Annotated in this window: 53 protein-coding genes (2 of these 53 running past the window's edge); 29 read left to right on the top strand and 24 right to left on the bottom strand. The window is 64.9% G+C overall.

Annotation, left to right across the window (positions count from 1 at the left end; translation table 11 throughout):
• From ACNHGR_RS12140 to ccoS, 13 genes are all read left to right on the top strand, one after another.
• Window positions 1–738, top strand: partial view of a universal stress protein gene (locus ACNHGR_RS12140; RefSeq protein WP_475286398.1) — the 3' portion only. The gene continues 75 nt to the left of window position 1, outside the view; 738 of the gene's 813 nt are visible here — the last part of the coding sequence; its start codon lies beyond the left edge, outside the window; its stop codon occupies window positions 736–738.
• A 20-nt stretch (window positions 739–758) separates the two neighbouring features.
• Complete coding sequence (locus tag ACNHGR_RS12135) at window positions 759–1913, top strand: sensor histidine kinase (RefSeq protein WP_475286396.1); 1155 nt, start codon at window positions 759–761, stop codon at window positions 1911–1913.
• Window positions 1914–1926: 13 nt separating this feature from the next.
• Window positions 1927–2556, top strand: a complete 630-nt coding sequence (gene fixJ / locus ACNHGR_RS12130) for a response regulator FixJ (RefSeq protein WP_475286394.1) — start codon at window positions 1927–1929, stop codon at window positions 2554–2556.
• An 87-nt stretch (window positions 2557–2643) separates the two neighbouring features.
• Complete coding sequence (locus ACNHGR_RS12125; protein ID WP_475286392.1) at window positions 2644–2919, top strand: hypothetical protein; 276 nt, start codon at window positions 2644–2646, stop codon at window positions 2917–2919.
• Between the two features lie 284 nt (window positions 2920–3203).
• Complete coding sequence (locus tag ACNHGR_RS12120; protein ID WP_475286391.1) at window positions 3204–3947, top strand: Crp/Fnr family transcriptional regulator; 744 nt, start codon at window positions 3204–3206, stop codon at window positions 3945–3947.
• Window positions 3948–4122: 175 nt separating this feature from the next.
• Window positions 4123–5781 (top strand): cytochrome-c oxidase, cbb3-type subunit I, encoded by a 1659-nt coding sequence (gene ccoN / locus ACNHGR_RS12115; RefSeq protein WP_475286389.1) that lies wholly within the window; start codon window positions 4123–4125, stop codon window positions 5779–5781.
• A gap of 23 nt (window positions 5782–5804) precedes the next feature.
• Window positions 5805–6551 (top strand): cytochrome-c oxidase, cbb3-type subunit II, encoded by a 747-nt coding sequence (gene ccoO / locus ACNHGR_RS12110; protein WP_475286388.1) that lies wholly within the window; start codon window positions 5805–5807, stop codon window positions 6549–6551.
• A complete protein-coding gene (locus ACNHGR_RS12105; protein WP_184267589.1) occupies window positions 6548–6718 on the top strand; it encodes a cbb3-type cytochrome c oxidase subunit 3 in 171 nt (56 codons plus the stop codon). The genes ccoO and ACNHGR_RS12105 overlap by 4 nt, the downstream gene beginning before the upstream one ends.
• On the top strand, window positions 6711–7622 hold the full coding sequence (gene ccoP, locus ACNHGR_RS12100) for a cytochrome-c oxidase, cbb3-type subunit III (protein ID WP_475286386.1): 912 nt from the start codon (window positions 6711–6713) through the stop codon (window positions 7620–7622). The genes ACNHGR_RS12105 and ccoP overlap by 8 nt, the downstream gene beginning before the upstream one ends.
• Window positions 7623–7766: 144 nt before the next feature.
• On the top strand, window positions 7767–9200 hold the full coding sequence (gene ccoG / locus ACNHGR_RS12095) for a cytochrome c oxidase accessory protein CcoG (RefSeq protein WP_475286384.1): 1434 nt from the start codon (window positions 7767–7769) through the stop codon (window positions 9198–9200).
• A gap of 3 nt (window positions 9201–9203) precedes the next feature.
• Window positions 9204–9656, top strand: coding sequence for a FixH family protein (locus ACNHGR_RS12090; RefSeq protein WP_475286382.1), 453 nt, complete (start codon window positions 9204–9206; stop codon window positions 9654–9656).
• Window positions 9656–11782 (top strand): heavy metal translocating P-type ATPase, encoded by a 2127-nt coding sequence (locus ACNHGR_RS12085; protein WP_475286380.1) that lies wholly within the window; start codon window positions 9656–9658, stop codon window positions 11780–11782. The genes ACNHGR_RS12090 and ACNHGR_RS12085 overlap by 1 nt, the downstream gene beginning before the upstream one ends.
• Window positions 11779–11925 carry a cbb3-type cytochrome oxidase assembly protein CcoS gene (gene ccoS, locus ACNHGR_RS12080; protein WP_184267579.1) on the top strand — a complete coding sequence of 49 codons (147 nt, stop codon included), beginning with the start codon at window positions 11779–11781 and terminating at the stop codon, window positions 11923–11925. Before ACNHGR_RS12085 ends, ccoS begins: the two co-directional genes overlap by 4 nt.
• Window positions 11926–12038: 113 nt before the next feature.
• Here ccoS and ACNHGR_RS12075 read toward each other — a convergent pair whose 3' ends face one another.
• The 3 genes from ACNHGR_RS12075 to ACNHGR_RS12065 are packed head-to-tail and all read right to left on the bottom strand — an operon-like array spanning window position 12039 to window position 15591.
• Window positions 12039–12425, bottom strand: a complete 387-nt coding sequence (locus ACNHGR_RS12075) for a response regulator (protein WP_475286378.1) — start codon at window positions 12423–12425, stop codon at window positions 12039–12041.
• Entirely contained in the window at window positions 12422–14938 is a 2517-nt protein-coding gene (locus ACNHGR_RS12070; RefSeq protein ID WP_475286376.1) for an ATP-binding protein, read from the bottom strand. Before ACNHGR_RS12070 ends, ACNHGR_RS12075 begins: the two co-directional genes overlap by 4 nt.
• Complete coding sequence (locus ACNHGR_RS12065) at window positions 14935–15591, bottom strand: response regulator transcription factor (protein WP_475286375.1); 657 nt, start codon at window positions 15589–15591, stop codon at window positions 14935–14937. Before ACNHGR_RS12065 ends, ACNHGR_RS12070 begins: the two co-directional genes overlap by 4 nt.
• A gap of 183 nt (window positions 15592–15774) precedes the next feature.
• Here ACNHGR_RS12065 and ACNHGR_RS12060 point away from each other — a divergent pair, with 183 nt between their 5' ends.
• Window positions 15775–16074, top strand: a complete 300-nt coding sequence (locus ACNHGR_RS12060; protein WP_475286373.1) for a hypothetical protein — start codon at window positions 15775–15777, stop codon at window positions 16072–16074.
• A 5-nt stretch (window positions 16075–16079) separates the two neighbouring features.
• Here ACNHGR_RS12060 and ACNHGR_RS12055 read toward each other — a convergent pair whose 3' ends face one another.
• From ACNHGR_RS12055 to ACNHGR_RS12030, 6 genes are all read right to left on the bottom strand, one after another.
• Window positions 16080–16739 (bottom strand): PilZ domain-containing protein, encoded by a 660-nt coding sequence (locus tag ACNHGR_RS12055; RefSeq protein WP_475286371.1) that lies wholly within the window; start codon window positions 16737–16739, stop codon window positions 16080–16082.
• Window positions 16740–16753: 14 nt separating this feature from the next.
• Window positions 16754–17278, bottom strand: a complete 525-nt coding sequence (locus tag ACNHGR_RS12050; RefSeq protein ID WP_475286370.1) for a hypothetical protein — start codon at window positions 17276–17278, stop codon at window positions 16754–16756.
• Window positions 17278–22257: a hypothetical protein gene (locus ACNHGR_RS12045; RefSeq protein ID WP_475286368.1), complete on the bottom strand. Its 4980-nt coding sequence runs from the start codon at window positions 22255–22257 to the stop codon at window positions 17278–17280. Before ACNHGR_RS12045 ends, ACNHGR_RS12050 begins: the two co-directional genes overlap by 1 nt.
• Before the next feature lie 66 nt (window positions 22258–22323).
• Entirely contained in the window at window positions 22324–23448 is a 1125-nt protein-coding gene (locus ACNHGR_RS12040) for a hypothetical protein (RefSeq protein ID WP_475286366.1), read from the bottom strand.
• Window positions 23449–23501: 53 nt separating this feature from the next.
• Window positions 23502–23975, bottom strand: coding sequence for a DUF11 domain-containing protein (locus ACNHGR_RS12035; RefSeq protein WP_184267567.1), 474 nt, complete (start codon window positions 23973–23975; stop codon window positions 23502–23504).
• A gap of 180 nt (window positions 23976–24155) precedes the next feature.
• Window positions 24156–25259 (bottom strand): NAD(P)-dependent alcohol dehydrogenase, encoded by a 1104-nt coding sequence (locus tag ACNHGR_RS12030; protein WP_475286364.1) that lies wholly within the window; start codon window positions 25257–25259, stop codon window positions 24156–24158.
• Between the two features lie 281 nt (window positions 25260–25540).
• Between ACNHGR_RS12030 and ACNHGR_RS12025 the strand changes: the two genes are divergently transcribed.
• The 3 genes from ACNHGR_RS12025 to ACNHGR_RS12015 all read left to right on the top strand — a co-directional run bounded on the left by ACNHGR_RS12025 (window position 25541) and on the right by ACNHGR_RS12015 (window position 30061).
• Window positions 25541–28387: a TonB-dependent receptor gene (locus ACNHGR_RS12025; protein ID WP_475286362.1), complete on the top strand. Its 2847-nt coding sequence runs from the start codon at window positions 25541–25543 to the stop codon at window positions 28385–28387.
• A 29-nt stretch (window positions 28388–28416) separates the two neighbouring features.
• The gene (locus tag ACNHGR_RS12020; protein ID WP_475286361.1) at window positions 28417–29361 is read left to right on the top strand and encodes an isocitrate lyase/PEP mutase family protein; all 945 of its coding nucleotides are present in this window, start codon (window positions 28417–28419) and stop codon (window positions 29359–29361) included.
• Between the two features lie 235 nt (window positions 29362–29596).
• Entirely contained in the window at window positions 29597–30061 is a 465-nt protein-coding gene (locus tag ACNHGR_RS12015) for an SMI1/KNR4 family protein (RefSeq protein WP_475286359.1), read from the top strand.
• 175 nt (window positions 30062–30236) lie between these two features.
• On the opposite strand, the gene ACNHGR_RS12010 is transcribed toward ACNHGR_RS12015, so the two are convergent.
• From ACNHGR_RS12010 to ACNHGR_RS11985, 6 genes are read right to left on the bottom strand one after another with little or no spacing between them, the layout of a single operon-like run.
• On the bottom strand, window positions 30237–31583 hold the full coding sequence (locus ACNHGR_RS12010) for a spinster family MFS transporter (protein WP_475286357.1): 1347 nt from the start codon (window positions 31581–31583) through the stop codon (window positions 30237–30239).
• A gap of 40 nt (window positions 31584–31623) precedes the next feature.
• Window positions 31624–32118, bottom strand: coding sequence for a gluconokinase (locus ACNHGR_RS12005; RefSeq protein WP_184267557.1), 495 nt, complete (start codon window positions 32116–32118; stop codon window positions 31624–31626).
• Entirely contained in the window at window positions 32115–32996 is an 882-nt protein-coding gene (locus ACNHGR_RS12000; RefSeq protein ID WP_475286354.1) for an NAD(P)-dependent oxidoreductase, read from the bottom strand. The genes ACNHGR_RS12005 and ACNHGR_RS12000 overlap by 4 nt, the downstream gene beginning before the upstream one ends.
• A 1-nt stretch (window position 32997) precedes the next feature.
• The gene (locus ACNHGR_RS11995; protein WP_475286352.1) at window positions 32998–34083 is read right to left on the bottom strand and encodes a LacI family DNA-binding transcriptional regulator; all 1086 of its coding nucleotides are present in this window, start codon (window positions 34081–34083) and stop codon (window positions 32998–33000) included.
• A 45-nt stretch (window positions 34084–34128) separates the two neighbouring features.
• Window positions 34129–34464 carry a hypothetical protein gene (locus tag ACNHGR_RS11990; RefSeq protein WP_184267553.1) on the bottom strand — a complete coding sequence of 112 codons (336 nt, stop codon included), beginning with the start codon at window positions 34462–34464 and terminating at the stop codon, window positions 34129–34131.
• The gene (locus tag ACNHGR_RS11985; RefSeq protein WP_475286350.1) at window positions 34461–35516 is read right to left on the bottom strand and encodes an L-idonate 5-dehydrogenase; all 1056 of its coding nucleotides are present in this window, start codon (window positions 35514–35516) and stop codon (window positions 34461–34463) included. The genes ACNHGR_RS11990 and ACNHGR_RS11985 overlap by 4 nt, the downstream gene beginning before the upstream one ends.
• 140 nt (window positions 35517–35656) lie before the next feature.
• Here ACNHGR_RS11985 and ACNHGR_RS11980 point away from each other — a divergent pair, with 140 nt between their 5' ends.
• The 4 genes from ACNHGR_RS11980 (at window position 35657) to ACNHGR_RS11965 (ending at window position 40115) form a co-directional block, all read left to right on the top strand.
• The gene (locus ACNHGR_RS11980) at window positions 35657–36418 is read left to right on the top strand and encodes an SDR family oxidoreductase (protein WP_184267549.1); all 762 of its coding nucleotides are present in this window, start codon (window positions 35657–35659) and stop codon (window positions 36416–36418) included.
• 17 nt (window positions 36419–36435) lie between these two features.
• A complete protein-coding gene (locus ACNHGR_RS11975) occupies window positions 36436–37377 on the top strand; it encodes a 2-hydroxyacid dehydrogenase (RefSeq protein ID WP_475286348.1) in 942 nt (313 codons plus the stop codon).
• Window positions 37374–38120: an SDR family oxidoreductase gene (locus ACNHGR_RS11970; RefSeq protein ID WP_475286346.1), complete on the top strand. Its 747-nt coding sequence runs from the start codon at window positions 37374–37376 to the stop codon at window positions 38118–38120. The genes ACNHGR_RS11975 and ACNHGR_RS11970 overlap by 4 nt, the downstream gene beginning before the upstream one ends.
• A gap of 99 nt (window positions 38121–38219) precedes the next feature.
• A complete protein-coding gene (locus ACNHGR_RS11965) occupies window positions 38220–40115 on the top strand; it encodes a methyl-accepting chemotaxis protein (protein ID WP_475286344.1) in 1896 nt (631 codons plus the stop codon).
• A gap of 3 nt (window positions 40116–40118) precedes the next feature.
• Here ACNHGR_RS11965 and ACNHGR_RS11960 read toward each other — a convergent pair whose 3' ends face one another.
• Window positions 40119–41060, bottom strand: a complete 942-nt coding sequence (locus tag ACNHGR_RS11960; protein WP_475288402.1) for a cytochrome-c peroxidase — start codon at window positions 41058–41060, stop codon at window positions 40119–40121.
• Between the two features lie 29 nt (window positions 41061–41089).
• A complete protein-coding gene (locus ACNHGR_RS11955; protein WP_475286342.1) occupies window positions 41090–41638 on the bottom strand; it encodes a hypothetical protein in 549 nt (182 codons plus the stop codon).
• Between the two features lie 79 nt (window positions 41639–41717).
• Between ACNHGR_RS11955 and ACNHGR_RS11950 the strand changes: the two genes are divergently transcribed.
• The 8 genes from ACNHGR_RS11950 to ACNHGR_RS11915 all read left to right on the top strand — a co-directional run bounded on the left by ACNHGR_RS11950 (window position 41718) and on the right by ACNHGR_RS11915 (window position 50285).
• On the top strand, window positions 41718–43853 hold the full coding sequence (locus ACNHGR_RS11950; RefSeq protein WP_475286340.1) for a TonB-dependent receptor plug domain-containing protein: 2136 nt from the start codon (window positions 41718–41720) through the stop codon (window positions 43851–43853).
• 116 nt (window positions 43854–43969) lie between these two features.
• On the top strand, window positions 43970–46009 hold the full coding sequence (locus ACNHGR_RS11945; RefSeq protein ID WP_475286338.1) for an amidohydrolase family protein: 2040 nt from the start codon (window positions 43970–43972) through the stop codon (window positions 46007–46009).
• A 115-nt stretch (window positions 46010–46124) separates the two neighbouring features.
• Window positions 46125–46304 carry a hypothetical protein gene (locus ACNHGR_RS11940; protein WP_475286336.1) on the top strand — a complete coding sequence of 60 codons (180 nt, stop codon included), beginning with the start codon at window positions 46125–46127 and terminating at the stop codon, window positions 46302–46304.
• A 72-nt stretch (window positions 46305–46376) separates the two neighbouring features.
• The gene (locus ACNHGR_RS11935) at window positions 46377–46970 is read left to right on the top strand and encodes a nitroreductase family protein (RefSeq protein WP_475286335.1); all 594 of its coding nucleotides are present in this window, start codon (window positions 46377–46379) and stop codon (window positions 46968–46970) included.
• A 110-nt stretch (window positions 46971–47080) separates the two neighbouring features.
• Window positions 47081–47671: a PAS domain-containing protein gene (locus tag ACNHGR_RS11930; RefSeq protein WP_475286333.1), complete on the top strand. Its 591-nt coding sequence runs from the start codon at window positions 47081–47083 to the stop codon at window positions 47669–47671.
• A gap of 18 nt (window positions 47672–47689) precedes the next feature.
• Window positions 47690–48367: a DUF969 domain-containing protein gene (locus ACNHGR_RS11925; protein WP_475288401.1), complete on the top strand. Its 678-nt coding sequence runs from the start codon at window positions 47690–47692 to the stop codon at window positions 48365–48367.
• A complete protein-coding gene (locus ACNHGR_RS11920) occupies window positions 48364–49299 on the top strand; it encodes a DUF979 domain-containing protein (protein ID WP_475286331.1) in 936 nt (311 codons plus the stop codon). The genes ACNHGR_RS11925 and ACNHGR_RS11920 overlap by 4 nt, the downstream gene beginning before the upstream one ends.
• Window positions 49296–50285: a DUF2891 domain-containing protein gene (locus tag ACNHGR_RS11915; protein WP_475286330.1), complete on the top strand. Its 990-nt coding sequence runs from the start codon at window positions 49296–49298 to the stop codon at window positions 50283–50285. The genes ACNHGR_RS11920 and ACNHGR_RS11915 overlap by 4 nt, the downstream gene beginning before the upstream one ends.
• A 4-nt stretch (window positions 50286–50289) precedes the next feature.
• Here the strand turns inward: ACNHGR_RS11915 and ACNHGR_RS11910 are convergent, their stop codons facing one another.
• The 7 genes from ACNHGR_RS11910 to ACNHGR_RS11880 all read right to left on the bottom strand — a co-directional run.
• Window positions 50290–51012: a response regulator transcription factor gene (locus ACNHGR_RS11910; protein ID WP_475286328.1), complete on the bottom strand. Its 723-nt coding sequence runs from the start codon at window positions 51010–51012 to the stop codon at window positions 50290–50292.
• A complete protein-coding gene (locus ACNHGR_RS11905; RefSeq protein WP_475286326.1) occupies window positions 50978–51979 on the bottom strand; it encodes a sulfotransferase family protein in 1002 nt (333 codons plus the stop codon). Before ACNHGR_RS11905 ends, ACNHGR_RS11910 begins: the two co-directional genes overlap by 35 nt.
• A complete protein-coding gene (locus ACNHGR_RS11900) occupies window positions 51979–53127 on the bottom strand; it encodes a glycosyltransferase family 4 protein (RefSeq protein ID WP_475286324.1) in 1149 nt (382 codons plus the stop codon). Before ACNHGR_RS11900 ends, ACNHGR_RS11905 begins: the two co-directional genes overlap by 1 nt.
• Window positions 53120–54352: a glycosyl transferase gene (locus ACNHGR_RS11895; RefSeq protein ID WP_475286322.1), complete on the bottom strand. Its 1233-nt coding sequence runs from the start codon at window positions 54350–54352 to the stop codon at window positions 53120–53122. The genes ACNHGR_RS11900 and ACNHGR_RS11895 overlap by 8 nt, the downstream gene beginning before the upstream one ends.
• Before the next feature lie 152 nt (window positions 54353–54504).
• Window positions 54505–55344, bottom strand: coding sequence for a 2,3,4,5-tetrahydropyridine-2,6-dicarboxylate N-succinyltransferase (gene dapD / locus ACNHGR_RS11890; RefSeq protein ID WP_475286320.1), 840 nt, complete (start codon window positions 55342–55344; stop codon window positions 54505–54507).
• The gene (locus tag ACNHGR_RS11885; RefSeq protein ID WP_475286318.1) at window positions 55341–56012 is read right to left on the bottom strand and encodes a pyrimidine 5'-nucleotidase; all 672 of its coding nucleotides are present in this window, start codon (window positions 56010–56012) and stop codon (window positions 55341–55343) included. The genes dapD and ACNHGR_RS11885 overlap by 4 nt, the downstream gene beginning before the upstream one ends.
• A 107-nt stretch (window positions 56013–56119) precedes the next feature.
• Window positions 56120–56453 carry the 3' end of an LOG family protein gene (locus ACNHGR_RS11880; protein ID WP_184267516.1) on the bottom strand. It continues 542 nt past the right edge of the window, so only the last 334 of its 876 coding nucleotides appear in the window; its start codon lies beyond the right edge, outside the window; its stop codon occupies window positions 56120–56122.

Here is a 56453-nt window from a genome sequence, read left to right as displayed (position 1 = left end):
CGCGCTGCGCGCGCCCATGTCCAATGCGTCCAGGTGACGCCGATGCCGGAGATGATCGCGGCCGGCGCACAGGACGGCATGGGCTACGCCCCCATGGTCGCAGCCGAACTCTACGCCATTGACGAGGCGTTCCGGACCCGCACCGAAACCCATTTCGCGCAGGAGGATGTCGCCTGGGACTGGCGGCAGATGGAGGGGGACAGCCTGCCCGGCCTGCTTTCCGCCGCAAAGCTGGCGGACCTCATCGTTGCCAGCCTGCCCGAAGGCGGGCGGAGCAGCCTGCGCGATCCGCTGCCGATCGTGCCGGATCTGCTACTGGGCGGGCGGACGCCGGTGTTGGCGGTGCCGGTCGCGGCAAAACGGATCGCCGTTACCGGTCGCGCCCTCGTCGCCTGGGATGGCAGCGCGGCCGCCGCCGCCGCCCTGCGCGCCGCCGTGCCCTTGCTCAAACTGGCTGAGGCGGTGGACGTGGTGACGGTTGAGGATGCCGACAGCGCCTTCCCCGCGACGGACGCGCCCGAATATCTCGCCCGCCACGGCATCAAGGCGCAATTGCACAGCTGGCCCCGCGCCGACCGACCGACCGAGATCGCATTGCGCGACGCGATCGCCAGCCTGCGCGCCGACTGGGTCGTCATGGGCGCCTTCGGGCATAGCCGCTGGCGTGAACTGATCTTCGGCGGCGTCACCCGCTCGCTGCTGCGCACCGCGCCCGTGCCGCTCTTGCTGGCGCACTGAAAGGACGGCATGATCCCCCGATGGCAGTAGCGGACGACGACACCGACGGATTGGGCTTGCGCGATCATAGTCTGGAACAGGCGCTGCTGGGGTCGATCCTGACCACCGTGCCCGATGCGCTGATCGTCATCGACATGCGCGGGGGCATCGTGTCCTTCAGCCCGGCGGCGCAGCGCATGTTCCAATATGCCGAAGGCGATGTGTTGGGGGAAAATATCTCCATGCTGATGCCCTCGCCCGATCGGGAGCGGCATGATGGCTATATCGACCATTATCTGACCACCGGCGAACGGCGGATCATCGGTATCGGCCGTCTGACCAGCGCGCGGCGGCGGGACGGGTCGACCTTTCCCATCGAATTGTCGGTGGGGGAGGTGGAAACGGCGGGCCGCCGCCTGTTCACCGGCTTCATCCGCGACCTTACCGAACGGCAGCAGGCCGAACGGCGCGTCGCCGATTTGCAGGCCGAACTGGCCCATGCCGGGCGCGTCACCGCCATGGGCACGCTGGCCGCCGCGCTGGCGCATGAACTGAACCAGCCGTTGACCGCCATCGCCAATTATATGGAGGCGGGGCGCGATCTGCTCGATGTGGAAGGGCCGGTCGACCGCGACATGCTGCGCGAGGCGATGGACGAAAGCGCGGGGCAGGCGTTGCGGGCCGGGGAAATTATCCGCTCGCTGCGCGAATTCATCAAGCGCGGCGAAGCCATGCGCCAGCCTGAAGCGCTGCGTGGCCTGCTGGCGGAAGGCGCGGCACTGGCCTTCATCGGCATCGACAGCCGGGGCATCGACATGGACGTCAGCATCGATCCCGCGATCGGCCGGGTGATGGTCAACCGCGTGCAGTTGCAGCAGGTCGTCATCAATCTGGTCAAGAATGCGGTGGAGGCAATGCAGGACCGGCCGGTCCGTATCCTGCGCGTCACCGCCGCACCCGCCGCCGACATGCCCGGCAAGGTGGAGGTGGTCGTCGCCGACAGCGGGCCGGGGCTGGACCCGGACATGTCACGCACGCTCTTCACCCCCTTTTCCACCACCAAGGCGCGGGGCATGGGCGTGGGCCTGTCGATCAGTCAGACCATTGTGGAGGGGCATGGCGGCCGCATCTGGGCCGCGCCTTCACCATGGGGCGGCACCGCCTTCCACTTCACCCTGGACATAGCAGAAGACTGAGCCGGAGACGCGCATGAGCGAGCCTTATCCCATTTATGTCGTCGATGATGACGACGCGATCCGCCGGTCGCTGTCCTTCATGCTGCGGACCAGTGGCTATGCGGTCCGCCTGTTCGATGGCGGCCACGCATTTCTGAAGGATGCGGCCGGGCTGGAGCCGGGCTGCGTGCTGCTCGACGTGCGCATGCCCGACATTGACGGCATGGCCGTGCAGCAGGAACTGCGCGCGCGTGGCATAATGCTGCCGGTCGTCATCATGACCGGCCATGGCGACATCGACATGGCGGTCGCCGCGATGAAGGCCGGCGCCAGCGACTTTATCGAAAAGCCGTTCGAGAAGGCGGCATTGATCGCCTGTATCGAGGCCGCCCACCGCCAGTCGATCGCCGCCCGCGGCACCAGCGCCCGCGCGCAGGAGGCGCAGGCGCGACTGAATATACTCACCGACCGCGAACGCGACGTGCTGAACGGGCTGGTCGAGGGGCTACCCAACAAGAGCATCGCCTATGATCTGGGCATCAGCCCAAGAACGGTCGAAATCCACCGCGCCAACCTGATGCAGAAACTGGAGGTAAAAAGCCTCGCCGAAGCCCTGCGCATTGCGTTTCATGCGGGTGAGGGTGTGGAGGCGACGGGCGGGTAGCGACCATTTGCGGACGTAACTCCGATTGATTTTTGATCCCATTAGCAGACATAATCTGCCAAAATATTTTACGCCCGGTGGAACAATATGAAATTTATTTTCACAGGATTAGCCACCCTGCTCTTGATCGCAATTACTGGCCTAGGCACCTTAATATGGCTTTCTTCTAAAGAGGGTGAAGATCGTTGCGAGAAAACCCTGATTGCGTCTCTCAATCATCCTAAAAGCTATGAGCGTGTCAGCATCAATGAAGATAATCGTGAAAGCGATGGTATCGAGGGATATCGGATTGATTTTGTAGAGGCAGTAAACAGTCGATCGAAAAAAAAGACGGAAAGTTATATGCAACTACATTCCAGATGATCGAGAGGCACATATCGTGAATATGTGAGCTAGAGCGGAACGTCCGCTTCCCACCCAAAGCTGCCATAGCCAACTCTGTCCTATCGTAGCGCTCCCTGCTATAAGCGCACCGGGTTAGTCCTTGCCGCTCTCGTAATAAAATTTCCAACATTTGTTCTGAAATGTCGCATTCAGCGGGAAATGTGCGAAGTTAAGCGCGCGATATCCTATTCTGCTCATCCCATCCCCACCGTTACGGACATTTACGGATAGGTCGCGGCCTGCGCGCCCGTCATGCAGCGGGCATGGATATGCGATTTGACATGGCGCAAAACGCCGCCCCTCCGCCCATGGCCCGCCCTTGTAGCGGCCAGTCCTGCGACGCCTGTGTGGTGCGCGACCACGCCATTTGCGCGGACCTCATTGACGGCGATCGGGATGCGCTGAGCCGCATCGGCCGGCGGGTCACGCTTCAGGCCGGGCAGACGGTGATGTGGGAAGGCGACGACAGCACCGTCGTTGCCAATGTGATCGAAGGGACGCTCAAGCTCGCCACCTCGACCGGCGACGGGCGTGAACAGATTGTCGGCGTGGTCTACGCCGCCGATTTCATCGGCCGCCCCTTTGGCGTGCGCACGCCGCACAGCGTGACTGCGCTTACCGACGCCCGGCTCTGCCTGTTTCCGCGCGGCGCCTTTGACGGCTTTGCGATGCGCCATGGTGAATTGCAGCATCGCCTGCTGCAACGGACGCTGGACGATCTCGACCGCACCCGCGACTGGATGCTGCTGCTCGGCCGCAAGACCGCGCGGGAGAAGGTCGCGACCTTCCTGCTCGACATGGGACGGCGGCTGCGCGCCGATGCGGACGGCATAATTGACCTGCCCCTGTCGCGCCAGCAGATCGCCGACATATTGGGCACCACCATCGAAACCGTCTCGCGCCAGATGACCGAGATGAAGCGCACGGGCGTGATCGACCTGGTCGGCCGGCGCGGCGTGCGGCTGGTGGACAGGCAAGCGCTGGAGGCTTTGGCCGAGGCGGGTTGAAACAAGATCCGTTCGGGCTTCGACTTCGCTCAGGGCGCACGGATGGGGACAGCCGGCCCAAAGGTCTACGCACTATCCCGTAAAGACCCGCAGCCCCACTTTTGACACTGGTCAAGGCATAAGCGCGGCGCCTGTCCGATGGAGCGCCGCAAAGACCTGATGCGGGGACAAGTCGATGGACAAATTGGTGATGCGGACGGGCGGCTGGTTCGCGCTGGCGCTGATCGCCTTTGCGGCGATGCTGGCGGCGCGGGACAGCGGCTTTGCCGTCCATATGGGGATAGTGAGCGCGACTGCGCTGGGGCTGGCCATCTATGCCATGCGCAGCGCCGATTATGCCGGCTTTGCGCGGGGGCTGGTGAAGATGCCCGCCGATCAGGGCAAATATTATGACGATGTGATCCGCTGGGGCGTGATCGCGACCGTCTTCTGGGGCCTCGCGGGGTTCCTCGCGGGCCTCTACATCGCCTTGCAGCTCGCCTTTCCCGCCCTCAATCTCGGCATTGAATATACCAGCTTCGGTCGCCTGCGCCCGCTGCACACATCGGCGGTGATCTTCGCCTTTGGCGGCAATGCGCTGCTCTCCACCAGCTTCTACGTCGTTCAGCGCACTTGCCGCGCCCGACTGTTCGCGCCGAAACTCGCCGATTTCGTCTTCTGGGGCTATCAGCTCTTCATCGTGCTGGCCGCGACCGGCTATCTGATGGGCATTACCGAGGGCAAGGAATATGCCGAGCCGGAATGGTATGTCGACCTGTGGCTGACGATCGTCTGGGTCTGCTACCTGATCGTGTTCGGCGGCACCGTCATCAAGCGGTCCGAGCCGCATATCTATGTGGCGAACTGGTTCTACCTCGCCTTCATCCTGACGATCGCGATGCTGCACATCGTCAACAACCTGTCGATGCCGGTCAGCCTGCTCGGTTCCAAAAGCTATAGCGCCTTTGCCGGCGTGCAGGATGCGCTGACGCAGTGGTGGTATGGCCATAATGCGGTGGGCTTTTTCCTGACCGCCGGCTTCCTGGCCATGATGTATTATTTCGTGCCCAAACAGGCGGAACGACCGGTCTACAGCTATCGCCTGTCGATCATCCACTTCTGGTCGCTGATCTTCCTGTATATCTGGGCGGGTCCGCACCACCTGCACTACACCGCCCTGCCCGACTGGGCGCAGACTCTGGGCATGGTCTTCTCGATCATGCTGTGGATGCCCAGCTGGGGCGGGATGATCAACGGCCTGATGACGCTCAATGGCGCATGGGACAAGATCCGTACCGATCCGATCATCCGCATGATGGTGATGGCGCTGGCCTTTTACGGCATGTCCACCTTCGAAGGACCGGTCATGTCGGTGAAGGCGGTCAACAGCCTGTCCCACTATACCGACTGGACGATCGGCCATGTGCATAGCGGCGCGCTTGGCTGGAACGGGCTCATCACCTTCGCCTGCCTCTATTATCTGACGCCGCGCCTGTGGAAGCGGGAACGGCTCTACAGCCTGCGCCTCGTCAACTGGCACTTCTGGCTCGCGACGCTGGGGATCGTCCTCTACGCCGCCGCCATGTGGGTCGCGGGCATCATGCAGGGGCTGATGTGGCGCGAATACGGAGCCGACGGCTACCTCGTCTACAGCTTCTCCGAAGTCGTGAGCGCGATGCTGCCCATGTATCTGATCCGCGCGGCAGGCGGGCTGATGTATCTGGCGGGTGCGATCATCATGGCCTGGAACATCGGCATGACCATCGCGGGCAAGCCGCTGCGCGACGAAAAGCCGATGCGCGATGCCGTTTATGACGCGGGCGCGGACAAGCCGCTGACGCCCGCCACGATCTGACCCTCAGTTCGAGGACAAAGACAATGACAAGCAAACCAAAGGGTAGGTTTTTCGACCATGGCCGGCTGGAGCGAAACATCTCGCTGCTCGGCATTTGCGCACTGGTCACCGTCGCCATCGGCGGCATCGTGGAAATCGCGCCGCTCTTCTGGATCGATAACACGATCGAGAAGGTGGAAGGGATGCGCCCCTATACCCCGCTCGAACTGGCTGGCCGGAACATCTATATTCGCGAAGGCTGCTACAACTGCCACAGCCAGATGATCCGCCCCTTCCGCGACGAAACGGAACGCTATGGCCATTACAGCCTGGCGGCGGAAAGCATGTATGACCATCCATTCCAATGGGGGTCGAAGCGGACCGGGCCGGACCTCGCCCGCGTGGGCGGCCGCTATTCGGACGAATGGCATGTCCAGCATCTCAAAGACCCGCGCGCCGTGGTGCCGGAATCGATCATGCCGACCTATCCCTTCCTCGCCGAGCGGGAGTTGAAGGCCGGGGACATGCGCGACGACCTGACCGCGCTGACGCGGGTCGGCGTGCCTTACAGCAAGGAAGATGTGGCCAAGGCCAATGACGACCTGAAGGCGCAGGCCGATCCCAATGCCGACGCCGCCGACCTGCTCAAACGCTATCCCAAGGCGCAGCAGCGCGACTTCGACGGCAATCCGGCCAAGCTGACCGAGATGGATGCGCTGGTCGCCTATCTCCAGATGATCGGCACGCTGGTCGATGTGGATGCCGCGAAACCCCAGGAGGAACCGCGATGACTTACGACGCGCTTCGCCATTTCGCCGACAGCTGGGGGCTGGTCTTCATGGGTGTGAGCTATCTTGTCCTTGTCGGCTGGCACTTCCTGCCGCGCGGACGTCGGCACAGCCGCGACGCCGCCACGATGATCTTCAGCGATACAGAGACGGAGGCCGACAATGGCTGACGGACAGGACAAGAAAATCGACGCTGCCACCGGCACCGAACTCAAGGGCCATGAGTGGGACGGCATCGCAGAACTGGATACGCCGCTGCCGCGCTGGTGGCTGTGGACCTTCTACGCGACGATCCTTTTCGCGATCGGCTATGTGATCGCCTATCCGGCGATTCCGATGCTGCATGATTATACGCGGGGCGTGCTGGGCTGGTCGAGCCGCGGCGCGCTGGAGAAGGAACTGGCGTCACGCGAGGCGCAGGTCGCCCCGTTGCGCCGGGCGATCGCCGACACCGCCATCACCGACCTGCCCGGCAAGCCGCAGCTGATGCAGGCAGCGGTCGAAGGCGGGCGAGCTGCGTTCAAGGTTCATTGCGTCCAGTGTCATGGCTCTGGCGCGGCTGGCGCGAAGGGCTATCCCAACCTCAACGATGACGACTGGCTGTGGGGCGGCGATCTGGCGACGATCGAGAAGACGATCACCGACGGCGTGCGCAACCCCAACCATGATGCGACCCGTATGTCGATGATGCCTGCCTTCGGCCGCGACCAGTTGCTGACCGCGGCGCAGATCAACGATGTGGTCGCCCATGTCCGCGTCATCAGCCGGCAGGATAAAGCCAGCGCCGCGTCGCAGCGCGGGGCGAAGGTCTTCGCCGATAATTGCGCGGTCTGCCACGGTCCGAACGGCAAGGGGACACGGGCGCTGGGCGCACCCAATCTGACCGACGGCATCTGGCTCTATGGCGGCGATGCGGCGACGATCCGTGAAACCGTATGGAACAGCCGTCAGGGCGTGATGCCGCGCTGGGACGACAAGTTGGACAAGGCGACCATCCGGATGCTGGCGACTTATGTCCACAGCCTTGGCGGGGGCGAAGCTATGCCAGTGGAAGCGGGTAATGCGGCGCAGTGAGGCATTCCTCCCCGGCACGGGTAGGGGGACCGCCGTGAAGCGGTGGTGGAGGGGGGATGCCCCCAGACGCCACGGTTGCGTCAGGGTGCCCGCCCCCTCCGTCAGCGCTGCGCGCTGCCACCTCCCCGTGCCGGGGAGGAGAGGATGCTGATGCCGACCGGGTCCAGCGACCTCTATGAAAAGCGCAAGGGCGTCTATCCCAAGGCGGTCGATGGCTTCTATCGTCGCCTGAAATGGGCGATCATGGCGGTGACGCTGGCAATCTACTGGGGCACGCCTTGGCTGCGCTGGGATCGTGGGCCCTATGCCCCCGATCAGGCGGTGCTTGTCGATCTGGCGCATCGACGTTTCTATATGTTCGCGATCGAAATCTGGCCGCATGAATTCTATTATGTCGCTGGCCTGCTCATCATGGCGGGGATCGGGCTGTTTCTGGTGACGTCGGTGGTGGGCCGGGCCTGGTGCGGCTACGCCTGCCCGCAGACGGTGTGGACCGACCTCTACCAGCATGTCGAACGCTTCATCGACGGCGACCGCAATGCGCAGATCAGGCTGGCCAAGGCCCCTTGGGGCGTCGCGAAACTGACCCGTCGGCTGGCCAAATGGACTGTCTGGCTGGTCATCGCCTTCGCCACGGGCGGGGCATGGATTTTCTACTTCGCCGATGCGCCCAAACTCAGCCATGATTTCTGGGCGGGCAGTGCCTCACCGGTCGCCTATGGCACCGTGGCCTTGCTGACCGCGACGACCTTCGTGCTGGGCGGATTCATGCGGGAGCAGGTGTGCATCTATATGTGCCCCTGGCCGCGCATCCAGACGGCGATGCTGGACGAAAAGTCGCTGGTCGTCACCTACAAGGACTGGCGCGGAGAACAGCGCGGCAGCGTGAAGAAGGCGCAGGCCAATCCCGATCTGTTCGGCGACTGTATCGATTGCAACCAGTGCGTCGCGGTCTGTCCCACCGGCATCGATATTCGTGACGGGGCGCAGATCGGCTGCATAACCTGCGCGCTGTGCATCGACGCCTGCGACAAGGTGATGGCGCAGGTCGGGCGGCCACGCGGCCTGATAGACTATTGCACGCAGGAGGATGCGGAGGCGGAACAGAAGGGGGCGCCGGCCAAGCCTGTTCTCAAGACGCTGCTGCGCCCCCGCACCCTGGCCTATGCGGCGGTGTGGCTGTCGATCGGCGCGGCGATGCTGTTCGCGCTGGGTGCCCGTACCCGGATCGACATCGCCGCGCAGCAGGATCGCAACCCCATCTTCGTGCGCCTGTCCGATGGAGCGATCCGCAACGCCTACATGGTCAAGGTCCGCAACATGGAGGCACGGCCGCGCCCGGTGACGGTTGCTGTCGAGGGGCTGCCCGGCGCGAAGCTGTGGACCGACGTCATGCCGCGCGAGCAGGCCGCAACGATCGTCACCGCCACCATTCCCGCCGACAGCGTGGCCAAGCTGCGCATATTCGTCGCCGCTCCGGCCGTGGGCGCCACACGGCAGGACTTTGCCTTCACCGTCAGCGCCACCGATCGCGAAGGCGGCGGCGACAGCGAACCCGCCCGTTTCGAAAGGCCCTGAGACATGATCCGACGCTTCACCGGCTGGCACATGACCGGCATCCTTGTCTTCTTCTTCGCGGTGGTGATTTCCGTCAATGTGCTGATGGCAACCGTCGCCATCCGCTCCTTCGGCGGCACGGTAGTCGACAACAGCTATGTCGAGAGTCAGAAGTTCAACCGCTATCTGGCGGAGGCACGGGCGCAGGATCGCCTCGGCTGGAAGGATAATGTGGCGCTGGACGGCGCACGTCATGTAACGCTCTCGCTGGCCGACGGCGCGGGCGCACCGATCCGTCAGGCGCGCATTGCGGCCATCGCAGAACATCCGCTGGGCCGCGCGCCCGACATCGCCATCACCTTCCACGAAATCGCGCCAGGCCATTATGTCGGCAGCCGCGCCCTGCCCGTCGGACGCTGGCAGGTGCGGGCCGATATCAACAATGGTGCACAGCATCTGTTGCGGGAGGTCTTCTGATGGCGACTCAGCCTGTTTTTGCCGAAGCCCCGGCCTCCGACAGCATCGAAAGCCTGTTCGCTGTCCCCGCGCTGCATTGCGCTGGTTGTATTGCGAAGATCGAAAACGGCCTTGCCAGGGTGCCGGGGGTCGTGTCCGCACGAGTCAACATGACGGCCAAGCGTGTTGCTATCCGCCATGATCCGATGCTGGCCCCGCCCACGATCAAGGCTGCGATCGCTGCGATCGGTTTCGATGCCGAGCCATTGGCCGATCCCGGCTTCGATGTCGCGGCGGCGGAAAACCGGGCGCTGATCCGGGCACTGGCGGTCGCGGGCTTCGCCGCTATGAACATCATGCTGCTGTCAGTGTCGATCTGGTCCGGCGCGGACGGGGCGACGCGGCAAATGTTCCATTGGCTTTCCGCTCTCATCGCGCTGCCGACCGTGGCCTATGCCGGCCAGCCCTTTTTCCGGTCCGCCTGGGCGGCAGTACGGCAGGGCCGCACCAATATGGACGTGCCGATCAGCATCGGGGTGCTGCTGACGACTGGCATGAGCCTCTATGAAACGCTGACCGGCGGTCATCATGCCTGGTTCGATGGGGCGGTGATGCTGCTCTTCTTCCTGCTGGCCGGACGCTGCCTGGACAGCATGATGCGGGTCCGGGCACGCGCCGGGGTGGCGGCGCTGCTCAAGCAGAGCGCGCCGGGCGCACTGGTGCTGGAAGCAGGCGGGCGCAGCCGCTGGGTAAAGTCCGACGTGCTGCGGCCGGGAATGGAGATGCTGGTTGCGGCAGGGGAACGGCTGGCAGCGGACGGGCGCGTGGTTGCAGGGACGAGCGGTCTGGACATCGCCTTCCTTACTGGGGAAAGCGCGCCGGTCCGGGTCGTTCCGGGCGACATGGCACAGGCCGGCGCGCTCAATATGGACGGGCCGCTCACCGTTGCGGTGACGGCGGCGGGTGCGGAAACCGTTATTGCCGACATCGCCCGGCTGATGGAGGAGGCCGGGCAGGGCAAGTCGCGCTATGTGCGGCTCGCCGACCGGGCGGCGCGCCTCTATGCGCCCTGTGTGCATCTGCTGGCGGCCCTGTCCTTCGCCGGATGGATGATCGCGGGGGCGGGCGTGCATCAGGCGCTGCTGATCGCAGTGGCGGTATTGCTCATCACCTGCCCTTGTGCGCTGGGGCTGGCGGTGCCGGCCGCGCAGGTTGTGGCCTGTGGCGCGCTGATGCGGCGCGGCGTGCTGGTAAAGGACGGTTCTGCGCTGGAGCGGCTGGCTGAAGTGGATGAGGTCGTGTTCGACAAGACCGGCACGCTGACGCTGGGTCGTCCGGTGCCCCGCGATCTTGACCGGCTGGACGCGGCGGACCAAGCGATCCTGCTCGCGCTCGCCCGCGCCAGCCGCCATCCGCTCAGCAACGCCCTGCGGCAGGCGCTGGACGGGGTCGAGGCCGCCGCGATCGATGATGTGCGCGAGGTGGCGGGAGAGGGTGTATTCGCCCACTATCGCGGAGAAGCTGTGGCGCTGGCCCGGCCGCGCAGCCTCATCAACCTGTTCGGTCTCGCCAGCGAATATCGGCGCGGCGATCATGCGATGCTGCTGCGTTTTGCCGATGCGCTGCGGCCCGATGCGATTGCGGTGATCGATAGCCTGCGGCGCGACGGGTTGACGGCACTGATTGCCAGTGGCGACCGGCCCGAAGCGCTGGAGGAAGTCGCACGTGCCACCGGCACCACGGCGATCGGCCATTTGCGCCCCGCGGACAAGCTGGCGCTGATCGAGCGGCTGAAACGGCGCGGGCAAAAGATATTGATGGTCGGCGACGGACTCAATGATGGGCCGGCGCTGGCGGCGGGCCATGCCAGCATGGCGCCTGCATCGGCGAGCGATGCGAGCCAATTGACCGCCGACATCGTGTTCCTGGGCGACCGGCTGGCCCCCGTTGCCGTCACCCTGCGCGCGGCGCGGCGGACGGTGCGGGTAGTGAAGCAGAATTTCGGCCTCGCCATCGGCTATAATGTGCTGGCGGTGCCGCTGGCGATCGCAGGACAGGTGACGCCGCTGGTGGCGGCCGTCGCCATGTCGCTATCCTCGCTGATTGTCGTCGCCAACGCCCTGCGACTGAATGGAAGCGCGCAATGACCGGCCTTGTCCTCCTCATCCCCATAGCCCTGCTGTGCGGGTTGGTGGCGCTGACCGCCTTCTTCCTGGCGCTTCGCAGCGGGCAATTCGATGATCTGGACGGGGCGGCCATGCGCATGCTGTCCGACGGCGAAGAGGATTGATTGGACGGAACCCATGCCATCGGCCTGGGTCTTGGCTTTTGCGAGACGGGGCAGTGCCGTGCCGATCGGGTCAATGGCAACGCAACGCAGCAAGGTGCCGGTTAGCGCGTAAATCAGCCCATCAATGCCCGGACACTGGCTGCCAGCGTCAGCGGGTTGAAGGGTTTCAATATCACCCCCTTGGCGCCCGCATCATAATAGCTTTGCACGTCCGCTTCGCGCGCGCGGGCCGTGACGAAGACGAAGGGCTTGTCGGCAAAGCCGGGCAGGTCGCGCAATTCGACCATCAACGCGGGGCCATCCATGCGCGGCATCATCACGTCCAGCATGATCAGGTCCGGCCGCCAGTCGTCCGTCCTGGCCGCATGCAGCGCGTCGGCGCCGTCCGCGCAAAGACGCAGTTCGATTCCGGGATCAAGGGCGAGCGACAATTTGACGATATGGCGAATATCCTTGTCGTCATCGACATAGAGGACGCGCAATTTGCCGTCGTCGCTCATGCCCCGTCTTCTCCCCCATTTTTGGCATGCCGGGTCGCAACCACGCGGCGTACCGTCGCCTTGAGATCGGGTAGCGACGTACGCGACTTCACCAATATCGCGTCGATCTGGCCGGAGATTTCCGTGTCGATATCATGCGCCGAATAGATGATGGTCGGAATGGCTACACCTTTTTCGTCCACCAGGTCGGGCAGCAGGTCGAGGCCCAGTCCCTTTTCCAGATGTACATCCAATATCGCCAGATGCGGCGTTTCCACCCGCAACAGCGCGCGCGCCTCGTCCAGCGTCGTGGCCTTGAGGATATAGGCGATGCCCTTGAGCGCCGAGGCCGTGATTTCCAGCGTGTCCTGATCGTCGTCCAAATGCAGGACGGTCGGCCGGTCGATGCCCGAATGGCGGAAGGACGCGGCAATTGCGGTCTTGAGCCGGCTGGGGTCGATCGGCTTGTCGATCCAGTCGACCAGATCGAGCGAAAGCGGCGCGGTGCTATCCCCGGTCAGGGCAGACACCATCAGGATCGACAATTCCTGCGGTCCCTCCACGCGCCGGACTTCGCGCGCGAAATGGAAGGAATCGGCGTCGTCGAGCGCCATGTCGAGCAGCAGCAGATGATATCCGCTGGCTGCGATAGCCTCCCGAGCCGCGCGGGCGCTGGTGACGACGCGGCAGGCATAGCCTTCTTCCGACAATTGCGACTGAAGCTGTCGGGCAATGGCGGGATTGCTTTCGCAGATCAGGATGCTGGCGATGTCGGCCCGATCGTCCAGCCGATCGCGGGGGATCGACACGGGCAGCATGACTGGCAGCGAGAAGGCGAAGCGGGTACCGCCGCTGGCCCGATCCTCGAACCAGAGTTCGCCGCCATGCTGGCTGACGATTTCGCGTGCTATGGCAAGGCCAAGGCCGGTACCGGGCGACGCCTCGTCATTGGTGGCCCGCTCGAAGCGGCCAAAGATGCGCGATCGAAATTCTTTGGGGATGCCCGGCCCGTGATCGTCCACATATACGGTCGCGCGGCGGCCATCGGCGCTACGGCGCAGGCCGACGGTCACGCGACTGCCTTCCGGCGCTGCCTTGACCGCATTGGACATGAGGTTGGTGAGAACCTGCAACAGCCGTTCCTCGTCACCCTGGATCATCAGATGCTCATCCGGCAGGGTGCAGTCCAGGATGGCACCCGCGGCGCGAAGCAGGCTGCTATTATCCTCGCAGGCGCGCTGGATCACATGATAGAGATCGGTCGGCGCCAGCGTCATCCGCAGCTTCCCCGAATCGATCCGGTCGATGTCGAGCATGTCGTTGATAAGGCGGATCAGCCGCTGGGCATTATTTTCGGCAATGGTGACCAGGCTTGCCGGCTCGCCCTCCAGCCTGTTGCCGACATCCAGCCGCAGCAGCGCGAGCGCACCGACGATCGAGGTGAGCGGGGTACGCAATTCATGGCTGACGGTCGATATCAGGTCGTCCTTCAGCCGCTCGATCCGCTTGCGCTGGACGATGTCGCGCAGGGACATGACGATATGGTCGCCGTCCGGCAACGGCATCACGCCGAGCGCGATGTCGACCGGCAGCAGGCGGCCGCTTTCGTGCCGCACCTGCCGGTCGGTCCAGTAGGGCATCCTTAATTCGCCATCGACCAGACCGATGCGGTCAAGGAAGCTGCCGACGCCGGGCGCGATGTCGGAAATGACATCGAAATCGCGTCGCATCAGCTCTGCCGGGACATAGCCCAGCATTTTTGACGCGGCCTTGTTGATCGTTTCGATCGTGCCGCTGGGATTGATGATGATGATCGGGTCGATCGTGCTGTCCAGGATCGTCTCGTTGCGCTGTGCGGCGGCATAGCCCCGCAGTTCGATCTGATATTGGGACAGGCGCTGCCGCCAGAGGCCGAGTAGCGCAATGGCGAGCGACAGGCTGCTGATCGCGACCAGAATCCACATTACACGCTGAAGTGTTTCGGTCCGGCTGCGATAGGCGACGACACGGGCACTGCCTATCTGCTGTTCGTCCCGGATCACCATGTCCAGTTGATGTTGCAGGCGCGCCATCAGCCTTTTGCCCTCACCGTCGGCAACGCGCTGGCGTGCGGCTTCCGGTCCCCGTGTGCCGTAAAGGCGCAGCACCTCGTCCATCTCGGCGATCTTGGCCTGGGCCAATCGATGCAGGCTGTTGAAGCCGGTCCTTTGCGCCGGCACGTCGCGATAGAGCGCGTCAGCGCTGGCGAAGGCGCGGGCAATGCTGGCATGCCATTCGCCGTAGCGGGTGGCGAATTCCGGATCATGGGTGATGACATAGCCGCGTTGGCTGGATTCGGCGGCGCGCAGTTGCGACAACATGTCGATCAGCAGCACCCGCCGCTCAAAGCTCTTGTCGGCATCTTCGCGCAGTCCGTTCCAGCGGCCATATTCGCCACCCAGCCAGAAGAGCAGGGCGGCGAGGCCCATCGGCACGAACAGAGCAAGCAGGAGGAAGGGGAGGGCGCGAGGCGGGCGGGGCGGTGCGCCGGTCATGCCGGGCGCGCCGCCGCTACATCACCCAGAAGAGGCTGCACCGCCAACAGGGCCTGCGCTCTATTGCTGACGTCCAGCTTGCGGAAAATGGCGGTCAGATGGGCCTTCACCGTCGCTTCGGACACGTCGAGATCGGCGGCGATCTGCTTATTCAGCCGCCCGTCCGACAGCGCGATCAGGACGCGCAACTGCGCGCCGGACAGGGTCGCGATGCGATCGCGCAGCGTGCCTGGGTCGCCGGCTGTTCCTGCGGGTGGAAAGCTGGTCTGCCCCTCTGCCAGTCTTTTGATGTCACGGGCGAGATCGTCGAATGGCCGGGTCTTGTAGAGGAAGCCGGCTGCGCCCAATGCGCGCGCGCTTTCGCCCAATGTAGGATTTTCATGGGCGGAGATCATGGCGATCGGCACGCGGCCCGCCTCATGCTGCAGCTGTAGGAAACCGGAAAAGCCGCGTGCGTCGGGCAGGACGAAATCCAGCAGGATCAGACGATATTTACTATGGCGCGAAAGGGCATCCAGCGCTTCGCCGATCGTACCGGCGGTATCGATGGTAATGCCGGGCATGACCGCGCGCGCGGCCAGCGCCAGACCTTCGCGAATCAAAGGATGATCGTCCGCGATCAACACGCGGCCGCCAGCTATGGTTTCCGCCATCCTCCTGCCCTGTGATTATCCATCCTGATCGGAATGGGTTAGTGATGCTGCATCGGATTGTGAGGGTAATGCACCTATGTATCAATCGCAAAATACATTGGCTGTCATCTTTATTCCCGCCGTCGGAATATTCCGGCATGTTCGGGGCGGGCTGTAGATTGTTGGACTGGACTTGCGATCATCATGCAGGGCGATGAGGATCTGGCGCTGACAGCGGGCTTGGCCCGCATTGCGACGCTGCTGGGGCGCGATGGATTGCGGCCCGTGGTGGAGGGATTGCAGGCCGAATTACGGCAGGCGCTGGACCGCCCGGAGGAAGCTGACGCGCACCGGATTGCCGGACTGGCCGGGACATTGGGCTTTGCCGATGTCAGCTGTCGCTGGCAGGCGGTGGATCAGGGCGGCGCTGATGTTGCGGCGGCGCTGCATGTCAGCCGGATCGCGCTGGTGGCGATCGACGGCTGGCTGTGTGCGGAGGGGTAGAGGGGTCAGATCAGGTCGGGTGCATCCAGCATCGTGGCCAGGGTGACGCTGCTGACCGGTTGCAGGAAGCGGAAGCCGCAACTGTCGTCGCGGGTCCAGCAGATTTCGCCCGCCACGCTCTGCCGATCACCCAATATCAGGTCGAGTACGCCGGGCTTGCCCCGTTCCAGCGGCGTGAAGAGGGTTAGTCGGACGCCGCCGACCGAAATATTCTCGATGCGCACCGCGACAGGCGCGTCATCGACCAGCAGCATGGTTTCCCGGCGAAAGGCAAAGCGGGGCTGGCGCGCGATCCGACCCGATTTGTTGCTGCGCGCCGCGAAAATATCCGCCGGGCTGCACCGCAGGTCGAACATCAGCCCGGCTTCATGGCCCGACGTCCAGCAGATCCGGGCGAGGCGAGGGTCCAGCCCGCGCATCTCGATCAACACGCGCATGCCCGGTGGCGGGGGGAAGGGCAACTGGATGCGCATGCCGCCTTCTGACAGGTCGCGGACCATGCAGGGCAGGCTGCGGCCGGCAAAGCTGATCTTGCCGATCGTAAAGACGGTGGCCGCCCGCCAGTCCCGTCGTCGCTCCACAGGATTTGGCGACCAGCCGTCGGACAGTTCCGGCAAGACGGTTATGATCGGTGTCGGCGATGCCTGTTCCAGTCCATGCGGCATGGGGTTCTCCTGTTTCAACGCAGCTTGACGCGGAAGCGGACCGTGAAGGAGCCGCCCGTCTTGAAAGTGGTCACGGGTTTGATGCGAATGGCGCGGACGTTGGCGTCATAGCCGTCGGCGTCGGGAACGGGTGTGTAGGTCCAACTGGTGCCGTTGGAAAATTCGATCCCGTCGGTGGCGCTGGACAGGCTCGTGAAGCTGTAGGTCAGGCCGCTGTCGCCCACGCCCAGCACGATCGCGCCGTTGGTGAAGATAACCGGGCCGCTGCCGCTGGCGCCCAGATCACTGACGCGCAGGATGACATTGGCGGGCAACTGATCCTCGAAGGCGATGCCGCGCACCGTCTTGCCGGCATTGGCGAGCGGATTGGCGAGCGTGGCCGTATAATCCAGCACCGCGCCGGGAATGGCGCGCGGGATCAGGTTGCCCATCGGGTCGGACACCATGGCGACCGATTTGGTAGCGGTGATCGGATCGGCCAGCGCCGCCGTCGGCAGCATCGCCAGTAGAGCGGGTAGGAGAAGGGCGGGTGCGCGCATCAGCGGCGCTTTCCGAGCAGGCCGGCAATGGCGCCGCGATCGAACTTCACGCGCATCGTCACATAAGGGCCGCGACGGGTATAGCGATCATCTTCGAAATCGCGATCGCGATAGCCGGCGATGTTATAGCCGGTGCTGATCCAGACGTTCGGCGCGGGCGAGACGCCGGCGGACGGTCCACCGCTGAAGGCGAAGACGCCCCGGCTCCAGGCATGCTGCACCGATCCCTGCACGCCGATGTCGAACCGCTTGCCCATATCCATGCGCAGGTCAAAGCCGGTGACGTCGATATAGCCGGCATAATCGTCCACGCCATAGCTGCCGCGCACCCATTTCGCGCCATAATAAACGGTCGCCTCGACTGCGTGGCGCGCGCCTTCCGGCCCGGTGCGATAGTTTACGGCGAGATTGTTGATAAGCCGCAACGTGCGCTGACCCACGCCGCTGCCCGCCGGGACGCCCAGCACATTGCCACCGCCGATACCTGAATCCGCGCTTTCCTTGCGCAGTTCAAACCGTTCCAGCAGCGACCAGTTGCTATCGAGCGGGCGCCATGCGAGCGCGACCGATGTGGTCAGGCTCTTCGCCTGCGCGCCTGTCACCTGGCCCAATGTGGAGTAGCGCACCGTGCCGGCTAGCGTTTTGCCTTCACCCAGGGCGCGGACGACGTTGCTGGTGATGTTGAAGCGGCTGTTCTGGTCGGACTTGCGATATTCGACCTGGCCGTTCCACGACCAGAGATCAGCGCGGTAATTGGCGCCCAGCGTGACGGCCTTGTAGTCACCGTCATTGCCATAGAGGCCGCCCAGTGTGCCGCCGACGCTGCCGGAGCCGCTGGTCTGGAAGGGCTGGACCAAGCCGCCGGCGGGGATCTGGCCACGAACTGTGGTGCTGGCGTCGAAGGTCGCGTCGATGGTCCAGCGCTCGCTGATCGGGAGCGATTGGATCAGGCCGTAATTGGCGAACAGGCGGGCACCATTTTCACCCGACGTCTGGTTGTTGATCGCGGTGGTGACCTTCGCTCCTTTCCAGGGCTGGACGTCGAAGCCGATCTGCGCGGTATGGGCGGTAAAATCGGCACCCTGCGCGATTTCATAGCCGCCGATCAGGCGGATGCCGGGCTTCACGCGCCAGGCGGCGATCAACTGCTGCCGGGCCGGGAAGTCCACGCTATCCTTGTCCCCACCTGGTGCGAACTGGGTTTGGCCGGTCAGGGTCAGCTTGCCGCCGAGCATCGCCTGCGTGCCACCCAGCGTGAGCAAGCGGCTGTCGCGATCCTTGCCATCGATGCTGCGATCCATGGCGAACTGGGTGCCGGCGAACAGCGTGCCGCGCTCGCGGCGATATTCGATGCGTGCTTCCCCGGCGACGCGGCTGCCCGCGCCGATCAACTGGTCCTGATACCAGGCCAAAGCGGTGGCCGCCCATTTGTCGGCGATCTGTATCCGACCGTCGAATCCGACACGGCGGGTGCCGGCCTCCACCAGATTCTGCTGGCCCAGGCCAAAGGCATCGTCCTGCTGGCGCGCATAGGCCAGTATGTCGGCACCTTTGCTGTGATGTTCGACCTCCGCCAGATAGGCGCGGCCGTCGGACAGGCCATCGTGGCTGCCGGCGGCGAATTCGGCGCGCAACTGCGTGGTGTCGGTAACGCGGGCGCTCAGGTCGGCACCCAGCAGCAGGCCGTTGCCATGGCTGTCATCCTTTATCGCCGATACGCCGACTTCCGCCTTGCCCTTGGCGAACTTGATCGAGGCGCGGCCGCCAGCGGTCAGTTTCTTGCCCTTGCCGTAGGTTTCATAGTCGACGACGATAAAGACCGGATTATTGGCGGCATCGCGGCCCAGCACCGGTTCGCGGAAGCGGATCGTGCCGATAGTCACATCGATATCATAGTCGATATGGCGGGTCAGCGGGGTCGAGGACAGGATGCGTTCGGGGCGCAGCCGATCGCGCACCTCGATGCTCAATTTGTCGCTGTTGGGCACGATGTCGCGCCCCGACAGACGATAGGGGCCGGTCAGGCCATTGCCCTGAATCTCGTCGCGGGCATGCAGGTCGTCGCTGTTGGCGGCAAAGGCTGTGAAGCTGAGGCGATCATTGGCAAAGTCGGCCTTCATGCCGTTCAGCGTGCGGCTGTAACGAGTCAGCTGGGTCTGGGTCATGCCGGTTTCGAAATCGCCGAACAGGGCGCTGAAATCCGGCCGTTCCAGCCGCAGATAGAGTTTGCGGGCAGTGGGCGCATCCTGACCCTGACGGGTGGCGTCGCCATAGACGGTGTAATAGCGATCCGGGTCGATCTGGCCCAGCAGCCCGCGCGACCGGTCATATTGGCGGTCGCTGTCATAGGCGATGGTCATCAGCCAGCTGCCCTTGATCCGTCCCTTGGCATAAAGGGCCAACTGGCCGTCAGTGACCAAGCTGTTGCGGCTGGATGCGGGCAGGCGCGCCGAGCGCTTGCGCAGCGTGTCGTAACCGATCGTGCCCGCGCCAAAGCCCACCACGGTCCAGTCGCGCGCCACGGCGGTAAGGCGGCTGCGCAGTTCGATCACGCGCTGCTGCCGGTCGTCGGTCAGCGTGACGGTGGCGCGCAGCGCGCCGGCCTGGCTGGTGGGTTGCAGCGCCAGATAGGCGATGCCCTCGTCGCCGATGACGAGCGCCGTTCCGCTGTTGCGCCCGATCCGGTCGGCGGGGCGGGCACCTGCAACGGTGGCATCGACGGCGATGCTGTAGGGCTGGTCGATGGTGACGGGAACGGTGGTGCCGTCGCGCACCGGGCGGCCGGTCCGATCGGTCAGACGGAAGGCGAGCACGGGGTTGGTGAGGCCGTCTGCGGGCAGCTTGCTGGATTCAGGCGCGAAAACCGCATTGGCGGCTGGTCCGGCATAATGGACGGTGCCATGCAATGTCTGCGCGACCGACCCGTCGTCATTCATGACCGTGGCTTCCAGCGCATTGTCGCCGGTATTGAGGCCGATGCCGGACCATTTGGCGATGGCGACATCGCCATCCGTATCGGTCGCGTCATAGGCCAGCGCATCGACCAGCACGCCATTGAGGCGCAGGGCGACCTTCTGACCGGCATGATGCTGGATGACGACGCGGGTCGAGGGCGAACGAGGGCTGTAGCCCTGCGTCGGGAAGAGCAGGGCGATGCCGGCATCTTGCCCGGTGAACCACTCGCGGTTGCCTGCGGCTTCGGCGGCATCGGGGGCAACCGGCAGGGCGTCTGCCATGCTGGCGACAGCAATGCCGGTCAGGCGTAGTTGGAAATCGACGCGCTTCAGCAGGCCGCCGTCGCTTTCGACGAAGCGGGAGATGGCGCTGCCGGCCTGGCGGGTGTCGGCATCGCACAGCGCCGGTGCGTGGCTGGCGGGCAAGCTGGCACTGTCGAGTTGCACGACATGGCGGCCGTTACGGACAGCCTCGAAATGGTAGAGCCCATCCTTGTCGGTGACGACATAGCTGCCATCTTCCATCAGGATGCGGACGCCGGCCACGCCCTTGCGGCCGCTGGCTGGCGCGTTGCAGTCGCCTTCGGTCACGCGGCCGACGACTGTGAAGCCATCGGTGAAGAGCAGGGCGCCGATGCGCACCGCGGCGGCGGCCTCGTTACTGGTGGCACCGGCCGAACCGGAGGCGAGCACGCGGTTCAGTGCCTCGCCACGCGGCGCGCCGGGCGCGACGGACACGACATAGCGCACCTCCGCCGTCTTGCCAGCCGGCAGAGTGGGCACACTGAAGTCCAGTGTACGGCCATCGGTTGCAACCTCGGGTTCCTCTGCTCCGCGTGTGGAGCCGCGCTCGTACCGCAGGCCGGGAGGCAGAATGTCGGTCAGGTGGATGCCGCTGGCGTCGCTTTCCGAGCGATTGTCGACCCGGACGAGATATTGGATGAAATCGCCCGGAGAGGCTTCGCGCACCGACGCCGTCTTGGTCAGCAGCAGATGCGTGTCGCCAATGCGATCGAGCGGAATGTCGGCTATGAAGGGTTCCGGGTCTTTCAGCGTGAACACGCCGCCGAACGACGCCTCGTTCAGCATGAAGGGATGGTTTTTGGGGTCGCGCAGCGCTTCCAGTTCGGCCCGGCTGCGGGTCGACGGGGCGACATAATGGGCCGGCGGGGTGATGCGCAGATGGTAGCGGCCCGGGGCTGTCAGTGGGAAACGATAATTGCCCTGCGGGAATTTGTAGGTCCGCCCGCTGGCGTCGGTCGCGCTGCCGCCGCTGACCACGGTTGCAGGATAGGCGCTGATTCCGTCGTCGCCAAAGACGCTGGCGGGCCGGTCGCTGTCGTCGAGCAACGTTACGGTCGCGCCATCGACCAGCGCGCCGGTTTGCGAATCGAAGACGTAGCCGGTGGGATCGATCAGGATCGATGTGGTCGATCCATAGCTATATTCGTCCTCGGTGAAGCTGAGCATGAGTTCCGCCCCGCGATCGAGCGTCGGGTCGCAGGGGGATGAGGAGCCGTCATCCCCCTTCGGCACGCCGCCGGCGAAGACGCCCGTGTCGGGGCCCGTCTCCAGCAACGGGATCGTGCTGGTCAGATATTGCGTATGAACGTTGATCCGAGCCGTTTCGCGGACATTGGGATCATGATTGCCGCCCGGATTGTCCAGCACCAGGATCAGCGGGACATGGATGTCGATGGATTCGGCCACCGGCGCGCGCGCGAGGTCGGCAGTGTCGATCGGGGCGGGGGTGAAGCTGATGGTGGGCGACGTTTCGCATCGCATGCCTTGCAGGCTGTAACCGACCGGGAGCAGACGAAAGCTCAACCGGGTCGGGCGCTTGCCGCGCGATTCCACGTCGAAGATCACGGTATTGGAATCGACGCTGACCGGGCCGGTCGGAGCCTGCCAGGTCAGCGTCGCAGTATTGGAAACGCGAGTCTGCCCCTGCGCCACGACCGGGGTCGCGGCGACAAGGCCCATCAGGGCAGCCGTCAGGCTGGCAGAAGCGCGGATTTTGGGCATAGGGTTCCTGTCGACGCGCGCGGGTCAAGGCGCACGACGTTGGTTTTTCCTTTGCTGTGTAGGGAGTTAGTTGATCGTCACCTTGAAGGCGAGCGCCACCGAGCCGAGGCCGGCGACAGTGCCGACATCGGCGGTCACGGTCTTTGTCCCGCTATTATAGCTGGCGGTATAGCCGTCGGTTTCAGCCGCATCGTCCGCGTCATCATCCTCGGTCGTCCCGGCCAGCACGCAGGTGCCGCCCGGCAGGCCGATGCTGATCGAACCCGGCACATAGGTGGTGTTCGATGGCACGATGTCGGTCAGGACCACGCCATTCGCCCCGGTCAGCGCGGTGCCGTTATGGACGAGCAGGCAATACTGCACCGTCGCGCCCGGCAGCGCCTTGGGATTGGCGACGTTGACGCCATCCGACAGGACGAGTGCGGATTTGGTGACGGTCAGCGCGACATTCTGGGTACCGATGACATAGGCGGCATAAGCGCGACCCTGGCCGTTGCGGGCGACGTCGCCCAGATTGAGCGTGCCGTCGCTGTCGTCGTCGGCGAAGACGATATCGACGACATTGTCGGCATTGCCGAGGCTGAGGTCGGTCGGGACCAGGATCGCGCCCTTGGTGCCGGAGGTGCCGCCCGCTGCGGCAATGACGTGCAGCGAAACCTGTGCTTCATGGATACCGACGGTCGAAGGGATGTTGCCGACGATGAACACCGCAACGGAGGCTTCGGGCGCCAGTTCGTCGATATAGGTCTGGGTATCGACATCCGCGTCATAGACGCCGTTGCCATTGCTATCGACAAAGACCTTCATCGAGGAAATGTCGAAATCGTCGGTACCGGTCAGGATGCCGACGGACAGGGTGGTCTGGTCGGGATCGAGCCAGAAATCCTGTATGCCGTTGGTATGGTTGGTGACCTTGAACTTGGTGACGGCCGCCTGCTGGCTCAGATTGACCTGGGTGGCGCCGGTCTGGTCGGTGATGACAGTAAAGTCGACCTTGCGGTCGACTACGAACTTGGCGGTGTTGGACGTGGTGGTCTGCGAAGCGCCGTTGACGGTATAGGTGACGGTAGCGGTATTCGAGACTTCCGTGCCAGCGGCGGTGGCCGTCGATCCGGATTGGGCATGCGCCGTGCCGGTCGCAACCATGGCGGCGCCGCCCAGCAGCATCAGCCGCAGTGAGCGAGACATCATATTCGAGGTTCCTGTTGCTTGAGGGGCATGCGCGCGAGCGCCCGGGGGAGCGATCACTTGAGGACTGCCTTGAATGCGAGCTGGCCCTGTCCTCCGGCAGGGACGGTCGCGATGCGCCAGCGAATATGGCGAACATCATTGGATGTGGCCGCGCGGCTGCCGCCACCGACCGTGGGCACGCGCAGCTGGGCGAGCGGGCCATAGGTCTTGCCGTCGACCGACAGGAGCGGCGTTGCCGATCCGGCGCCGGGCGCGCGATAGGTGATCGCGCCGGGCACCGGATTGTCGAGGACGATGTCCGACAGCGGCTGTGCGCCGGTGTTGCGGTAGGCGAGCACGAAGACGACATGGTCGCCCGGCACGGCGCGGGTGGCGGGCGCCAGCGAGGTGCTGACGGCGCCCGTCTTGTCGAGGGCACGCTGTTCGACGAAAATCTTGGAGGCGACCTGCAACGGTCCCTGTGCAGCGACTGCCGGCGTGCCGACGGCCGCAGCGGCGATAAGAGCGGTAATCAGTGTACGGGCCATGGTTCCAGTCCTTGCTGTGAGGCACTGGAGCCCTTGGATGATTTTGCGGCTAACGAACTCTTACCGGCCGATCCGTGGTGGAGCGAAGTTCGACCATGGTCTAAGGGTCATATGATTTTCGAAGCGGAAAGCGGCTTTTAAGCCATGGCAGGGCGCGCCGCAGGGCGGCGCCCCCGCAGGTCAGTCGAACAGCAGCACCGGCTTGATCGCCGCGCCGTTCTCGGCGTCATGGAAGGCCTCATTGATCGCCTCGAATGGATAGAAACGGATCAGCCGGTCGAACGGGAACTGGCCAGCCTGATGCAACGCGACCAGATGCGGGATGAAGATCTTGGGATCGGCGTCACCCTCCACGATGCCGCGGATGGTGCGGCCGCCGCTCATGACCTGTGAAACATCTGCCTGGAACAGTGTTCCGGGCGCTGCTGCGCCGACGATGCCGCAAGTGCCGCGTATACCCAGCATGGCGATGCCCTGCTGGATGACAGCGGGCAGGCCAGTGCAATCAATGGCATAGTCCACACCGCCGGGGATTGTTTCCAGCACGCGGGCGACGGCATCGTCAGTGCGGCCATTGATGGTCAGCGTCGCGCCCAGTTCTGACGCGAGTGCGAGCCGGTCCGGGTTTAGGTCCACCGCGGTGATCGAAGACGCGCCTGCGACCTTCGCCGCCATGATCGCGGACAGGCCAACCGAACCCGCGCCCAGCACCACGACGCTTTGCCCAGCCTGGACTTGCAGCGCATTCATCACCGCCCCAGCGCCGGTCAATATGCCGCAGCCAAGGGGGCCGGCAATGCGCAGGTCAAGATCGCGCGGTACGACCACTGCGTTACGGACATGGCAAATGGCATGACTGGCGAAAGAGGATTGGCCGAAGATGTTGGCGAAGACAGGAGAGCCGTCTTCCGCCTTGAGCGCGCTGCTGCCATCCGGGCGAGTGCCGAAGAAGTTGCGCGGGAAGAAGTCGTGGCAATAGCTGCTATGATCCGAACAGCAAGTTGGACAGGTGCCACAGCTATTATAGCTCATCACGACGGGGTCGCCGGGCCGGATGTCGGTCACGCCTTCGCCCACCTGCTCGACGATCCCAGCGCCTTCATGGCCCAGTACCACCGGTTGCGGCACGGGCACGCCCTGCTGCCACATGGTCGCATCGGTATGGCAGATCCCCGTCGCGACCAGGCGGACCAGCAGTTCGCCGGCGCGGGGCGCTTCGATGGTCAGGGGACGGATGACCATCGGGTGATCCGATGCTTCGACAATAGCGGCACGAATATCCATATGATCCTCTTCCTTTGGCACATGTGTATGTCATGGGACCGATATCAAATGACGGCGATGCGGCCAAGCCCGCGATTCGCGCCGACGGATTCTTCGGTCGTCTTTTTCCGAAATCAAACGATAAAAAGCCAAAAATGAGAGAAAATAGCGACATTCTGCGCATCAAAGTCTTTCTCATTTCCTCCTTGCAAGGGGATTGCCTTGTCTGGGCATGTTCGTTAATGTGACCGATATCACGAGCAAGCGGATGGTAGATCCGGCAGTGTTGGGAGGATGAGTTGATGCATCGCATTATGGTGAATCGCTTCAAGCATGGATTGATGAGCGGCGGCGTAGTATTGTGCGCGCTGGTGGTACCGGCCATGGCGCAGGAGGCTGTATCCCAGCCGACGCCGCAGCAGGCAGAGGTGGATGACGCGGCCGCGGCCGACATCGTCGTTACCGGATCGCGCATCGCCCGGTCGGGCTTCAATGCGCCGACGCCCGTGACCGTGGTGGGTGAGGAGCGGCTGGCCCAGCGCGCGATCACCAATGTCGGCGACGCCCTGAATGAACTGCCGTCCTTCCGTCCGCTGGTGACGCCGGCGACGCAGCAGGCAGTGGGCGGCAATATCGGTGCGCGTGTGCTCGACCTGCGCGGTCTGGGGGCGACGCGGACGCTGGTGCTGCTGGATGGCAAGCGCTTCGTGCCGTCGACCACGCAGGGCACGATCGATGTCAACCTGATCCCGAGCTCGCTGGTGTCGCGGACCGAAGTCGTGACAGGCGGCGCGTCGGCGGCCTATGGCTCGGACGCGGTGGCGGGTGTCGTCAACTTCATCCTCGATCGCGACCTGACCGGCCTCAAGGGATCGGTGCAGGCCGGTATTTCCAGCCGGGGCGATTATGGGCAGCGGAACGCTCAACTCGCCTGGGGCACGAAATTCGCCGATGATCGCGGCCATTTCATGATTGCGGGCGAATATGACAAGTCGGACGGGATGGGCGATTGCTACACCCGCAGCTGGTGCCCGCGCGAACAGCTGATCGGCAATACCCCCGCGGGCGCGGGCGGACTGCCCGCCAGCATCCGTGGCGGGCCGGCAGGGACCGGCACCATTTCCTCGGGCGGTCTGATCGTTGCCAATTCGGGGCCATTGCGTGGGTTGGCATTCAACCCGGACGGCACGACGCACAATTATGATTATGGCACCATCTACGGTACCAATCCGTCGCCGCTGTTCACTCAGGGTGGTGAGGAATCGGTGCGCAACGGCTTCTTGGACGGCATCTTGCTGATCCCGCCGGTCAAGCGCTTCGTCACCTATAGCCAGGCCTCCTATGAATTTTCGGATGCGCTGAAGGCCAGCGTCGACCTGTCCTATGCCCGGTCGAAGGGCATGGTGATCGGGTCGGTCGCGCGCACGACGCAGACGATCCAGCGCAGCAACGCCTATCTGCCCGATGGCGTCGCGGCGATCATGGACGCCAATGCCATCACCTCCTTCACCCTCGGCCGCGCGCTGATGGACCTGGGCGGGTCGGTCAATCATAGCGACAACCAGACCTATCGCGCGGTGCTGTCGCTGGAAGGCAAGATCAGCGACAACTGGCGCTGGGACGCCTATTATCAATATGGCCGCAACGAGTTCCGTCAGGACTATACGGGTAACGTCGTCGCCTCGCGCGTCACCAATGCGGCCAATGCCGTCACTGTGAACGGGCAGGTGGTGTGCGGCATCAATGCCGACGCCAGCACCGCCAATGACGACGCCAGTTGCGTGCCGATCAACCTGTTCGGCTCCGGCAATATCTCGCAGGCCGCCGCTGCCTATATCGCGCCTTCGGGCTACCAGACCACCGACACGACCGAGCATGTCATTGCCGCCAATATCAACGGCGCGCTCTTTGCGTTGCCGGGCGGCGATTTCTCAATCGCGGCGGGCGGCGAATATCGCAGCGACAAGGCGGTCGGTACCGCCGATGCCCTGTCCACCGCCAACGCCTTCTGGTCGTTCAACGGCAAGGCGGTGAATGGCAGCATACGGGTCGCCGAAGCCTATCTGGAAGCGCTGGCGCCGGTCCTGAAGGATGTGCCCTTCGCGCAGACGCTGGAATTCAACGGCGCGGTTCGTCGGACCCATTATCGCCGCTCCAGTCCCGGCCTTGATACGACCAGCGTCAACGCGACGACATGGAAGCTGGGCGGCGTTTATGCGCCGATCGAGGAAGTCCGCTTTCGCGTCACGCGGTCGCGGGACATCCGGGCGCCCAACCTGACCGAATTGTTCGGCCCGGTGACGCTGGGCCGCACGACGATCGTCGATCCGCTGAACAATGGCGCGCAGATTCAGGTGAACAGCTATTCGGGCGCCAACCAGCAATTGTCGCCGGAAAAGGCCGATACGTGGACGGCGGGTGTGGTGTTGGCGCCCAAGGGCTTCCTGCGCAACTTCCGCTTCTCGGTCGATTATTATGACATCGACTTGCAGGGGGCGATATCGACCCTTGGCGCGCAGGTGGTGGTGGATCGCTGCGCGGCGGGACAGGCGGCATTGTGCGACTATGTCCAGCGAGATTCGTCCGGCGCACTTACCAGCGTCAGCGACGTGCTCCAGAATGTCAGCCAGGTGCGCAATCGCGGCATCGATATCGAGGCGAGCTATCGCACCGATGTCGGCAATCTGGGCAGCCTCGACTTCCGGTTGCTCGCCACCCATTATCTGAAGCTGGAAATTGGCGGCATCGATCGCACCGGCCAGACCGGTTATCGCCCCGGCACTACCACCGGCGTTCCCGACTGGATCGTGGACGGCACGGTGCTGTGGGATCTGGGCAGCGTGGCGCTGAACCTGCACGGCAAATATATCCCCAAGGGGGTGTTCGACACGACCCTGATCGGCCCGGAGGATGATGGTTATTCGCCCAGCCTGTCCAACAGCGTGAACAGCAACCGCGTCGCCGGCCGCTTCTACCTCGACCTTGGCGCCACGGTGAAGGTGAACGACCAGTTCGAACTGTTCGGCGTGGTCAACAATCTGCTGGACAAGGACCCGCCGCTGGCCGCCAGCGCGCAGGGCGGCACGAACCAGGTCTATTTCGATCCGATCGGCCGCTACTTCAAGGTCGGCGCCCGCATCCGCATGTAATTGGTTCAACAAAGGAAACTGGCAAGCACATGGCAAAAAAGTCTCTGCAACAACTGCTCGAAACCAGCGACAAGTGCATCGTCGCCCCCTGTGTCTATGACTGTGCGTCGGCGCGGGCGGTGGAGATGGTCGGCTTCGAAGCGATGATGCTGTCGGGCGGCGAAGTGTCGATCGCGATGAACGGCGTGATCGACTATGGCTTCAGCAATCTGACCGACGTGGAATGGATCACCAGCCGCATCAGCCAGACATCGCCCATTCCGCTGGCCGCCGATATCGAGGATGGCTTTGGCGGGCCGCTGGCCGTCTATCGCAGCGCCCGGCGCATGGCGATGGCGGGCGCGACCGCGCTCCAGCTGGAAGATGCCGACGATATGGAGGAATCCACCGGCCTGCTGCCGCGCGAACGCTATCTGGAAAAGGTGCGGGCGGCGCTCGCGGCGCTGGAGGGCACCAACTGCTTCCTGATCGCGCGGACCAATGCCGATCCGGAAACGCAGATGGACGAAGGCTGCGAGCGGATGCGGCTGGCGCATGAACTGGGCGCGAAAATGACCACCGTGGTCAAGATCGGCACGCTGGAGCATGCGCAATATGTCTCGTCCAAGGTGCCGGGGTGGAAGATGTTCCCCGACGTGCGCAACATCAACGGCAAGCCCGCGGTGACGGTGGACCAGATCCATCCGCTCGGCTTCAACATGATGACGATGCATTATACGCTCAAGGCCGCGATGGACGGGATGCTGGAACATGGCATCCGCAATTTCGCCCAGCAGGGCTGCGACTATACCTGTGAAAAGGTCGACGCGACCGGCATCATGGGGATGAGCGCCACGCCGCTGTTCGATCCGCAAAGCTATATGGAACTGGAGGGCCGTTTCTCGGGTCGCGCCAAGGAATATACGATCGTCGGCAATCAGGTCGAAAGCTTCCCCGAAGGCTTCGTCCGCTCCTCGATCGACGACCGCCTTTAAGGCATAATCTCTCCTCCCTGGAAGCCCGGTCGACTGCACGCGACCGGGCTTTTTTTGTGCGTGGCGTAGGAAGGTCGGCGCTTAACTTCGCACATTTCCCGCTGATTGCGACATTTTGGAACGAATGTTGGACATTTTATGTCGTGGCGGGGGTGCGGTGGCTGACGGTGTGAAAGAACAGGAGATGGGGTAGCAGTTGGGGCGGGAGTAGGACAGGGCGGAAGTCCGCTTTGGCTTGCGCAACACCGCTAAGCAGACAATTATGCTTCCAACCAAAGGGAAGGCGAAGATGCTTGAAGGGCGTGACTGGTTCGGGGCGGATGGCGCCACTATAGCGGAATTAGCTACCTTAAAAGCCGCCGCGCCTGAAGGCATCCCTTCCGTCTATCTCGACCTGCTTGCGTTTAGCAACGGTGGTGAAGGCCCTTTACCTGTTAGCCCTTATAACCTCTGCTTAGATGCAGCGCTGACTGTGGTGGAGAGCATCAAAAACTCAAACCACGGCCAACCTCATTTACAAGGCTTTCTGATCTTCGGCGGTAGTGGAGGTGGCGAGTATCTCGCCTTCGACATTCGTGCGCCAGCATCCTGGCACGTCGTCACGATTGACATGGTTGCAGGTAGTGACACAGCAGAAGTTATCGCGCCTGATTTTGACGTTTTTTATGACTGGATCGGGCTAGAGGCAGCAGCGTCCTAGACGTCTGAAACTGGTCGCTTCTAGAGCTTCTATTGCTCGCCATGCCGGGCCCTTCGACAGGCTCAGGGCAGGCTTGACCCGGCATCCCGCTTCTTTCCGGGGACTGTAGGCGAAGAAAAGCTGGACCCCGGATCAAGTCCGGGGTGACGGTGCGTTGTGGCGCTTAAGTTGGCGCTTACCCTTCCAGCCCTGCCAGCCGCAGCGCCCGGTACGGCTTCAGCGCCAGCAGCAGCAGGCCGCACATGAGTGGGGCGGCGCAGCCGACGACGATCGCCAGCGAATAGCGGATGTCGGTGGGGGCGGTGAAGAGATGGTCGGTCATGAAGCCGATCACCACCGGGCCGATGCCGATGCCGACCAGCGAGATCACCATGATGTAGAGCGCCGTCACCTGCCCGCGCGCGCGGTTGGGCAGGATGAGTTGCAGCGCGGTGCCGGCGCAGGGGACGGGCATGCAGCTGAGGAACATGGCCGGCGCGATCAGCGCCAGCGCCGCCCAGGCGTTGGGCATCAGCGGGGCGAGCGTGCCGAAGACGCCGCAGGCGAGGAAGCCGAAGGCGGCGACGCGCAGATGGGCGTCGACATGGCCGGCGCGGGTCAGCCGATCGCTCAGCCAGCCGGCGAAATAGGTGCCGCCCGTGCCGCAGATCATCATGATGAGGCCGAAGCCGATGCCGACCTGCGCCGGGGTCCAGCCATAGACGCGGGCGAACAAAGCGGGCGTCCAGACATTATAGGCGAAGTTCACCACCGTCACCATCGAGAAGCCGGCGAACATCAGGATGAGCGCGCGGCGGCGGGCGCGGATGACGCCCAGCACTTCGGCGATGCTGAGCGGAGCCGTGCCGCCGGGGCCGCGCCGGTCCGGTTCCTTCATGAACAATAGCAGCGGCGCGAGCAGCAGGCCGGGCGCACCGACGATCAGGAAGGCGGCCTGCCAGGGTTCCAGGCCGAAGGGCAGGCCGGTGCCATGCCAGCGTTCGGTGAGCGACTGGAGCAGCTTGCCGCCCGCCATGAAGGCGAGGCCGATGCCGAACGGGGCGCTGAGGAAAAAGACGCTGACGGCGCGGCCGAGCTTTTCGGGCGGGAAGAGATCGCTGAGCAGCGAGAGGCCGCTGGGCGTGACGCTGGCTTCGCCGCAGCCGACCGCAACGCGCGAGAGGAAAAGCTGCGAGAAATTGCGGGACAGGCCCGATGCCATCGACGCGAGGCTGAAGAAGAAGAGGCTGATGCCCAGCACGATGCGTCGTTCATAGCGATCGGCGAGGCGGCCGAGCGGCACCGCGCCCAATGTGTAGAATATGCCGAACGCCACCCCCTGCAACAGCGCGAAGCTGGTGTCGTCCAGGCCGAATTCCGCCTTCACCGGCTCGACCGTCAGGTTGAGGACGACCCGGTCGAACTGCGACGCGATCGAGGCGAGCGACAACAGCAGCGCCACGGTCCAGGCGCGGCGCGGGTTGGGCCATGGGCGCTGGTCTGTGGCATCAGGGGCGATGTCCGGCTGGGGCATCAGGGCCATGGTCTTCCTCTCGTCTTGCGGGCTGGCGACGTCAGCCTCTTTATGAATATTGCAGCGCGGCTGCGATCTGGCGGACCTGCTCGGCGACGGGCAGATTGCCGTCGAGGACCAGTGCCCGCTCATCCGGGTCCGGCGGTTCCAGCGTGGCAAGCTGGCTGTCGAGCAGGCTGGTCGGCATGAAATGGCCGGGGCGCTGGGACATGCGTCGTTCCAGATCGGCGCGCGACAGATGGGGCAGGACGAACAGTATATCGCCGACCTGCCGGCGGATCAGGTCGCGATAGTTGCGTTTCAGCGCGGAGCAGGCGGCGACGGCGCCGTCCCCCGACGCTGTGAGCGCGGCGGCAACGCTCATCAGGAAGGGCTCGCGCGCGGCGTCATCCAAGGGCAAGCCGGCGGTCATGCGGGCGACATTTTCGGGGGGGTGGCAGAGGTCGCCCTCCACGAAGGTCCAGCCCAGATGGGTCGCCAGCGCCTCCGCCAAGGTTGACTTGCCGCAACCCGCCACGCCCATCACGACGATGGCGCGAGTCATGCCGGCTGTTCCCCGTCCATGTCGAACAGGCGCATATAGGCGGCGCTGTCCGCCGGGCCGAGGCCGCCGGCGACGGCCATGCGGTGCAGGTCGGCGATCAGCGACGTGACGGGGAGCGGCGTGCGGGTGGCGAGCGCGGAGGCCTGCACCGTTTCCAGATCTTTCAGCATATTGTCGATCCGGCCGGTCGGCGAATAATCGCGTTGCGCCATCTTCGCCATATATTCCTGAAGGATGCGGCTATCGGCGCGGCCGCCGGCGAGAGCGGCGGGGATCAGCGTGGCGTCGACGCCATGGGCTTCGGCAAAGCGGACGGCTTCGGCGACGGCCACGAAATAGTTGGCGCAGAGAATCTGGTTGATGAGCTTCACCGTCTGGCCCGCGCCGGGTGGGCCGAACAGGGTGATGTTGGTAGAAAGATGATCCAGCACATTGCGGGCGCGGGCGAAATCCTCTGCCGAGCCGCCGACCATCAGCGTGAGTTTTCCTTGCGCGGCGGCGGGGGCTCCGCCCGACAGGGGAGCATCGACCCAGCCCATGCCGGTTTCCTCGCGCAGCCGCTGCGCCATGGAGGCGGTGCGGCCGGCGTCGATGCTGGACATGTCGATCAGCAGTTTGCCGGCATCCGCCGCCTGCGCGACGCCATCGGGGCCGAAGACGGCCTGCTCCACGATGGCGGCGCTGTTGAGGCTGATGATGACATGGTCGGCATGGGTGGTGGCTTCGCGCGCGCTGCTGGCGGCGATGGCGCCGCGCGCGACGAGCGGGGCCAATTGCGCGGCATTGCGGTCGTAGAGGTGGAGGGTGGCTCCGTTGGCCAGCAGCCGGCCGGCGATCGCCGACCCCATGACACCGACGCCGATGACCGCAATTTGCATCTTATCTGTCCTTGATGGAGGCCCGCTCCACGATGCGCAGGCCGACGTCGACGATTGACGGGGCCGGGGTGGCATCGCTGGCGAGCATGTCGACCAGCATCTTGCCGGTGCGAAGCCCCAGCGCGCGGAAGTCGACATGGATGGTGGTGAGGGGGGGATTGATTTCCCGCCCGATTTCGAAGTCGCCGAAACCCATGATGGAAATATCTTCGGGGATGCGGATGTTCATGCGCTGCGCCTCCATCACCGCGCCGACGGCGGACAGGTCGGACACGGCGAAGATCGCCTCGATATCCGGCTGTGCTTCCACCAAAGCGCGGAATGCGGTGGCGCCGTGGTGGAAGCTGACAGGCGCACTGCCATGGCGCAGCACGGCGTCGGTGGGCAGGCGGGCGAGGCGCAGTTCATCCTCGAACCCGCGCATACGTTCTTCGCCGCGATGGTCGGTGACTTCGCCGTCGGGCGAGGCGGCCAGCGCGCCGATCCGTGTAAAGCCGCGATCGAGCAGATAGCGGGCGGCGGTGCGACCAACCTGATAGTTGGAAAAGCCGATCGCATGTTCGATCGGCTGGCTGGGCAGGTCGGCAATCTCCACCACCGGCACGTCGGCGGCCATCAGCATGCGCGACGCATTGCGCCGGTGCATTGCGCCGGTCAGCACGATCGCTTCGGGCCGGCGAGCGAGCAAGTTGAGGAGCTGCCGTTCCTCTTCCGCCATGTCATAATCGGTATAGGCGATCAGCAGATGATAATTGGCCTCCCGCAACGCTTCCGTCAGGCCATGGGCGACCGCCGCGAAGTTGGCGTTGGTCAGTGTCGGCAGCATGAGCGCAATGAAGCCGGTGCGGCGGCTCGATAGGCTGCCGGCGGTCTTGTCGGGGACGTAGCCGAGGTCGGCGACGGCCTTCAGCACCTTGTCCCGCGTGGTTGGCAGAACGAGTTCGGGATCGCTCAGCACCCGCGATACCGTCATTCGCGACACGCCGGCCAGCCGCGATACGTCACGGATGGTCGGGCGTTGCGACGCGCGCCGGCCGGGTTTAGGCTCGGCAGGGGCGGCGGCGGTTTCGCGGGGGGGACGGCTCATGAGCGGGGCTTTCCTGATGGCTGCGATCCCTGTCGCATATCAGCGTCAGGCGGCCTCGGCCACAACGTTGCCGCCGCTGATCGTGTGGTAGAAACGCCCTTCGAACATCTCCAGCAATTCCAGCGTCAGGGCGCGGGCCTGGGTGCGGATGGGCGAGGCGAGCGCCTCGTCCAGCGCGGCAAGCGAGGGATAGTCGACCTGCTGGATCATCGCGATCGGCGGCGCGCCATCATCGACCTGATCCACGAAGAAGAGGCGGACGTTGCTGCCATGGGGGAACTGACCCCAGAGCGGGGCGAGGCGGGTGCGGACCTCTTCGCGGAAGCGGTCCTCTAAACCCGGCTTGATTATGCCTTCGAAAATGGCGGTGCGTGTGATCACAGGATATCCTTGTTGATGGCGATGTGCAGTTTGACGAAGCGCGAACGGTCGCCGGCCTGTTCGAAGGCGTCCACCGACTGTTCCAGCGGGAAGGTGCCGGACAGGATCGGCGAGACGTCGATCGCGCCGCTGACGATCAGGTCGACGGCGAGGCGGAATTCGCCATTGGCGCGGAAGGCGCCGACGAATTCGATCTCCCGCGATTGCAGCGGGTTGACCGGGATGGGGGCGGTGCCGGGGGGCAGCATGCCGACCTGCACGATGCGGCCGCCGCGCCGGACGATGGGGAAGAGCGAGAGCAAGGCGGAGGGCGCGCCGGAGGCTTCGAACGCGACGTCAAAATGGCCGGCGGGGCTGGCATAGGCGGCCAGCGCGTCGGGATCGGTCGCGACGTTGATGGTGCGGGTGGCGCCCATGCGGTCGCGCGCGACGGCGAGCGCGGCATCCTCGACATCGGTGCAGACCACCTCGATCGCGCCGGCATGGAGGGCGCAGCGCGCGGTCAGCAGGCCGATCGGGCCGGAGCCTGTGACGATGACGCGCTTGCCCATCAGCGGGCCGGCGCGGTTGACGGCATGGAGGCCGATCGACAGCGGTTCTGCGACCGACAAGGCGAGCAGGTCTGCATCGGCCGGGACCGGGATGATCTGGTCCCCGCGCAGGATCAGCGTTTCAGAAAAGCCCCCCTGTACATGGGGGAAACGGCCGGCGCTGCCGAGGAAGACCATGTCGGTGCAGAGGTTCATGCGGCCGGCGCGGCAATAGTCGCAGGTGAGGCAGGGGCGGCTCGGGTCGAGCGCGGCCTTCATGCCCGGTGCGACATGGCTGACGGCCGATCCGACCTCCAGCACCACGCCGGAGATTTCATGGCCCAGCGCCATCGGTTCGCGCACGGCAAAGTCGCCCACTGCGCCGCGATGATAATAGTGCATGTCCGACCCGCAAATGCCGCCATAGGCGACGCCGACCCGGACCTCATCGGCGGCCAGCGCCCGCTCCGCACGGGATTCCACCCGCAGATCCTTCTTCCCGTGACATATTGCAGCCAGCATATGACTCTCCTTTGATGGGACCGATATCATTTGTCACATCGTGCCGCAATAACGTTATGAACCATAAAAAATTGAAAAATGCGGATTGCAATGTGACCGGTCACTTTCTACGCTTAGAGGCAAGTATGGAGGTTTCCCACATGTCCCTTTTCTCTCTTGAAGGGCGCACGGCGCTCGTCACCGGCGCGGCGCGCGGTATCGGCTTTTCGATCGCGACGGCGCTGGGGCAGGCCGGTGCCCGGGTGGTGCTGAATGGGCGTAGCCAGGCCGCGCTGGATGCCGCTGCCGCGCAACTGGCGGCGGAGGGTATCGCGGTGGCCACCAGCCTGTTCGACGTCACCGATCAGAAATCCGTCAATGCCGGCATCGCGGCGGTCGAGGCGGATGTCGGGGCGATCGACATCCTGGTCAATAATGCCGGCATCCAGCGCCGCGCGCCGCTCGACACGTTTAACGACGATGACTGGCGCGAACTGATGGCGACCAATTTGGACAGCGTCTATTATGTCAGCAAGGCGGTGGCGCCGCACATGATCGCGCGCGGCCATGGCAAGATCATCAATATCGGCAGCGTGCAGTGTGAACTGGCCCGCCCCGGCATCGCCCCCTATACCGCCAGCAAGGGCGCGGTGAAGAATCTGACGCGCGGCATGTGTGCCGACTGGGCGCGGCACGGGTTGCAGGTCAACGCGATCGGGCCGGGCTATTTCGATACGCCGCTGAACAAGGCTCTGGTGGAAGATCCTGTGTTCGACGACTGGCTGTGCAAGCGCACGCCGGCCGGCCGCTGGGGCAGACTGGAGGAATTGCATGGCGCGGCCGTGTTCCTCGCGTCGTCCGCATCCAATTTCGTCAACGGCCAGACCATCTATGTCGATGGCGGCATCCTGTCCGTTATCTGAAGAAGGGGAGCGGGATCATGGAACAAGGGGTCGTGTTGCAGCTTTGCCCGCTGTCCGATTATCTGGAGGCGCAGCTGACTGCGCGTCGCCCGGTGGTGCGGTGGTTCGAGATGGACGAGGCGGCGCAGGGCGCGTGGCTGGCGTCGGAGGCGGAGAGTGCCAAGATCGTCGTGACCGGCGGGCATCTGGGCTGCACCAATGATCTGATCGACGCGCTGCCCTCACTCGGCCTGATCGCCATCAATGGCGTGGGCTATGACAAGGTCGATGTGCCCTATGCGCAAGGCCGGGGCGTGGCCGTCAGCACGACGCCGGGCGTGCTGACCGACGATGTCGCCGATCTGGCGGTGGGGCTGACCATCGGCCTGCTGCGTGGGCTTGCCGCGGCCGATCGTTTCGTGCGGGACGGACGCTGGCTGGAGGAAGGCTTTCCGCTGAAGCGCAAGGTGACGGGGCGGCGGTTCGGGATTGTCGGGCTGGGCCATATCGGCCGGGCGACGGCGGACCGGTTGGCGGCGTTCGGGCCGATCGCCTATCATGGCCGCATGCCCAAGGATGCGCCCTATCGGTTCGAGCCTGACCTGCATGCACTGGCGCGGGACAGCGATGTGCTGGTGCTGGCCTGCGCCGCGACCGAGGAAACGCGCGGACTGATCGATGGGGCGGTGCTGGAAGCGCTGGGGCCGGAAGGCTATCTGGTCAATGTCGCGCGCGGCAGCGTGGTGGATGAGGATGCGCTGGCGGCGGCGCTGGAGCGCGGGACGATCGCGGGCGCGGCGCTGGATGTATTCGCCGACGAGCCGGTCGTGCCCGCCGGGATCATCGCCAGCGACCGTACCGCACTGGCGCCCCATATCGCCAGCGGCACCGCCGAGACGCGCAAGGCGATGGCCGATCTGGTGCTGGCCAATGTGGATGCGTTGCTGGCCGGCGCGCCGCTGCCCACGGCCTTGTCGTGACGGGCCGCGTCGCGGTCATCACCGGGGCGGGCAGCGGGATCGGCCGGGCGGTGGCGATCGCGCTCGACCGGCGCGGTTATCGGCTGGCGCTGGCGGGGCGGCGCGCGGAAGGACTGGCGGAGACGCAGGCGCTGCTGGAAGGCCCGAACCATCTGTCCATTCCCACCGACGTCACCGATGCGGCGAGCGTGACGGCCCTGTTCGATGCCACTGTCGCGGCATGCGGCCGGGTCGACCTGCTGTTCAACAATGCCGGCGTCAATGTGGTCGATGTGCCGATCGACGCGCTGGCGGAAGGCGACTGGCGCCGGGTGATTGACACCAACCTGACCGGGGCGTTCCTCTGCCTTCAGGCAGCGTTCCGCGTCATGAAGGCGCAGGTGCCGCAGGGCGGACGGATCATCAACAATGGCTCCATTTCCGCGCATAGCCCGCGCCCGGAGTCGATCGCCTATACTGCCAGCAAACATGGCGTGACGGGCCTGACCAAATCGACGGCGCTGGACGGCCGGCCGTTCGGCATTGCGTGCAGCCAGATCGACATCGGCAATGCCAGCAGCGCCATGGGGGATCGCATGTCGGCTGGCGTGACGCAGGCCAATGGCGAACGCATGCCGGAACCGGTCATGAATGTGGTGCAGGTGGGCGAGGCCGTCGCCTATATGGACGGATTGCCGCCCGAGGCGAATGTCCAGTTCATGACATTGATGGCGACCAACATGCCCTTTGTCGGACGCGGATAGTAAAATCCCTGCTATTCTTATCGCATAGAGGCGTCAGCACTAAAGGCTTATTTACGATCTTACGCTAGGGCATGGCCAAACCTCGGAGAGTCTGGCCCTTTGCACGTCAAGTTTGTTCATTCGGGTCGGCGTCCGGTTAACCTGTCCTTTCCGGCAAAGATACTGACCAGCTACGCGCTGGCGGCGCTGCTGTTGATCGGGTCGTTGCTGCTGTTCGGTATTCATCAGGCGCGGGAGGAAGATCGCACCGAAATCGCCTATACGAGCAAGGCGGTGGAGTCCGCGATCGACGCCAGGGCGAAGAATTTCCGCAGCTGGCTGAAAGGCTATGCGCTGTGGGACGAACTTTACGCCCATATGGTGCGGACGGTCGATCCGGCGTGGACCAACGACAATGTCGGGCCGGGCGTATGGAAATCCTTCACCATGCCGATGAAGGGCATTTATATCAGCGATGCGGGCAGCCATGCCTTCTACAGCTATTGGGACAAGGGTAAAAAGCCGGCCCTGACGGCGTTCAGGGGCGCGGATCTGCCGGCCCTGTACCGCGCGGCCGACCGCACCGAAACGCCGATCGTCAGCTATATCCTGTTTGAATCGCAACCCTATTTCATGGGCGTCGCCCGCATCCGCCAGACCGATGGAGCGGTCGTGGAAGGGCGCGACCCCAAACGTTATCTTATCTGGTTGCAGCCCATTGCGGGCCATCTGCTCGACGATATCGGACAATCCATGGCGATCGATCATCTGCGCTGGGAAACAGGTGGCGATGGTGCTGACGGGCCGCAACTGGACCTGTTCGCCGAGCCGGCGGTGATCGGCTATATTAGCTGGAACCCCCGCCGGCCGGGCACGGCGATGCTGAAAAATGGCTGGCTGCTGGCGCTGGGGCTGGTCATCGCCACCGCGCTGGTGGGATTGGCGCAATATCTGCTCGCCCGGCGCCTCAATCAGCTGTTGCTGGAAAAGCAGGCGGAAGCGCAGGTGCAGGCAGAGCAGAGCCGTCGCGCATCCGACCTGTCGATGCAGGCCGAACGGGAGGCGCAGGCGCTGATGGCGCGACTGCGCGAGCAGGAACAGGCGGTGGTGCGCCTGTCCGAGGAGCGCGACGAGGAGCGGGAGCGGCGCAAGGATGAGGGGCGGGCACGGTCGCTGGCGACGCTCGCATTGTTCGAGCAGGATTTCGATAGCGTGCTGCGGCCTATGCTGGAGATTGCGACGGCGCTGAACAGGCAGTCGGGCGAACTGGAGCGTGGCGCGGAAGCCGGGCGAGACGCAGCGGCGATCGTCGTCAGTTCGGCGCAACATTCGACCGAATCGATCGATATCGTGGTCGATGGCAATCAGGCGCTGAGCCAGGCGACCGTCAGCCTGGACGGCAATGTCAGCGCGGCGGTGGCCTCTACCCGGCGGGCCGAGCGGACGATCGACGATCTGGTCGCGCGGTTGGCGGACCTGAGCGCCAACACGATCGCGGTGGAAGGCGTGGTGTCATCCGTCGCGGAGATTGCGGCGCGCACCAACACGCTCGCGCTCAATGCCCGGATCGAGGCGGCGCAGGCCGGGGAAAGCGGCAAGGGCTTTGCCATCGTCGCCAATGAGGTGCGCCAGATGGCGGAACTGACCAGCCAGTCGACGGCGTCGATCACGGCCGTATTGCGGATGATGCAGGATACCGCGCAGACCGCGACGTCCGGGGTCCATGCGGTGCGCGATCTGGTGGGGGAGATTGCGCGTGTCACCGGATCGTCGCGCGCGGCATTGGACCATCAATCGGTGGTCGCAGGGGAGATCCGTGACGCGGTGATGGGTACCAAGGCGCGCATGACCGATACGGATGCCGCGATCCGCCAGCTGGAATGGGTGATCGGATCGTCCGAACGCACGGCCCGCGCCGTCAACAGTGCGGCTGGCGAATTGCGCGATCGATCGGAACAGTTGCAGGCGCGCGCCGGACAATTTGCCGAGGCGCTGCGGCAGGAAGGAAAAGGCTGAGGCTTACAACCGCTTGCCGCAGGCCCGATCGGGCATGGCGAAGCGGGGATCGGTCAGGAAGCGGGCGTCCGTCATCTGGTCGAGAAGCGCGCCGAGCGGAGCCATCGCGTCTTCAGGCAGTGACAAGCCATGGCGGCGGATCGCGTCGGCCATGGTGCGGGCCGACCCGTCATGCCACCATGGCCCGGTCACCGCGACATTGCGCAAAGACGGCGTCCGGAAATGGCCGGCATCCTCCGCCCGGCCGGTCTTTTCGATCAGGCCGGGGTCGCGCGCTTCCACAGGTTCGAAGCCGTGATAGCGCAGGTCCGTGATGTCCTGCCCGCCATGGCAGGATGCGCAATGCCGGTCGAACAGGCGCAGGCCCTGTTGCGCTGCGGCGGGCATGGTGCCTTCGCCCCTGCGATATCGGTCATAGGGGCTGTCGCGCGCGATCAGCGTGCGCTGGAAGGCGGCGAGGGCGGCTGTGACGGTGCTGGTGTCGATCCGCCCCCTTTCCGCCGGGAAGGCGCGGGCGAACATCTTACGATAGCAGGTGTCGGCGCCCAGCCGGCGCGGCAATTCCGCCTCCAATTCTTTCATGCCCATTTCCACCGGCTGCGTGCCCAGCAACGGCACCAATGCCTGATCCTCCAGCCGGGTGAGGGCGGGATCGGCGGCGGTCAGCGGCGACAGCCAGCCGACATTGGCCAGCCCCGGCACGTTGCGCCGGCCCGGATCGCCATGCACGCCCGGCCGCGTGGCATTACCATCGGCAAAGCCGCGCTTCTGTTCATGGCAGGCGGCGCAGGCCATGGTGCCGTTGGCCGACAGGTCCGCGTCGTAGAAGAGGCGGCGGCCCAGCGCGACCTTGGCCGCGCTCATCGGGTTGTCGGCGGGCACGGGCGGCGGCGCTACCCCGGCGGGCAAGTCCCAGTGCCATGGCTTGCCGGCCGCGACCAGCATCAGCAATGCAGCAGCCGGCAGCAGGGCTTTCACGGCAGGCGCGTCACCAGCAGGGTCAGGCTCTCTTCGCCATTGGCGGCGATTTGCAGCGTGTAGCGGCCGGGCTTCAGGTCATAATCGACCATCTTGCGGATGCCCGAACAGTCCGGGCCATGGCCATGGGCGATCGAGGTCGCCGCCTGACCGCCACTGATGACGTCGACCCAGGCGCCCGATCCCAGTGCCACGCGCCAGGTGCCGGCCTCTTTCACCGTGAAGCTGGCCAGGCCGCCATGGCTGACGCTGCCGCCCGGTTTGGCGGGGCGTAGCGGATAGGCGACCTTGGGCGTGGGGAGCAGCGCCAGCGTCACCGTCTGGCCCGGCGTCAGGACGGCGCGCGCGGCGCCCTTGCGATCGGTGCCGGCCTGCAAGGGGATGGGGCTGCGCCAAGAGGCCATGGCTGCGGGCAGGTCCGCCGGGGCGGCGCATTGCGCGGGGGCATGATCCATCTGCGCGGCGGCGGGCGCGGTGCAGAGCAGCGCGGCGAGGGCGGGAAGAATAGCTGACATGGGGCGCAGCGGCTGGGCACGGAACGGCATCTGGGGCTTCCCTCTGGAGGTTTTGGCTATATACGGCCGGATATATCGAGTCGAATGACCGGATAAAGGGGGAAAATCTATGCGTATCGCTTTCACCGCTTTGTTGCTGGCGGGCAGTGTCCTTGCGGGCCAGGCCCAGGCACAGACCGAGCCGGAGGAGGGAAGCGATCGCTTCTCGCTGGGCCAGATCATCGTCACCGCGCCGCGGACGCAAGGGATCGAGATTGACGGCAACACGCTGTCGTCGGACGCCATCTATACGTTCAGCCGCACTGCGCTGGACGATGCGATCAACCTGATGCCCGGCGTGTCGGCCGGCAACAGCGGCGGCACGCGTAACGAGCGGCTGGTGTTCGTGCGCGGCTTCGACCGGTTTCAGGTGCCGCTGTCGATCGACGGCATCCGCGTCTACCTGCCCGCCGACAACCGGCTGGACTATGGCCGCTTCCTGACCACGGACATCGCCGAAGTGCAGGTGGCCAAGGGCTATGCGTCGGTGCTGGACGGGCCGGGCGCGATGGGCGGGGCGATCAATCTGGTCACGGCCAAGCCGACCAAGGCGCTGGACATCGACATGCGCGGCACGGTGAATTTCGACAATGATGCCGATTATGCCGGCTATAATGTCTCCACCATGGTCGGGACGCGCCATGACCGCTGGTATGCGCAGGCCAGCTATGCGCGCAGCTTCACCGACCATTGGGATCTGCCCAATGACTTCACCCCGCGCAATACGGCGCTGGAGGATGGCGGCGCGCGCGACTTTTCTCGCACCCGCGACTGGCGCGTCAATGCCAAGGTCGGCTTCACCCCCAATGCCACCGACGAATATGCGCTGAGCTATACCTATCAGGAGGGCGCGAAGGGCGCGCCGCTGCACATCAGCGATACGGTGACGACGCCGCGCTATTGGGACTGGCCGGAATGGAACATCACCAGCGTCTATTTCCTGTCGACCACGGCGCTGGGCGACCGGGCGACGCTCAAGACCCGTGCCTATTACAACCAGTTCGATTCGATCCTGCGCAGCTTCACCGACCGCACGATGACTACGCAGACCCGCCCCTATACGTTCGACAGCCCCTATGAGGATCGCGCCTGGGGCGGATCGGCGCAGCTGGATTTTGACGCGAGCGAGGCAGATACGCTGCGGCTGGCCTTCCATTATCGCCATGACCGGCATGTCGAATATCAGACCAGCTTCTCCACCGCCGGCGTCGGCACGACCGAACCACGCCAGACCCAGACGGAGGAGACATTCTCCGCCGCGCTGGAAAATGAGCTGCGCCTGACGCCCGACCTGCGCTTCACGCTGGGCGGCAGCTTCGACTGGCGCAACCTCATCAAGGCGGAGGAATATGGCGCGCCGCTCGGCACGACGGGTGCTTCGGTGATCTACAATTATCCGCGCCGCGATGCGGATACGTGGAATGTGCAGGGCCGGTTCGACTGGCAGGCCAATGAGGCGGTCAACCTGCACGCCAGCCTGTCGTCGCGCGCGCGCTTCCCGACCATTTTCGAGCGGTTCAGCCAGCGGTTCAACACCGCCATCCCCAATCCCGACCTGAAGGCGGAGCGCGCCACCAATGCCGAAATCGGTGGTAGCTGGGCAGCGGGCAAGCTGCGGGTCGAGGGTGCGCTCTTCTATAGCTGGGTGCGAAACGCCATCTTCAGCGTGCCGACGCCGGCCTATCCCTGCACCGCATCGACCACGGCGCCGGCGGTGCCGGTCGCCGGCTGCGTGCTGACCAACCTGTCGCAGAGCCGCAATGTCGGCAAGGGCGAATATTATGGCGTCGAACTGTCGGTGTCGGCGACGATCCTGCCGGGGCTGGATGCCGGGTTCAACTATACCGGGATCAAGCGAAAGCTGGACTATGCCGCCAACCCGCTGTTCCGCCCGACCGGCGTGGCCACGCACAAGGGCTTCGCCTATCTCGACTGGGCGCCGGTCGAGAAGCTGCATATCGTGCCGAGTGTCGATCTGGCATCGAACCGCTGGACTCTGTTCACCGCCACGCCGGCGTCGCAGCCGCAACGCTATTATCGCACCGGCGCCTATGTGAATGCGGGGCTGCGCGTCGATTATGCCATCACCGACAATGTCGAAATCGGCGTGGGCGGCCGCAATCTGTTCGATGACTATTACACGCTGACCGACGGCTTCCCGGAAGCCGGCCGCACGCTCTTTGCCAGCATCCGGGCGCGCTACTGACGAGCGGTCGGGGCTGCGGCGGGCGATCAGCCGCAGCCCCGACGGTTGCAACGAAAAGCCATTGCGCAGAGCGATCTGTCCCGTCAGTCTGCTCCCATAAAATATGGGAGTGAGATATGCGCCGAATGATGCTGGCTTCGCTGCTTGCCGCGATATCGTCCATGGCCATGGCGGCGCCGACACCCAAGGAACAATTGCTGACGGCGCCGTCCGATGCGCGCCACTTTACCATCAGTTCGACCGCCGGCAATCATGGCGATATCTGGTCCTGGACGCTGGCCGACGGGCAGGTCGCCTATCGCATGTCCATGTCGCTGCGCGGCTGGGTGACCGAGACGGACGAGGTAATGAAGCTGGGCGCCGACGGGCGGCCGACCCATATCGTCATTCGCGGCTTCACCGATCAGGGGGACGCGGCGGAGACGTTCAGCGTCGGCGCGGACGGCATCGGCCGGTGGAAGACGGTGATCGATGAGGGCGCGGCGCCCTATACGGGCAAGCGCTATAATACATATGGCGGCCCTTGGCTGGCGGGGGAGAAGGATATCGAGGCGCTGGTGGCCGCCGGCGACAAGGGCATCGACCTGCTGCCGACCGGCCATGCCAGCATCAGCATCGGCCAGCCGGTAGAGATTGAGGGGCCGCAGGGGCCAAAGACGGTCAAGCTGGCTTTCATCAGGGGCTATGGCTTTTCGCCGTCGGCGATGTGGCTGGACCAGGATAATCGCTTCTTCGGCAATGCCGGGGTGATATCCCTGCTGCCGGCGGGCTATGAGAAGAACGGGCCGAAGCTGAAGGATATTCAGGATGCCGCAACCGCCGCCATGGTGCGGGATGTGGCGCACCAGTTCCTCAGCCCCGCCAATCGCACCCCGACCCTGATCGACCATGTGCTGCTGTTCGATTCGGTCGCCGGCACCTACCTGCCCGATCGGGCGGTGCTGATCGCCGATGGCAAGGTCGCCGCCGTCGGCGTGGGCGGATCGATCAAGGCGCCGGCCGGCGCGACGCTGATCGACGGACGTGGCAAGACGCTGTCGCCGGGCCTGTGGGATTCGCACCAGCATGTCGGCGACGACTGGAACCTGTTGCAGAATCTGGCAACGGGCATGACCAATTATCGCAGCCCCGGCTCCATGATCGACGAGGCGCTGAGTATCCAGAAACGCCGGGCGGCGGGCGACCTGCTGGCGCCGGACGGCAAGATATCGGTCATCATCGATCGCAAGGACCCGCTGGCGGCGCAGGGCGCGCTGACCGTATCTTCGGCGGCCGAAGCGGTGGCGGCGGTCGACAAGATCAAGGAAGCGGGCCTGTGGGGCGCCAAATTCTACACCTCCATGGACCCGGCCTGGATCGCGCCGGCCGCAGCGGAGGCGCATAAGCTGGGCCTGCATGTCCATGGCCATGTGCCCGCCGGCATGCGTCCGCTGGATGCGGTGCGCGCAGGCTATGACGAGATCACCCATATCAACTTCATCATGATGCAGGCGATGCCGCAGGATGTGGTGGACAAGGCCAATACCGCCGCGCGGCTGGAGGGGCCGGCCAGATATGGCAAGGATGTCGATCTCGATTCGCCGGCGATGAAGGCCTTCTATGCCGAGCTGGCGAAGCGGGGCACGATCATCGATCCGACGCTCACCGTGTGGGAACCGCTGATGACATCGGACGGCACCAGCATCTCGCCTGAATATGCGCCTTTTGCCGATATCGCCCCGCCATCGGTGGCGCGGGGCTGGAAGATTGGCGGCTATCCGCTGGTCGATGGGCTGACGCGGGCGGATTATCGCAAGAGTTTCGACAAGATGGTCGGGCTGGTCGGGCGGTTGCATGCGGCGGGGGTTCGCATCGTCGCGGGCACGGACGGCTATGGGCTGGAGTTGGTGCGCGAACTGGAACTCTACCAGCAGGCGGGGCTGACCAATGCGCAGGCCTTGCAGACCGCGACGATCGTGCCGGCGCGGATGACGGGCCTTGCCGACAGCATCGGATCGATCGCGCCCGGCAAGAAGGCGGACATCATCCTGGTCGATGGCGACGTGTCGAAGGACATTACGAAGCTGCGTCAGGTCAATATTGTGTTCCTGGACGGCTATCGGCTGGATGGCGCTGCCCTGCGGCAGGCCAGCGGCCTTTCAGGCATGCCGAAATGAGGTGAGGCGGGCGACGATCGGCCCCAAATTTTTCTGTCATGCAGTCGAGCATTGCTTGCAGGACGATTCTCTATAGCATCAGTAGATAAGCCGCATGAGTCGGCGCGGAGAATCTATGCAGGACGGGCAGGAACAGGATGGGGCCGATGGCCTGTTCGGGCGGTGGCGCGCGCGTCTCGCGCAGGCGATCCTGCGTGAACCCTGGGTCATATTGATCGACCGGGATGCCGATACCCTGTTCGCTCTGCCCCGTTCCGACGATGCTGCGCTGCCGACACGCGAAATGGTGAACTGACCCCCCTTCGCATGCGGCGATGAACGCCTACATTGGCGCTTCTTTCCTCATCCTTCCCTTCCAGGAGATAGCATGGCCACCAATCCCCGCGCCACCACGCGCGCCGTCGACAGCCTGTTCCTTGACCGCTGGTCGCCCCGCGCCTTCGATAGCTCGGCGATTCCGCAGGCGGACCTCGACACTATCTTCGATGCGGCACGCTGGGCGCCGTCGGCCTTCAATTATCAGCCCTGGCGCTTTCTCTATGCGCATCGCGACGATGCCGACTGGCAGCGTTTTGTCGACCTGCTCTTCCCCTTCAACCAGGGCTGGGTGAAGAATGCCGGCGCGCTGGTTTTCATCCTGTCCGACACGCTGATCGCCGCGCCGGGATCGGACGATTTCAAGCCGTCGCACAGCCATAGCTTCGACGCTGGTGCGGCCTGGGCGCTGCTGGCGTTGCAGGCGACGCGGCTGGGCTATCACACCCATGGCATGACTGGCGTGGATTTCGACAAGGCGCGGGCCGAACTGGCCGTGCCGGAACGCTTCCGGATCGAGGCGGCGGTCGCGATCGGGCGGCAGGGCGACAAGTCGGTCCTGCCCGAAGCCTTGCAGGCGCGCGAGGAACCGAGCGATCGCAAGCCGATCGAAAGCTTCGCCCATCAGGGCAATTTCGCGGGCTGACCTTTTGAAATCATTCCCTTGCCTTGCGGTCGGGGGGTGAATTGGGCACGATGACGGGGGGTGTCGCTGCGGCGGCGCTCCCCTTTTTGTCATCCGAGTGCCTGCCGTTCATGTCCCTGCCCGCAACGACCGCCGAAATGATCGCCGAAAGCGCCGTCGCGGCCGTCGTCACCAATCCGCGTCTGCCCGACAATCCGATCGTGGCGTGCAACGACGCCTTCGTCGCACTGACCGGCTATGCGCCAGACGAGGTGATCGGACGCAATTGCCGCTTCCTGTCCGGTGCTGAAACCGAGGGTGCCGCGATCGAGACTATTCGTGGCGCGTTGAAGGCGCAGCGGCCGGTGCTGGTGGAACTGCTCAACTATCGCAAGGACGGAACCGGTTTCCGCAATGCGGTGATGATCGCACCGATCTTCGGTCAGGACGGCACGCTCGACTGGTTCCTGGGATCGCAGGTTGCGGTCGAGGATGTGGGGCCGCCGCGCAGCGAGACGGTCGCAGCGCTGATCGCGACGCTGACCGATCGGCAACGGTCCGTGCTGGTTGGCATGGCCGAGGGGCGGCTCAACAAGCAGATCGCCTTCGACCTGGGCCTGACCGAACGGACGGTGAAGATGCACCGTGCGGCGATGCTGCGGGCACTGGGCGTGCGCACCGCGGCCGATGCCATACGCATCGCCATCGAAGCGGGGCTTTGAAATGAAACGGGCGCGCAACTGATGGTCCTGCTGGGCATCGCCATCATCGTGGCGGGGTTTCTGCTGCGCTTTCACCCCCTGCTGGTGATCCTTGCCTCGGCGATCGTCACAGGCCTTGCGGCGGGGCTGGACCCGCTGGCGATTCTTGCCGCCTTCGGCAAGGCATTCAACGACGCCCGCTATGTCAGCATCATCTGGATCGTGCTGCCGGTCGTCGGCCTGCTGGAAGCGAACGGCTTGCAGGAGCGGGCGCGGGGCCTGATAGCGAGGATGCGCGGCGCGACCGTCGGGCGCTTTCTGACCTTCTATCTGATTCTGCGGCAGGCGCTGGCTGCCGTGGGCCTGACCTCCGTCGCCGGCCATCCCCAGACCGTCCGGCCGCTGGTCGCACCGATCGCCGAGGCGGCGGCCGAGCGCCAGGCGGGAGATCTTGAAGAGGCGGAGCGGGAGGAGATCAAGGCCTGGGCGGCGGCAACCGACAATATCGGGCTCTTCTTCGGGGAGGATATCTTCCTCGCCATCGGCTCGATCCTGCTCATCAAGGGGCTGCTGGAACAATATGGCATCAATCTGGAGCCGTTGCAGCTGTCGGTCTGGGCGATCCCGACCGCGATCGCGGCATTGCTGATCCATGGTTTTCGCCTGTGGCGGCTCGACCGCAGACTGGCGCGCAACCGGGGGGAGGTGCAGCCATGATTACGCTGCACTGGGTCTATGCGCTGGCCGGCGCGGTGTTTGCAGCCTTTGCCCTGCTGGGCGTGCGCGACCGGGACAATCCCCGCCGCTGGACCACCGCTGCCTTCTGGGCCTTGCTGGCGACGTCGATGTGGGCGGGCGACAGGCTGGGCGATCTTGGCAATGGCGTGCTGGTGCTGGGCCTGATCGCCTTGGGCGCGCTGGGCCTTGGCCGCGGCGATGGCGTCGTTGCGCCGGCTTTGCGGCAGGCGCGTGCCGACCGCTTCGGCAATCGCCTGTTTGCCATCGCGCTCATCATTCCGGTCACGGCGCTGGCCGGCACTTTCCTGTTCAAGGCTGCGCCGGATTGGTTCGATGCGAAGCAGGCAACGCTGATCGCGCTGGCGCTGGGCGTGCTGATTGCGATGACGGCGGGCTGTGTCTGGCTGCGCGCCGGGGCGCTGGTGCCCTTGCAGCAGGGGCGGCGGCTGATGGATTGCATCGGCTGGGCCGCGATTTTGCCGCAGATGCTGGCCAGCCTGGGCGCGGTCTTCGCGCTGGCGGGCGTGGGCGATGTGGTGGGCGGCATCGTTCAACAGGCGATCCCGCAGGGCAGCCTGCTCGGCGCCGTCATCGCCTATGCCCTTGGCATGGCGCTCTTCACCATGATCATGGGCAATGCCTTTGCCGCTTTCCCGGTGATGACGGCGGCGATTGGCGTGCCCCTGCTCATCCGCACCTATCATGGCGATCCGGCGGTGGTGTGCGCCATCGGCATGCTGGCGGGCTTTTGCGGGACGCTGATGACCCCCATGGCCGCCAATTTCAATCTCGTCCCCGCCGCCCTGCTTGAACTCAAGGACAAGCATGGCGTCATCAAGCGGCAGGTCGGCACGGCGCTGCCGCTGCTGATCGTCAACATGGCTCTTATCTACTGGCTGGCATTTCGATGACGCTTCTGACGCAAGATATCGGCGAAAATTTCGCCGCGCTGACCCTGTCGCATCTGGGGCGGCAATATCCCTACAAGATGGATCTGGTGATGGGCGGGCCGGAGGATGCGCGGCCGCCGCAGGAGCATCACCCGATCTTCCATGGCAGTTTCGACTGGCATAGTTGCGTCCATGGCTGGTGGCAGGTGATGCGCTTGAAGCGCCTTTTCCCGGCGCTGGCGCAGGCCGATGCGATCCGCGCCCGCGGTGACGCGATGCTGGTGCCGGACAAGGTGGCGGGCGAACTGGCCTATCTGCATCGGCCGCTGAGCGCCGGGTTCGAACGGCCCTATGGCTGGGCCTGGGCACTGGCGCTGCATCAGGAACTGGCGATGCATGACGCATCCTGGTCCGATGCCTTCACGCCGCTGGCTGATGCCTTCGCCGCGCGCTTCCACGCCTTTCTGCCCAAATTGACCTATCCGCTGCGGGTCGGTACCCATTTCAACATCGCCTTCGCGCTGATCCTGACTTTGGGCTGGGCGGAGACTCGCGATTCCACGCTGGTGGCGCTGATCCGGGACAAGGCGCTGGGCTGGTTCGGGCATGACCGCGCCTGTCAGGCGTGGGAGCCGGGCGGCGACGAATTTCTCTCGCCCGCCCTGTGCGAGGCGTTGCTGATGAGCCGGCTGCTGGACCGCGCTGCCTTTGCCGACTGGTTCCACGCCTTCCTGCCGCATCTGGCAGCGGGCGAGCCGACGACGCTGTTCACGCCCGCAACAGTGTCCGATCGCAGCGACGGCAAGATCGCGCATCTGGACGGCCTGAACCTCAGTCGGGCCTGGTGCTGGCGCGGGATCGCCGCCGCGCTCGGGTCGGGCGACCCGGTCGCCGATGTGGCGGTGCAGGCCGCGCGCGTGCATATCCACGCCAGCCTGCCCCATGTCGCGGGGGACTATATGGGCGAGCACTGGCTCGCCACCTTCGCCCTGCTGGCGCTGGAATGACGGGTCAGTGCGTCACGCTGTGGACGAACATATAGCCTTCGTTGCGGATCGTGCGGATGACCGGGCCCTTGAGGCCGCAGGCCGACAATTTGCGCCGCAACCGGCATAGCTGGACGTCGATCGACCGGTCATAATGGTCGGCGGTCGCGCCATAGACGCGGTCGAGCAGGCGGCTGCGATCGAGCACCTGCCGCGGATGTTCGATGAAGACGCGCAGCAACTGGAATTCGCCGTCGGACAGGGCGACCGGCATGCCGACCGGATCGAACAGCTGGCCGGTGGTCATGTCCACGCGCCAGCCTTCAAACGAGGCGAAGCTGCGGGCCACCGGAGCATCCGCCCGCTGGGCCGACCCGGCGCGGCCGCGCAGGGCCGCCCGGATGCGGGCGAGCAGCTCGCGCGGGTTGGCTGGCTTGCACAGGCAGTCTTCCGCGCCCAGTTCCAGCGCGGCGATCCGGTCCGCTTCGCTACAGGCGGCGCTGTGGACGATCACCGGCAGGCGCCGCTCTATCGCCAGTTCACGCAGCAATGCGGCGCCCTGATCCGGCGCGATGGCAGGATCGAACACGACCAGCGCATAATCTTCTTCCGCCAGCCGCTCGCGCATCTGGAGCGGGGTGTCGGCGCCGGTGACATGCAGTCCGTAGCGGGCGAAATTGTCGGCCAGCTGGCCGATATGGGTGGCGTCATCGTCAACGATGAGCAGGTGACTGAGCATGACCGTCATATGCGCAAGGACGCTGCCGCCAGCGCAGAACCGTCCCGTCCCCATCCCTGTTGTTGGCATCATTGCGCGCCTGCCATTGTAGCCGCGCCGCCAGCAGTCGCTCACCGGGAGCGAAATGGGCGCGCAGCCGGGCGGCCAGCGCATCGTCGAGCAGGTCGCGGGTGCCGAGCGGGCGGCCGAACCGGCCCGATCCGTTGGCCCGGCGCAGCAGGGTACGGCTGAGGCCGTACCAGCCGGGAATATGGACCAGCCAGCTTTTGTCAGCCACGGCGCGGCGGGTGAAGAGGTTCATCGCCCGCGCCAGCGACAGCAAGGGCAGGCTGAGCGAGGGATTGCGCGTGCCCCAGTTGATTTGGGCCAGATCTACGTCCAGCCCGAAGCGTGCCGCATAGGCAGCGGCAAAGCCGCGCGGATCGGCACGAAAATCCTCATAGCGGAAGACATGGACCCGGTCCGGCCCGAACAGTGCGTCATAATGGGTTATCAGCCGGACATAGTCGAAATGGTCGAGCCTGAAGCCCGGAGGCTCATCCCGTTCCGGCGCCACCGGGCTGAGGCGGTCGCGGCCGAACAGATAGCGGCGCAGGCCGAAGGTGCCCCCGCCCTTCACATATTGCAGCCAGGCGGACACGATCGCAGACAGCGGGTCGCGCACGAAGATAACGATCTGCGCATGGGGCAGGGTGCGTAGGATACGGTCGGCGACATCCTTGGACAGATTGCCGGCGAGGCCACCATTATGCAGGCCGCCGGTGAGATTTTCCTCGCACAATATCGCCTGTTCGGGGGCCTCGCCCAGATGCGTCCGTGCCTCCACCGGATCGAAATGCAGCGCCCCCGGCGCGAGGAAGGCGGCGCGGACGGTGGCGCGGGGGATGTAGCGGCGGTTGCGCACCACCGGATAGAAGCGATCCTGAAACCAGGTCGTGCCGGTCTTGTGATAGCCGATATGGACGATCGGTCCCATCAGGCGGCCTCGGCCAGCGGGGCAGCCCGGTCAGCCGGCGTGGCAGGCAGTTCGCCCAGGCACAGGCGGCAATGCCGGTCCCAGGACAGATTTTCGCTGGCCCAGACGCGCGCCCGTTCGCCGATGCGGCGGCACAGCGCCGGGTCGGACGCCAGCAGGTCGACGGCGGTGCGGATCGCGTCGATCGACCGGCCATCGACGACGAAACCGGTGACGCCGTCCTTCACAAATTCGGCCGGGCCGCCATCCTGCCCGACGATACAGACCAGCCCCTGCGCCATGGCGTCGGCGATGGACAGGCCGAAGCCTTCCACTTCCGCACCATCTTCCAGCGCGATCTGCGGGTGGAGGAAGATGTCGGCGCCGGCATAGGCGGCGGCCAGTTCCCCGGCGGGGACATAGCCGGCCATGGTCACGCTGGTGTCGAGGCCGCAATGGCGGATCGTCTCGCGCACCCGCACCGAATCGACGCCACGGCCGATGATGACATGGCGCAGATGCGCGCCCGCCTGTACGCAGCCTGCGACGGCAAGCACGGCCGCCGCGACATTCTTGCGCGCGACCAGCCGGCAGACGGTCAGCAACTGAGCCGGGCCATCGCCCTGGGCAAAGCGGGTCGGCTGGCGAGGCGCGGGCGTGACCACCCCGTTCCAGGCGGTGACGGTGCGCGCGGCCAGATGCGGCAGGCGCGCGAGCAAAAGGCTGCGGGTGACGTCGCTGACCGCGACGATCCGCCGTGCCCGCTTCAGCGTCAGGCGCAGCAGCATCAGCGCCAGTCCGCGCGGACGGCCCACTTCGCGGCCATGGATGGTGACGACCAGCGGCCGGGGAAAGAGCAGGGCGGGCAGCGCCGCGCGCCAGGTGCAGGCGTGGATCAGCGCCGGGCGATTGCCGCTGACCCAGGCGGCCAGCATCGCGCGGAACAGGCGCCAATAGACCGCCATCATTGACGCCGCGCCGACATCGATCAACTCCATCCCATCCAGCTGCTCGCGGCGCGGGCCGGCCGAGCTTTTGGCGAAGATGGTGACGCGGCGACCCTGCGCCGCATAGGCGCTGGCGACTTCGCGAGCATAGGTCTGCACCCCGCCTTCATCGGGTGCAAATACGCGGGCAACGAGCCATATGGATGGAAACATGTCAGGCATGGGCGGCAAGGTCCAGTCGAGGGAGGCCGTCAGGGGACGGGCGGGCAGCGGTCTGGCTGCGTTGGAGATAGTGGGACAGGGCACGGGCCGCGCGAGCGCCAGCGCCGGCATCCAATGTGCCGAAGGTGCGTGTGACGCCCTGCTGCTGTGCGTCGGCATAGGCGGCATGGTCCGCAATTGCTGCCGCCGCGGCATCGGCTATGCCCTGCGCGTGCTCCAGCACCGGGCCATAATGCCAGTGACCATAGCTGCGATCCTCCTGCCAGTCGGCGCGATGACCGTTCAGGAACAGGCAGGGGCGGGGACGGGCGAGATATTCGTAGATCTGGCTCGACACGTCACCCAGATAGAGCGAGGCCATATGGACATAGCGCATGTCGACGCTGGCCCGGCTGCCCAGGTCGACATGGATATGGGGCAGGCTGGCAAGATCGGCCAGCCGATCTTCCATCGCCGCCCTTTTCCGACGATTGTCGAACAGCCGGATATGAGGCGCGACGATCAGGTTGAACCGGTCGTCCTGTGCGAACTGGCGGATCACCTCTTCCCCCATGGTCGGCCATGAGGACAGTTTGGGCGAGAAATGCGGGTTGTAGAGGATGACCGGCCGATCCTGCGCAAATAGTCGGTTTCGGTCGCCATGCGGACGGGTCAGGTCGAACTTGTTGTAGCCGCTGATCGCATAATGGCCTTCGCGGATCAGCCCTTCGTCCAGCATCCGCCGCCGCTGCTTCTCGCCCGCCAGCAGCACGAAATCGAACTGGGCGATGCGCCGGTCATAGCCGACCGCCCGGTCGCCGGCGCCATGGCAGGTGTGAATGAAGCGGGTGTGCGACAGGCCGAGCCGCTTGAGCAGCAGCGATGTGCGTTCGGGCACGACGATCGCGTCATAACCGGCGAGGTGACGCCGGGCGGCGATCAGGCTGGCGATCTTGGGCGGGATGGTGGCGCCGGTCAGTCCCGCCAGCGCGTCCAGCCAGCGACCGCCGCAGCGCAGGAAACGGATCGGCCCGGCACCCTGCGCCGACGCGATGTCGCGCGCCAGCGCCAGATGATCGTCGGTCGCGGCCATGACGTCCACGGCAAAGCCGGGATCGCGCGACAGGGCGATGGCGATCGGCAGGGCGTGGAAAAGCTGATGGATCTGGGCATTGAAGAAGAAGCACAGCCGCTGCGGCGGGGCCAGCGTCGCGGCGTCGCTCCGGTCGAACCAGTCGCGTCCCATGATAATCTCCGTTCGAGCAGACCCGAACGGAGCAATGCCACGCTATTATCGCGAGGGAATTTCAGAGTGCGTCAGCCGTAGCGTCGCCTGTAACAAAGGCGCGACGCAAGCGCCGGGCAGCGCAACAATTGCGCCGCCCGGCCGATGAGGGATCAGTCGCGCAACAGTTCGTTGATGCCGGTCTTGGAGCGCGTCTGGGCGTCCACGCGCTTGACGATCACGGCGCAATAGAGGCTGGGGCCGGGCGTGCCGTCGGGCAGGGGCTTGCCGGGCAGGCTGCCGGGGACGATGACCGAATAGGGCGGGACTTCGCCCATGAAAACTTCGCCAGTGGCGCGGTCGATGATCTTGGTCGACTGGCCGATGAACACGCCCATCGACAGGACCGAACCCTTGCCGATGCGTACGCCTTCGACGACTTCGGAGCGGGCGCCGATGAAACAGTCATCCTCGATGATGACCGGATCGGCCTGCAACGGTTCCAGCACGCCGCCGATGCCGACGCCGCCCGACAGGTGGACATTCTTGCCGATCTGGGCGCAGCTGCCGACCGTTGCCCAGGCGTCGACCATCGTGCCTTCATCGACGAAGGCGCCGATATTGACGAAGCTGGGCATCAGGATGACGTTCTTCGCGATATGCGCGCCGGCGCGGGCGAAGCTGCCCGGCACGGCGCGGAAACCGGCGGCGCGGAAGGCGGCCTCGTCCCAGCCGGCGAACTTGCTCGGCACCTTGTCGAACCAGTGGCCGGCGCCGGGGCCATTGTCGATCATCACATTGTCGTTCAGGCGGAAGGACAGGAGCACCGCCTTCTTCGCCCACTGGTTGACCTGCCAGCCATCCGCCGTCGGCTCGGCCACGCGCAGTGCGCCGCTGTCGAGCAGGGCGAGCGCCTTGTCGACGGCCTGACGGACGTCGCCCTGGGTCTGAAGGTTGACGTTGGCGCGGTCTTCCCACGCGGCGTCGATGGTGGCGATCAAATCTTGGCTCATGCTTTTGTCCCCAGAATATCGGCCAGAAATGGCGTCAGATGGTCGGTTTCGTAATCGATGAAATCGGGATGATGGCCGTGGTCGCCCGCTTCGGAGCCGTTATTGACCCAGATCGTCGTCATGCCGATCGCCTTGGCGGGCGACAAGTTGCGCGCCATATCCTCGAAGAAGGCGGCGCGGGTGGGATCGACGCTGTGCACACGGCACAATTCCGCATAGCCCGAGGGATCGGGCTTCGGAATATATTGGCAGGCATGGATGTCGTGGATCAGTTCGAACGCGCCAGCCAGGCCGAGGCGATCGAGTACGCGGCCGGCATAGGCAGCGTCGCCATTGGTGAAGATCAGGCGGCGGCCGGGCAGGGCGGCGATATGGGCATTGAGCGCCGGGTCGACCTCCAGCCGGTCCATCGAGATGTCGTGGACATAATCAAGGAAGGTGCGCGGTTCGATGCCATGATGATGCATCAGCCCCGACAGCGTCGTGCCATGCTCCAGAAAATAGCGCTTCTGCGTCTGTTTCGCGATGACCGGATCGCAGCCCAGCAAGCCCTGGATATATTCGCCCATCTTCACGTCGATCAGCGCGAACAGGTCCGCCTTCGCCGGATAGAGCGTATTGTCCAGATCGAAGATCCATGTGTCGACATGGTCGAGGTCGGCGCGCATGGCCGCGCCCTAGTCCCACCGGGCGGGCAGGGCAAGCGCGGAGGCGCTTTTGCGCAACATCCGTTCGTTTCGAAGGGCTCGAAACGAACGGAGCTTTCGCCGATGATTCAGCAGCCAGGGGCTTCGCTATCCTGATAGAAGGTCTGCACCGCGGCCCATGCGTCCTCTGCGCTTTCGACCCAGGTCAGCAGGTTGAGGTCGCTATGCGAAATCACGCCTTCATCCGCCAGCGCCTCGAAATCGACCACGCGGGTCCAGAAATCCTTGCCGAACAGCAGGATCGGGATCGGCTTCATCTTGCCGGTCTGAATGAGCGTCAGCAGTTCGAACATCTCGTCGAACGTGCCGAAGCCGCCGGGGAAGACGGCAAGGGCACGGGCACGCAGCAGGAAGTGCATCTTGCGCAGCGCGAAATAGTGGAACTGGAAACTGAGTTCCGGC

Source organism: Sphingobium sp. RS1 (assembly GCF_056156825.1).
This window is presented reverse-complemented; position numbering and strand designations above follow the sequence as displayed.

Coding starts and splice junctions, on each gene's coding strand:
- ccoO (WP_475286388.1), top strand. CDS start 5,805: ATGACAAGCAAACCAAAGGGTAGGTTTTTCGACCATGGCCGGCTGGAG.
- ACNHGR_RS11895 (WP_475286322.1), bottom strand. CDS start 54,352: ATGGGACGCGACTGGTTCGACCGGAGCGACGCCGCGACGCTGGCCCCG.
- ACNHGR_RS11975 (WP_475286348.1), top strand. CDS start 36,436: ATGGAACAAGGGGTCGTGTTGCAGCTTTGCCCGCTGTCCGATTATCTG.
- ACNHGR_RS12035 (WP_184267567.1), bottom strand. CDS start 23,975: ATGGCCCGTACACTGATTACCGCTCTTATCGCCGCTGCGGCCGTCGGC.
- ACNHGR_RS11955 (WP_475286342.1), bottom strand. CDS start 41,638: ATGCCGTTCCGTGCCCAGCCGCTGCGCCCCATGTCAGCTATTCTTCCC.
- ACNHGR_RS11940 (WP_475286336.1), top strand. CDS start 46,125: ATGCAGGACGGGCAGGAACAGGATGGGGCCGATGGCCTGTTCGGGCGG.
- ACNHGR_RS12045 (WP_475286368.1), bottom strand. CDS start 22,257: ATGCCCAAAATCCGCGCTTCTGCCAGCCTGACGGCTGCCCTGATGGGC.
- ACNHGR_RS11905 (WP_475286326.1), bottom strand. CDS start 51,979: ATGGGACCGATCGTCCATATCGGCTATCACAAGACCGGCACGACCTGG.
- ACNHGR_RS12010 (WP_475286357.1), bottom strand. CDS start 31,583: ATGGCCCTGATGCCCCAGCCGGACATCGCCCCTGATGCCACAGACCAG.
- ACNHGR_RS11910 (WP_475286328.1), bottom strand. CDS start 51,012: ATGACGGTCATGCTCAGTCACCTGCTCATCGTTGACGATGACGCCACC.
- ACNHGR_RS11930 (WP_475286333.1), top strand. CDS start 47,081: ATGTCCCTGCCCGCAACGACCGCCGAAATGATCGCCGAAAGCGCCGTC.
- ACNHGR_RS12105 (WP_184267589.1), top strand. CDS start 6,548: ATGACTTACGACGCGCTTCGCCATTTCGCCGACAGCTGGGGGCTGGTC.
- ACNHGR_RS11980 (WP_184267549.1), top strand. CDS start 35,657: ATGTCCCTTTTCTCTCTTGAAGGGCGCACGGCGCTCGTCACCGGCGCG.
- ACNHGR_RS11935 (WP_475286335.1), top strand. CDS start 46,377: ATGGCCACCAATCCCCGCGCCACCACGCGCGCCGTCGACAGCCTGTTC.
- ccoG (WP_475286384.1), top strand. CDS start 7,767: ATGCTGATGCCGACCGGGTCCAGCGACCTCTATGAAAAGCGCAAGGGC.
- ACNHGR_RS11920 (WP_475286331.1), top strand. CDS start 48,364: ATGATTACGCTGCACTGGGTCTATGCGCTGGCCGGCGCGGTGTTTGCA.
- ACNHGR_RS11950 (WP_475286340.1), top strand. CDS start 41,718: ATGCGTATCGCTTTCACCGCTTTGTTGCTGGCGGGCAGTGTCCTTGCG.
- ACNHGR_RS12135 (WP_475286396.1), top strand. CDS start 759: ATGGCAGTAGCGGACGACGACACCGACGGATTGGGCTTGCGCGATCAT.
- ACNHGR_RS12055 (WP_475286371.1), bottom strand. CDS start 16,739: ATGCCGCATGGACTGGAACAGGCATCGCCGACACCGATCATAACCGTC.
- ACNHGR_RS11900 (WP_475286324.1), bottom strand. CDS start 53,127: ATGCCTGACATGTTTCCATCCATATGGCTCGTTGCCCGCGTATTTGCA.
- ACNHGR_RS12030 (WP_475286364.1), bottom strand. CDS start 25,259: ATGGATATTCGTGCCGCTATTGTCGAAGCATCGGATCACCCGATGGTC.
- ACNHGR_RS12120 (WP_475286391.1), top strand. CDS start 3,204: ATGGATATGCGATTTGACATGGCGCAAAACGCCGCCCCTCCGCCCATG.
- ACNHGR_RS12090 (WP_475286382.1), top strand. CDS start 9,204: ATGATCCGACGCTTCACCGGCTGGCACATGACCGGCATCCTTGTCTTC.
- ACNHGR_RS11985 (WP_475286350.1), bottom strand. CDS start 35,516: ATGCTGGCTGCAATATGTCACGGGAAGAAGGATCTGCGGGTGGAATCC.
- ACNHGR_RS12125 (WP_475286392.1), top strand. CDS start 2,644: ATGAAATTTATTTTCACAGGATTAGCCACCCTGCTCTTGATCGCAATT.
- ACNHGR_RS11915 (WP_475286330.1), top strand. CDS start 49,296: ATGACGCTTCTGACGCAAGATATCGGCGAAAATTTCGCCGCGCTGACC.
- ACNHGR_RS12070 (WP_475286376.1), bottom strand. CDS start 14,938: ATGACCGGCGCACCGCCCCGCCCGCCTCGCGCCCTCCCCTTCCTCCTG.
- ccoN (WP_475286389.1), top strand. CDS start 4,123: ATGGACAAATTGGTGATGCGGACGGGCGGCTGGTTCGCGCTGGCGCTG.
- ACNHGR_RS12020 (WP_475286361.1), top strand. CDS start 28,417: ATGGCAAAAAAGTCTCTGCAACAACTGCTCGAAACCAGCGACAAGTGC.
- ACNHGR_RS12075 (WP_475286378.1), bottom strand. CDS start 12,425: ATGAGCGACGACGGCAAATTGCGCGTCCTCTATGTCGATGACGACAAG.
- ACNHGR_RS12000 (WP_475286354.1), bottom strand. CDS start 32,996: ATGCAAATTGCGGTCATCGGCGTCGGTGTCATGGGGTCGGCGATCGCC.
- ACNHGR_RS12085 (WP_475286380.1), top strand. CDS start 9,656: ATGGCGACTCAGCCTGTTTTTGCCGAAGCCCCGGCCTCCGACAGCATC.
- ACNHGR_RS11960 (WP_475288402.1), bottom strand. CDS start 41,060: ATGCTGGTCGCGGCCGGCAAGCCATGGCACTGGGACTTGCCCGCCGGG.
- ACNHGR_RS12040 (WP_475286366.1), bottom strand. CDS start 23,448: ATGATGTCTCGCTCACTGCGGCTGATGCTGCTGGGCGGCGCCGCCATG.
- ccoP (WP_475286386.1), top strand. CDS start 6,711: ATGGCTGACGGACAGGACAAGAAAATCGACGCTGCCACCGGCACCGAA.
- ACNHGR_RS12060 (WP_475286373.1), top strand. CDS start 15,775: ATGCAGGGCGATGAGGATCTGGCGCTGACAGCGGGCTTGGCCCGCATT.
- ACNHGR_RS12025 (WP_475286362.1), top strand. CDS start 25,541: ATGCATCGCATTATGGTGAATCGCTTCAAGCATGGATTGATGAGCGGC.
- ACNHGR_RS11995 (WP_475286352.1), bottom strand. CDS start 34,083: ATGAGCCGTCCCCCCCGCGAAACCGCCGCCGCCCCTGCCGAGCCTAAA.
- fixJ (WP_475286394.1), top strand. CDS start 1,927: ATGAGCGAGCCTTATCCCATTTATGTCGTCGATGATGACGACGCGATC.
- ccoS (WP_184267579.1), top strand. CDS start 11,779: ATGACCGGCCTTGTCCTCCTCATCCCCATAGCCCTGCTGTGCGGGTTG.
- ACNHGR_RS12050 (WP_475286370.1), bottom strand. CDS start 17,278: ATGCGCGCACCCGCCCTTCTCCTACCCGCTCTACTGGCGATGCTGCCG.
- ACNHGR_RS12005 (WP_184267557.1), bottom strand. CDS start 32,118: ATGACTCGCGCCATCGTCGTGATGGGCGTGGCGGGTTGCGGCAAGTCA.
- ACNHGR_RS11945 (WP_475286338.1), top strand. CDS start 43,970: ATGCGCCGAATGATGCTGGCTTCGCTGCTTGCCGCGATATCGTCCATG.
- ACNHGR_RS12065 (WP_475286375.1), bottom strand. CDS start 15,591: ATGGCGGAAACCATAGCTGGCGGCCGCGTGTTGATCGCGGACGATCAT.
- dapD (WP_475286320.1), bottom strand. CDS start 55,344: ATGAGCCAAGATTTGATCGCCACCATCGACGCCGCGTGGGAAGACCGC.
- ACNHGR_RS11885 (WP_475286318.1), bottom strand. CDS start 56,012: ATGCGCGCCGACCTCGACCATGTCGACACATGGATCTTCGATCTGGAC.